At 39.1% G+C, this 57671-nt stretch carries 52 protein-coding genes and 1 pseudogene; 16 read left to right on the top strand and 37 right to left on the bottom strand.

The annotated features are described in order from the left end of the window. Positions 1-32: 32 nt before the first annotated feature. The 12 genes from rplP to ACIQXP_RS15630 all read right to left on the bottom strand — a co-directional run bounded on the left by rplP (position 33) and on the right by ACIQXP_RS15630 (position 7832). Positions 33-455: a 50S ribosomal protein L16 gene (gene rplP, locus ACIQXP_RS15575; protein ID WP_010599903.1), complete on the bottom strand. Its 423-nt coding sequence runs from the start codon at positions 453-455 to the stop codon at positions 33-35. Positions 456-495: 40 nt separating this feature from the next. Next, a complete protein-coding gene (gene rpsC, locus ACIQXP_RS15580; protein ID WP_387505900.1) occupies positions 496-1341 on the bottom strand; it encodes a 30S ribosomal protein S3 in 846 nt (281 codons plus the stop codon). Between the two features lie 7 nt (positions 1342-1348). Continuing rightward, complete coding sequence (rplV, locus tag ACIQXP_RS15585; protein WP_025145219.1) at positions 1349-1711, bottom strand: 50S ribosomal protein L22; 363 nt, start codon at positions 1709-1711, stop codon at positions 1349-1351. Positions 1712-1718: 7 nt separating this feature from the next. Beyond that, on the bottom strand, positions 1719-1985 hold the full coding sequence (gene rpsS / locus ACIQXP_RS15590; protein WP_010599906.1) for a 30S ribosomal protein S19: 267 nt from the start codon (positions 1983-1985) through the stop codon (positions 1719-1721). After that, the gene (rplB, locus tag ACIQXP_RS15595; protein ID WP_090984048.1) at positions 1985-2809 is read right to left on the bottom strand and encodes a 50S ribosomal protein L2; all 825 of its coding nucleotides are present in this window, start codon (positions 2807-2809) and stop codon (positions 1985-1987) included. Before rplB ends, rpsS begins: the two co-directional genes overlap by 1 nt. Positions 2810-2829: 20 nt before the next feature. Next, on the bottom strand, positions 2830-3120 hold the full coding sequence (rplW, locus tag ACIQXP_RS15600; RefSeq protein ID WP_090501098.1) for a 50S ribosomal protein L23: 291 nt from the start codon (positions 3118-3120) through the stop codon (positions 2830-2832). Position 3121: 1 nt separating this feature from the next. Next, positions 3122-3751, bottom strand: coding sequence for a 50S ribosomal protein L4 (rplD, locus tag ACIQXP_RS15605; protein ID WP_090501096.1), 630 nt, complete (start codon positions 3749-3751; stop codon positions 3122-3124). Between the two features lie 4 nt (positions 3752-3755). Next, a complete protein-coding gene (rplC, locus tag ACIQXP_RS15610) occupies positions 3756-4373 on the bottom strand; it encodes a 50S ribosomal protein L3 (protein ID WP_090984227.1) in 618 nt (205 codons plus the stop codon). A gap of 441 nt (positions 4374-4814) precedes the next feature. Then, the gene (locus ACIQXP_RS15615; protein WP_293744748.1) at positions 4815-5210 is read right to left on the bottom strand and encodes a DUF1634 domain-containing protein; all 396 of its coding nucleotides are present in this window, start codon (positions 5208-5210) and stop codon (positions 4815-4817) included. Continuing rightward, positions 5210-6043 carry a sulfite exporter TauE/SafE family protein gene (locus ACIQXP_RS15620; RefSeq protein ID WP_387505899.1) on the bottom strand — a complete coding sequence of 278 codons (834 nt, stop codon included), beginning with the start codon at positions 6041-6043 and terminating at the stop codon, positions 5210-5212. Before ACIQXP_RS15620 ends, ACIQXP_RS15615 begins: the two co-directional genes overlap by 1 nt. A 130-nt stretch (positions 6044-6173) precedes the next feature. Beyond that, positions 6174-6452 (bottom strand): hypothetical protein, encoded by a 279-nt coding sequence (locus tag ACIQXP_RS15625; RefSeq protein ID WP_387505898.1) that lies wholly within the window; start codon positions 6450-6452, stop codon positions 6174-6176. Between the two features lie 123 nt (positions 6453-6575). Further along, positions 6576-7832 (bottom strand): prephenate dehydrogenase/arogenate dehydrogenase family protein, encoded by a 1257-nt coding sequence (locus ACIQXP_RS15630; RefSeq protein ID WP_387505897.1) that lies wholly within the window; start codon positions 7830-7832, stop codon positions 6576-6578. Positions 7833-8001: 169 nt separating this feature from the next. Here ACIQXP_RS15630 and ACIQXP_RS15635 point away from each other — a divergent pair, with 169 nt between their 5' ends. Then, positions 8002-8613: a hypothetical protein gene (locus ACIQXP_RS15635; protein WP_387505896.1), complete on the top strand. Its 612-nt coding sequence runs from the start codon at positions 8002-8004 to the stop codon at positions 8611-8613. 150 nt (positions 8614-8763) lie between these two features. Here ACIQXP_RS15635 and ACIQXP_RS15640 read toward each other — a convergent pair whose 3' ends face one another. Then, positions 8764-10107: a deoxyguanosinetriphosphate triphosphohydrolase gene (locus ACIQXP_RS15640; protein ID WP_293744753.1), complete on the bottom strand. Its 1344-nt coding sequence runs from the start codon at positions 10105-10107 to the stop codon at positions 8764-8766. Positions 10108-10268: 161 nt separating this feature from the next. Between ACIQXP_RS15640 and ACIQXP_RS15645 the strand changes: the two genes are divergently transcribed. After that, on the top strand, positions 10269-10631 hold the full coding sequence (locus ACIQXP_RS15645) for a hypothetical protein (RefSeq protein WP_387505895.1): 363 nt from the start codon (positions 10269-10271) through the stop codon (positions 10629-10631). 373 nt (positions 10632-11004) lie between these two features. On the opposite strand, the gene ACIQXP_RS15650 is transcribed toward ACIQXP_RS15645, so the two are convergent. From ACIQXP_RS15650 to rpsL, 6 genes are all read right to left on the bottom strand, one after another. Next, on the bottom strand, positions 11005-11280 hold the full coding sequence (locus ACIQXP_RS15650) for a hypothetical protein (protein ID WP_387505894.1): 276 nt from the start codon (positions 11278-11280) through the stop codon (positions 11005-11007). 120 nt (positions 11281-11400) lie between these two features. Then, a complete protein-coding gene (locus ACIQXP_RS15655) occupies positions 11401-11646 on the bottom strand; it encodes a hypothetical protein (protein WP_293744756.1) in 246 nt (81 codons plus the stop codon). 100 nt (positions 11647-11746) lie between these two features. Further along, positions 11747-12052, bottom strand: coding sequence for a 30S ribosomal protein S10 (gene rpsJ, locus ACIQXP_RS15660; protein ID WP_008244591.1), 306 nt, complete (start codon positions 12050-12052; stop codon positions 11747-11749). A 133-nt stretch (positions 12053-12185) separates the two neighbouring features. Next, positions 12186-14300, bottom strand: a complete 2115-nt coding sequence (fusA, locus tag ACIQXP_RS15665; protein WP_293744757.1) for an elongation factor G — start codon at positions 14298-14300, stop codon at positions 12186-12188. Positions 14301-14428: 128 nt separating this feature from the next. After that, positions 14429-14896, bottom strand: a complete 468-nt coding sequence (rpsG, locus tag ACIQXP_RS15670) for a 30S ribosomal protein S7 (RefSeq protein ID WP_025145241.1) — start codon at positions 14894-14896, stop codon at positions 14429-14431. Between the two features lie 17 nt (positions 14897-14913). Then, the gene (rpsL, locus tag ACIQXP_RS15675; RefSeq protein ID WP_010599925.1) at positions 14914-15327 is read right to left on the bottom strand and encodes a 30S ribosomal protein S12; all 414 of its coding nucleotides are present in this window, start codon (positions 15325-15327) and stop codon (positions 14914-14916) included. 298 nt (positions 15328-15625) lie between these two features. On the opposite strand from rpsL, the gene ACIQXP_RS15680 reads away from it, so the two are divergent. Next, positions 15626-16174: a rhodanese-like domain-containing protein gene (locus ACIQXP_RS15680; protein WP_387505893.1), complete on the top strand. Its 549-nt coding sequence runs from the start codon at positions 15626-15628 to the stop codon at positions 16172-16174. Between the two features lie 119 nt (positions 16175-16293). Here the strand turns inward: ACIQXP_RS15680 and ACIQXP_RS15685 are convergent, their stop codons facing one another. From ACIQXP_RS15685 to ACIQXP_RS15705, 5 genes are all read right to left on the bottom strand, one after another. Then, positions 16294-16464 carry a hypothetical protein gene (locus ACIQXP_RS15685; protein ID WP_293744759.1) on the bottom strand — a complete coding sequence of 57 codons (171 nt, stop codon included), beginning with the start codon at positions 16462-16464 and terminating at the stop codon, positions 16294-16296. An 81-nt stretch (positions 16465-16545) separates the two neighbouring features. Further along, entirely contained in the window at positions 16546-16944 is a 399-nt protein-coding gene (locus tag ACIQXP_RS15690) for a hypothetical protein (RefSeq protein ID WP_293744760.1), read from the bottom strand. 173 nt (positions 16945-17117) lie between these two features. Continuing rightward, complete coding sequence (locus ACIQXP_RS15695) at positions 17118-17339, bottom strand: VF530 family protein (protein ID WP_090984073.1); 222 nt, start codon at positions 17337-17339, stop codon at positions 17118-17120. 20 nt (positions 17340-17359) lie between these two features. Next, positions 17360-17971 carry a class I SAM-dependent methyltransferase gene (locus tag ACIQXP_RS15700; protein ID WP_293744761.1) on the bottom strand — a complete coding sequence of 204 codons (612 nt, stop codon included), beginning with the start codon at positions 17969-17971 and terminating at the stop codon, positions 17360-17362. Between the two features lie 848 nt (positions 17972-18819). Further along, positions 18820-19227, bottom strand: a complete 408-nt coding sequence (locus ACIQXP_RS15705; RefSeq protein WP_387505892.1) for a RidA family protein — start codon at positions 19225-19227, stop codon at positions 18820-18822. 130 nt (positions 19228-19357) lie between these two features. On the opposite strand from ACIQXP_RS15705, the pseudogene ACIQXP_RS15710 reads away from it, so the two are divergent. Continuing rightward, positions 19358-20883: pseudogene (locus ACIQXP_RS15710) on the top strand (IS1182 family transposase). Positions 20884-21079: 196 nt separating this feature from the next. Here the strand turns inward: ACIQXP_RS15710 and ACIQXP_RS15715 are convergent. The 3 genes from ACIQXP_RS15715 to ACIQXP_RS15725 all read right to left on the bottom strand — a co-directional run bounded on the left by ACIQXP_RS15715 (position 21080) and on the right by ACIQXP_RS15725 (position 24316). Then, positions 21080-23065, bottom strand: coding sequence for a M1 family metallopeptidase (locus tag ACIQXP_RS15715; RefSeq protein WP_387505891.1), 1986 nt, complete (start codon positions 23063-23065; stop codon positions 21080-21082). Between the two features lie 94 nt (positions 23066-23159). Further along, positions 23160-23900 (bottom strand): carboxypeptidase-like regulatory domain-containing protein, encoded by a 741-nt coding sequence (locus ACIQXP_RS15720; RefSeq protein ID WP_387505890.1) that lies wholly within the window; start codon positions 23898-23900, stop codon positions 23160-23162. Positions 23901-23968: 68 nt separating this feature from the next. Continuing rightward, the gene (locus ACIQXP_RS15725; protein WP_387505889.1) at positions 23969-24316 is read right to left on the bottom strand and encodes a Spx/MgsR family RNA polymerase-binding regulatory protein; all 348 of its coding nucleotides are present in this window, start codon (positions 24314-24316) and stop codon (positions 23969-23971) included. 279 nt (positions 24317-24595) lie between these two features. On the opposite strand from ACIQXP_RS15725, the gene ACIQXP_RS15730 reads away from it, so the two are divergent. After that, positions 24596-26134, top strand: coding sequence for a sensor histidine kinase (locus tag ACIQXP_RS15730; protein WP_387505888.1), 1539 nt, complete (start codon positions 24596-24598; stop codon positions 26132-26134). A 196-nt stretch (positions 26135-26330) separates the two neighbouring features. Next, complete coding sequence (locus tag ACIQXP_RS15735; RefSeq protein WP_387505887.1) at positions 26331-27005, top strand: LytR/AlgR family response regulator transcription factor; 675 nt, start codon at positions 26331-26333, stop codon at positions 27003-27005. 351 nt (positions 27006-27356) lie between these two features. On the opposite strand, the gene ACIQXP_RS15740 is transcribed toward ACIQXP_RS15735, so the two are convergent. Next, the gene (locus ACIQXP_RS15740) at positions 27357-33722 is read right to left on the bottom strand and encodes an alpha-2-macroglobulin family protein (RefSeq protein WP_387505886.1); all 6366 of its coding nucleotides are present in this window, start codon (positions 33720-33722) and stop codon (positions 27357-27359) included. A 165-nt stretch (positions 33723-33887) separates the two neighbouring features. Between ACIQXP_RS15740 and ribH the strand changes: the two genes are divergently transcribed. From ribH to ytxJ, 3 genes are all read left to right on the top strand, one after another. After that, the gene (ribH, locus tag ACIQXP_RS15745; RefSeq protein WP_387505885.1) at positions 33888-34379 is read left to right on the top strand and encodes a 6,7-dimethyl-8-ribityllumazine synthase; all 492 of its coding nucleotides are present in this window, start codon (positions 33888-33890) and stop codon (positions 34377-34379) included. 113 nt (positions 34380-34492) lie between these two features. Further along, on the top strand, positions 34493-34615 hold the full coding sequence (locus ACIQXP_RS15750) for a hypothetical protein (protein ID WP_262503181.1): 123 nt from the start codon (positions 34493-34495) through the stop codon (positions 34613-34615). An 88-nt stretch (positions 34616-34703) separates the two neighbouring features. Then, a complete protein-coding gene (gene ytxJ / locus ACIQXP_RS15755; RefSeq protein ID WP_293744770.1) occupies positions 34704-35036 on the top strand; it encodes a bacillithiol system redox-active protein YtxJ in 333 nt (110 codons plus the stop codon). A gap of 417 nt (positions 35037-35453) precedes the next feature. On the opposite strand, the gene ACIQXP_RS15760 is transcribed toward ytxJ, so the two are convergent. From ACIQXP_RS15760 to msrA, 3 genes are all read right to left on the bottom strand, one after another. Continuing rightward, positions 35454-36971: a malate:quinone oxidoreductase gene (locus tag ACIQXP_RS15760; RefSeq protein ID WP_387505884.1), complete on the bottom strand. Its 1518-nt coding sequence runs from the start codon at positions 36969-36971 to the stop codon at positions 35454-35456. A 222-nt stretch (positions 36972-37193) separates the two neighbouring features. After that, positions 37194-37550: a VOC family protein gene (locus ACIQXP_RS15765; protein ID WP_293744772.1), complete on the bottom strand. Its 357-nt coding sequence runs from the start codon at positions 37548-37550 to the stop codon at positions 37194-37196. 113 nt (positions 37551-37663) lie between these two features. Continuing rightward, entirely contained in the window at positions 37664-38263 is a 600-nt protein-coding gene (msrA, locus tag ACIQXP_RS15770; RefSeq protein WP_387505883.1) for a peptide-methionine (S)-S-oxide reductase MsrA, read from the bottom strand. Positions 38264-38486: 223 nt separating this feature from the next. Here msrA and ACIQXP_RS15775 point away from each other — a divergent pair, with 223 nt between their 5' ends. Beyond that, entirely contained in the window at positions 38487-39449 is a 963-nt protein-coding gene (locus ACIQXP_RS15775) for an isopenicillin N synthase family dioxygenase (protein WP_293744774.1), read from the top strand. Between the two features lie 174 nt (positions 39450-39623). On the opposite strand, the gene ACIQXP_RS15780 is transcribed toward ACIQXP_RS15775, so the two are convergent. The 3 genes from ACIQXP_RS15780 to ACIQXP_RS15790 all read right to left on the bottom strand — a co-directional run bounded on the left by ACIQXP_RS15780 (position 39624) and on the right by ACIQXP_RS15790 (position 44106). Continuing rightward, positions 39624-41417, bottom strand: a complete 1794-nt coding sequence (locus ACIQXP_RS15780; protein ID WP_387505882.1) for a serine hydrolase domain-containing protein — start codon at positions 41415-41417, stop codon at positions 39624-39626. Positions 41418-41427: 10 nt separating this feature from the next. Continuing rightward, on the bottom strand, positions 41428-43062 hold the full coding sequence (locus ACIQXP_RS15785) for an amidohydrolase (protein WP_387505881.1): 1635 nt from the start codon (positions 43060-43062) through the stop codon (positions 41428-41430). Between the two features lie 462 nt (positions 43063-43524). Beyond that, positions 43525-44106, bottom strand: coding sequence for a magnetosome magnetite crystal formation protein family (locus tag ACIQXP_RS15790; protein ID WP_387505880.1), 582 nt, complete (start codon positions 44104-44106; stop codon positions 43525-43527). 392 nt (positions 44107-44498) lie between these two features. On the opposite strand from ACIQXP_RS15790, the gene mutL reads away from it, so the two are divergent. The 6 genes from mutL to ACIQXP_RS15820 all read left to right on the top strand — a co-directional run bounded on the left by mutL (position 44499) and on the right by ACIQXP_RS15820 (position 53385). Then, the gene (gene mutL, locus ACIQXP_RS15795; protein WP_387505879.1) at positions 44499-46334 is read left to right on the top strand and encodes a DNA mismatch repair endonuclease MutL; all 1836 of its coding nucleotides are present in this window, start codon (positions 44499-44501) and stop codon (positions 46332-46334) included. 65 nt (positions 46335-46399) lie between these two features. Then, a complete protein-coding gene (locus tag ACIQXP_RS15800) occupies positions 46400-47131 on the top strand; it encodes a rhomboid family intramembrane serine protease (protein WP_387505878.1) in 732 nt (243 codons plus the stop codon). Beyond that, the gene (locus tag ACIQXP_RS15805) at positions 47124-47978 is read left to right on the top strand and encodes a rhomboid family intramembrane serine protease (RefSeq protein WP_387505877.1); all 855 of its coding nucleotides are present in this window, start codon (positions 47124-47126) and stop codon (positions 47976-47978) included. Before ACIQXP_RS15800 ends, ACIQXP_RS15805 begins: the two co-directional genes overlap by 8 nt. Then, complete coding sequence (locus ACIQXP_RS15810) at positions 47978-49090, top strand: endonuclease/exonuclease/phosphatase family protein (RefSeq protein ID WP_387505876.1); 1113 nt, start codon at positions 47978-47980, stop codon at positions 49088-49090. Before ACIQXP_RS15805 ends, ACIQXP_RS15810 begins: the two co-directional genes overlap by 1 nt. Positions 49091-49680: 590 nt before the next feature. After that, positions 49681-50313, top strand: coding sequence for an NAD(P)H-dependent oxidoreductase (locus ACIQXP_RS15815; RefSeq protein WP_387505875.1), 633 nt, complete (start codon positions 49681-49683; stop codon positions 50311-50313). Between the two features lie 345 nt (positions 50314-50658). Beyond that, a complete protein-coding gene (locus ACIQXP_RS15820; RefSeq protein WP_387505874.1) occupies positions 50659-53385 on the top strand; it encodes a carboxypeptidase regulatory-like domain-containing protein in 2727 nt (908 codons plus the stop codon). A gap of 106 nt (positions 53386-53491) precedes the next feature. On the opposite strand, the gene ACIQXP_RS15825 is transcribed toward ACIQXP_RS15820, so the two are convergent. The 3 genes from ACIQXP_RS15825 to ACIQXP_RS15835 are packed head-to-tail and all read right to left on the bottom strand — an operon-like array spanning position 53492 to position 57629. Next, entirely contained in the window at positions 53492-54451 is a 960-nt protein-coding gene (locus ACIQXP_RS15825) for a 2-hydroxyacid dehydrogenase (protein ID WP_387505873.1), read from the bottom strand. Between the two features lie 42 nt (positions 54452-54493). Continuing rightward, positions 54494-55300, bottom strand: coding sequence for a DUF4249 domain-containing protein (locus ACIQXP_RS15830; RefSeq protein ID WP_293744785.1), 807 nt, complete (start codon positions 55298-55300; stop codon positions 54494-54496). Positions 55301-55304: 4 nt separating this feature from the next. Further along, complete coding sequence (locus tag ACIQXP_RS15835; RefSeq protein ID WP_387505872.1) at positions 55305-57629, bottom strand: TonB-dependent receptor; 2325 nt, start codon at positions 57627-57629, stop codon at positions 55305-55307. Positions 57630-57671 lie beyond the last annotated feature (42 nt).

A 57671-nucleotide genomic window follows, 5' to 3' on the forward strand; every position in this document is an offset into this window, starting at 1 on the left:
CAAGTATTTACAACATTCATCTCAACACTTTACTATGCTTCTACGTAATCTCTACGTACTACGAATTTGGTTTGGATCGGTAATTTCTGAGCGGCTAAACGCAATGCTTCTTTAGCAACTTCCAAAGGCACACCTTCAGCTTCGAAAATTACACGTCCAGGTCTTACAACTGCTACCCAATACTCAGGAGCACCTTTACCTTTACCCATACGTACCTCAGCAGGTTTTTTAGTTACCGGTTTGTCCGGGAAAATTCTGATCCATACTTGGCCTTCACGTTTCATGAAACGGGTTACGGCAATACGGGCAGCCTCTATCTGGCGACTTGTGATCCAAGTAGCTTCTAAAGATTTGATACCGAAAGATCCGAATGCTAACTCAGCTCCACGGGAAGCTAAACCCTTCATTCTGCCTTTTTGCATCTTCCTGAACTTCGTTCTTTTTGGCTGTAACATTTTATTTTGTTCTAATCGTTAAACGATGTTAATAAATCAATTATTTACGAGGACCTCTGTTAGCGCCTGCGCCACCACCTCTGTTTGCACCACCCTGGCCTGGACCACGACCGCCGCCTTGGTTTCCACCACGTCTGTCGTTACCACCGCCACGGTTATCTCTTCCACCACCACGGCTATCTCTTCCACCGAAAGCTGGTTTATCTGAAGCGCCTTTTGGACCGTTGTTTGTTGCACCAATGTTTGGAGACAAATCACGTTTTCCATAAACCTCACCTTTACAGATCCAAACTTTAACACCTATTTTACCATAAGTAGTTAAGGCTTCAGCTAAAGCGTAGTCGATATCAGCACGGAATGTATGCAAAGGCACTCTTCCTTCTTTGTACTGCTCGGTACGTGCCATCTCAGCACCACCTAAACGACCAGAAGTCATGATTTTAATACCTTCAGCACCCATACGCATGGTTGATGCGATAGAAGATTTCATTGCTCTACGGAATGAGATCCTTGCTTCTAATTGTTTTGCAACACCTTCTGCAACTAATTGTGCATCAAGTTCAGGGCGTTTAATTTCAAAGATGTTAATTTGAATTTCCTTTTTAGTCAATTTCTTTAACTCTTCTTTGATTTTATCAACCTCAGCACCTGCTTTACCGATTACGATACCTGGACGAGCTGTGTGGATAGTTACCGTGATACGTTTTAACGTACGCTCGATTACTACTTTTGCAACACCGCCTTTAGCGATACGGGCAGAAAGATATTTTCTTATTTTCTCATCTTCAACTAATTTATCGGAGTAGTTGTTGCCACCGAACCAGTTAGAATCCCATCCTTTGATAATTCCTAACCTGGCACCTATTGGATTTGCTTTTTGTCCCATTTCCTAATTAGTTTTGAGTTGTTTCTGTGTTTTTACTATCTACAATCAGCGTTACGTGGTTAGAACGTTTACGAATTCTATATCCACGGCCTTGAGGAGCTGGACGTAAGCGTTTTAACTGACGGCCACCATCAACCATAATTGTTTTAACAAAAAGTTGGTTTTCCTCAGGGCGGGCACCCTCATTTTTAGCTTCCCAGTTTTTGATAGCAGATAATAATAATTTCTCAACTCTTATTGCTGCTTCTTTATTGGTAAACTTTAAAATGCTTAATGCTTTTTCTACACGTTCACCTCTGATAAGATCTACAACCAAACGCATCTTACGCGGTGAGGTTGGACAATTGTTTAATTTTGCTATTGCTTCCATTGTCTAATTATTTTTTCTTTTCAGCGTGTCCTCTGAATGTTCTGGTTGGAGCAAATTCTCCCAACTTGTGACCAACCATGTTTTCTGTAACGTACACAGGGATGAATTTATTTCCATTGTGTACAGCAAATGTATGATTCACGAAGTCTGGTGATATCATTGATCTGCGAGACCAAGTTTTGATTACAGACTTTTTGCCTGAATCATTCATAGAGTTTACTTTTTTCTCTACGTTATGGTCAATATAAGGTCCTTTTTTTATCGAACGAGCCATTATTTCTTCCTTCTCTCTATGATGTAACGATTAGAATATTTTTTAAGTTCTCTGGTTTTGTAGCCTTTAGCTAAAACACCTTTTCTTGAACGTGGGTGACCACCTGATGATCTACCTTCACCACCACCCATTGGGTGATCTACCGGGTTCATCGCTACCGGTCTGGTTCTCGGACGACGGCCCAACCAACGTTTACGACCTGCTTTACCCAATACTTCGTTTGCGTGATCTGAGTTAGATACTGCACCAATAGTAGCCAGACAAGTAGTCAGAATTAAACGGGTTTCGCCTGAAGGCATTTTTAAAGTAGCATATTTACCATCGCGGGCAGCTAATTGTGCATAAGCACCTGCACTACGAGCCAACTGTGCTCCTTTTCCAGGGTGGATCTCCACATTGTGGATGATAGAACCTAATGGAATGTTCGATAATTTTAAAGTGTTACCTACTTCTGGTGCTGCTTTATCGCCCGATAATAATACCGAACCAACTTGCAATCCTTCAGGAGCAATGATATAACGCTTCTCGCCATCTGCATAGTGTAATAATGCGATGCGGGCAGTACGGTTTGGATCGTATTCAACAGTAGCTACTGTTGCAGGAATATCGAATTTATCGCGTTTGAAGTCGATTAAACGATACGATTTTTTATGACCACCACCCATGTAGCGCATAGTCATTTTACCTGTATTGTTACGTCCACCAGACTTTTTTGATGATACAACCAATGATTTTTCGGGCTTGGTTGCTGTAATCTCCGTAAAACTAGCACCAACTCTGAAGCGGGTACCTGGAGTAACTGGTTTAAATTTTCTTAAGCCCATAGTTATAATGAATGATTAAATTAAAGGGTTGCGTAATAATCTATTGTTTCGCCGTCTTTTAACGTTACGATTGCTTTTTTGTATTTCGGGCTACGGCCTGATACAAAACCTGCTTTAGTGTAACGAGATTTAGCTTTTCCATCAACAACCATTGTGTTAACTGCAACGATGGTTACACCGTACAATTTCTCAATAGCAGCTTTGATTTGGATTTTGTTAGCCTTGTGGTTAACGCTGAACGTGAAACGGTTAGATTTCTCAGATAAAGCTGAAGCTTTTTCGGTTAATATTGGTTTTTTTAAAATTTCCATATTACTTGGCAAACGCCTCCTCCAAAGTTTTAACAGAATCAGCAGTTAACACAAGTACACCAGCGTTCAACACATCATAAGTGTTTAAATCTGCTGCAGAGATTACTTTTGTTTTCTGCACGTTTCTGCTTGATAAATAGATATTATTATTTTGTGCAGGTAAAACCAACAAAGTTTTTTGATCATCTACTTTTAAAGCAGCTAATAAACTTGTGTAGTTTTTAGTTTTAATCGTATCGAAGTTGAAATCTTCTAAAACCACCACATTGTTGTCTTTTGCTTTATAAGCTAAAGCCGATTTACGTGCTAATGATTTCAATTTCTTGTTCAATTTAAAACTGTAATCACGCGGCTGAGGACCGAAAACACGACCACCACCGTTAAATAACGGAGATTTAATGCTACCGGCACGGGCACCACCTGTACCTTTTTGTTTGTATAGTTTACGGGTTGAACCAGCAATCTCATTACGTTGTTTAGATTTGTGAGTACCCTGACGTTGGTTAGCCAAATACTGCTTAACATCTAAATAAATCGCGTGGTCGTTAGGCTCGATACCAAATACCGATTCAGGAAGTTGCACCTTGGCACCTGTTTCTTTACCTGAAATGTTTAATACTTTAACTTCCATCTGATTATTTGTCTAAGATTACGTAAGAACCTTTAGCTCCTGGAATGGAACCACTAACTACTAATAAGTTTTGCTCAGCATAAACTTTCAAAACCTGTAAGTTTTGAATTTTTACCCTGTCTCCACCTGTTCTTCCTGCCATGCGCATTCCTTTGAATACACGTGAAGGAAATGACGATGCTCCCAATGAACCCGGGGCACGTAAACGGTTATGCTGACCGTGAGTCTGCATACCAACACCGGCAAATCCATGGCGTTTTACAACACCCTGAAAACCTTTACCTTTTGAGGTACCTACAACATCAACAAAATCGCCTTCTGCAAATGCATCTACAGTTACAACATCACCTAAATTAAGTTCAGTTGTAAATGAGTTGAATTCTACCAGCTTGCGTTTTGGAGTTGTGTTTGCTTTCGCGAAATGGCCTTTTAACGGTTGAGATGTGTTTTTCTCTTTTTTCTCATCGTATCCTAGCTGAACAGCTGAATACCCGTCTTTTTCTTCGGTCTTTACTTGTGTAACTACACAAGGCCCAGCTTCGATTACAGTACAAGGAATGTTTCTTCCTTCTGCATCGAAAATACTGGTCATTCCTACTTTTTTTCCAATAATTCCTGACATTTTATCTTTTCTTTTTAACACCCATCGAAGCAGTAGGGCTTCGTTCAAGGTGGTTGTACATCCCCCGAAAGGGACGGCAAAGATAGGCAAGAATTATTAATTTTCAAATAGTTAGCTAAATATTTTTTCAAATAAATTGCTGATATGATGGGATTTAACTGAAAAATACATGTTAATAGGCAATTAGAGTGTTTAAAGCATTAATTATAGCTTTGACTTAAAGCACTTTAGCGCGTAATTTTAGGTTTAAAAATCCTTTTATTTCATCAATATTTTCCTTTTAACAGGTCTCTCCGAGTTTGGCTTTTATCGGGCTCCCTGATTGCAATTCCGTAGCAAGGGTTTTGATAAAATTTTCCGTTTTTTGGAACCACTATTGGTGGTGATCTTATAATTCTTTAGATAACAATTTTAGATGTTTAATTTTAATTTCTGATAAAATTAATGCGCAATTCCGCCATTTAGGCTAATGGTTATAATAGCCAAAATAATAAATCCTATCAGCACATATAAGTAATCGCGCTCAATCAAAAAGCTAAAAATGGCAAAAACGATGCGCGCAATCGGTGTAAAAATAAGCATCAGTATGCCAAACTGTACAATAGCATCGCCCTGAAAACTGGCTACTCCCCTAAATATGCCTGTAATGGAAGAAAACTTGCTGAGTTCTGGCGTAAAAACTTTATAATTGGTAATGGCTCCTTTGTTGTGGGTTAGAAAAATAGCACCGCCGATTAATACAATCGACATCGAAATGATTACGCCTGCACGTAAAAGTGTTCCAAGAATTAACTGAATATCCTTATCGTTCAGATTTTCTTTTTTTCCTGTATCCATTATAATCCACTTATTCCTTTATAAATCATCTGCAATGCCAAAAAAGCAACTACAATGGCAAACACAATTTTAAGTTTATCGGTTTTGGCCTTTACCAATACTTTCGAGCCCACGGTTGCCCCTGTTAAAACACCAATACAAACGGGCATGGCAATACCAGGATCAATCTGGCCACGGTGCAGATAAACTACAGCACTGGCTGCTGCTGTAACGCCCATCATAAAATTACTGGTTGTTGTTGATACCTTAAAGGGCAAACGCATAATATTATCCATTGCAATTACCTTTAGGGCTCCGCTCCCAATACCCAGCAAACCAGATAAGGTTCCGGCAAAAAGCATCATTAAAAAACCTCCCGGTACATTTTTCACCGCGTATGGCTGACTTATACCTTTATCAGGGTATGAGCCGTTGAGTTTAAAAAACCTGGCCCATTTATCTGTATTTTCCGAAATAGTATGATCTACTTTTTTCTTTAAAGTCATAATTGCCGAAAAGATTAAAATACAACCAAATAGGATAGCAATATAATTTGCATTGAGGTAAACGGCTACAATTGCACCGCAAATGGCACCTATGGTGGTGGCAATTTCTAAAAACATCCCGATCCGGATATTTGTGATGCCCTCTTTTACATAAGCAGCAGCCGAGCCTGAAGAAGTAGCGATAACCGAAACAATGGATGCACCAATAGCATAATGGATATCAACACCTAAAGCCAGTGTAAGCAACGGAATAATAATTACGCCTCCACCTAAGCCAGTTAACGAGCCCAATAATCCGGCTAAAAAAGCGCCTAATAAAACGATAATGGTAAACAGCAATACCGACATGAAGGCAAATATAATGTACTGTTTTTGGGGAAACGAAGGATATTGGGAATAAAATAAAGTCTATATGTTATATGGAATAGGTAAAATGGATGAGGGAAAATGGATGAAGGAATAATAAAATGGATATACATCACAGCTCATCATATGCACTTTCGAGTTCTGTTAAAATAAATTGAGGTTTAGTAACAGCATATTTGATTTTTATGGAATCGCCTACCTGTAAACCCTTCGGATTTATATCCCAGCCTCCATCAAATGAATAATCAACATGATTTACCTGATATTTTACTTTAATGGAATGCCCTTTATAATGTTTAATCCTTACAATCAATCCCTTTCCATAATCATATCCACCCTTAACAAAATCAATACGCTCTTCATGATCTTTCTTTGAAGATCTGTTTATCATAAATAAACCTAAAAGTATAAGGATTGCTATAACAACGAGCGTTATGGTTGCTTTAAGCTTATCACTCATCTGTTTTCCTCATAAACTTTAAACCATCATCCATTTTACATTACACATCTTACATCATTTCCCAAGCCTTTTAATCATTTCAGCACTTAAATCCCTGCCATCATTCAGCCGGTTGGCAAAAAATGATTTGGCTGCTTCAAAATGTTCTTTATACCCCTTTAAATCTCCATAACCGATAATGGATGCCCATTCATGCACCGCAGTATGGAATTCCAGATCATCCCCCCGGATTGATTTGTCATATAATGCCGTGTTGATCGACTCTTCCAACATGACTTCGTTTTTAAAAAGGTATTCGGCAATACCCAGCCTCAATTTAAAGGGAGGTGTTTGGCAGATCAGGTTATCGTAAGGATTTACCCCCATTTTATACCAGGCATATACCATACTCAATAAACTAAGGTGCGAATTGGGTTTTTGTTTATGGTCCGCATCAGATAGGCTAAACTCTTTCATGATGTTATCATCCAACAATAAAAGCGAGCGGCTCTCATGAAAAACGAAATCGCGGGCCGCGTAAATTTTCTCCCTAAACTCCGTTTCATTTTCACAGATCATCAGCTTAAACAGCTCAGACTCTGCCTGGGCATAATATTTAACCTGTTTTTGCGCATAGGGATTTAAGATAGCCAGACCAGCATAGATGTGTGATTTATAACTAAAAATCCTAAGCGTGGTTAAAATCTTCACATTATCGATTCCACCTGCATAAGCAGGATTATCCCAGGGGAAGAAACCGGCATTCTTCCAGGCAGAACCCATGCTCTCAAAACCCATGTGTGTAACCGCTTGCGTATCAGCCACAATACGGTCATGCTCACGGTAATCGTCCATTTCGATAATGTTCGATTTTAAAGATTGGTAAACTTCCAATGCCTGTACATAAGCCTCGTCGGTAGCCCGGTGACGAACCACTACAAGCGTTTGCCCTTCAGGGCTAAAAGCCGGACCATGCAAAGAATGGCAGGTTACAATCTGGGTATCTATCGGAAGGTGTTTTTCAAAAGCAGCAATTTCAGGATGTTTTACTGAGGTTTGGCCTGAAACAATTGCTCCATATTTGGTTGAGCGGGCAAAAGTAGCCACCACTTCATCAATTTTCTCGGCTTCAACGCAGTAAATAATAAAATCAGATTTACGCGCCACTTCATGGCCATCAGTTAAAACTTCTATTCCTTTAGATGCAAGCTCATTTTTCAACTCCGTAAAACGTAAGGGCATATCTGCCCCACATACCTTATAACCTGCATTTACAAACGACAAAGCGTACAATTTGCCCATATCGCCCATCCCAATAATTCCTATTTGCATGAAACAAATTTAACCTATCGTAAACAATTTTATAATAAAACTTAAATAAAATTGTTATTTAGAATGTTAAACCAAAATAATTTTATCGATTTGCCAAAACCCGAAACAATTTTATTAAACACAAATTAGATAAAATGCAGTTTTAAACGCTAATACCTATATTTAAACTATGCAGAAAATTAAACTAACCTTATTATTTTTAAGCGCGATGCTATTTTTAAACGTTGCATTTGCCCAAACCGTTCCTGATACCACTAAAAACACTGATCCATCTTTAAACGGCCAGTATCAGTTTATGTTGAAAAAATCTAAAAGTTTGTATGGTGCCAGACTGATCAATCCAAGCCGATTATCCGCTTTATGGAAAAGCGTTAACGACACATTGAAAAAGGAACGCAAACAATTGCAGGAAGCCAGGCAGGAAATTAAGGCACAAGCAGACAATATTTCGAGTTTAAAAGGTGAGGTTACCGGAAAAGAAAGCTCGCTTGCTACTGCCAATGCATCTGTTAACGAAATTAAATTTTTAGGAATTTCCTTTAATAAGGGCACTTATAATACCATTGTTTGGACCATCATAATTGTGCTGGGCATTGCTTTGGCTTTTGTTATTTTCCAATCTGGCAAATTAAGGCATGAGGCTAAATACAGGACTGAACTTTATCAGGAAGTGGCCGATGAATTTCAGGCACATAAGGTAAAGGCAAAAGATAAAGAAATGAAACTGGCCCGCGAACTACAGGATGAAAGAAATAAATGGGACGAAGGTAGAGGCAGATAGCAAAGTCTGACCATTAATCCGGAGAAAATGCCTTGTTTATTGGCGACCTTTAGAGATGCGAATGAGGGCCAGATGGTAACATCTGGCACCGCAAAAAAGCAATATATTTCAACCGGCAAATTTTAAGCGGTTTATTGTTACCTAAAAGCTTTAAGTTTCTGAAGGAAAAGATATACCCTTGATATTCCTGTATAAATCTACCGCATACAAGTCTGTCATGCCAGATACAAAGTCCAGCACACTTTGTATTATAGAATAAATATCGGTCAGATCGGTGTGATATTGCTTTGGAATGAGTTTAACCAGTTTTTTATAATAATGTGTATTGTTATGAATAAGCGCAGGAACAAACTCTTCTAATAAACCGGCCATAATTTTATAACCTGCCACCTCTTTCTGTATAACAGATGAGAAATTGTATATACGCTCCACAGAAATCTTTTCAACAGCTTTCCAGGCAGAGATATACGGTTCAGGAAGTAAATCAGTTAAGCTATGGTTAAGCTCACCCTTTAATAGTTTTTCCTGCTCTCTAAAAAATATGGACGCGCATTGGTTTGTTAAAGTGTTAATGGCTTTAGCGCGAAGCAAACCAATTTTCGCATCATCATCCTCATAATCGTTTTTTAAACGTTCTTCAATTGTTGTTGAATTGGCAAAAGGCAGAAGGTAAGCCTTCACCTCTTCGTAAGAAAGTATCTTGAGGCGGTGCGCATCTTCCAGATCGATAATGCTGTAACAGATATCATCTGCAGCTTCTACCAGATAAACCAAAGGATGGCGTTTGTAGATAAGGTACTCATTATCTTCTTGTGCCAGTTGAAGTTCGGCAGCAATCTTTCTAAAACTTTCCTCTTCTGATTGGAAGAAACCGTATTTTTTGCGGTGCAGCAGGCCTTTCTGTTTACCTGCAATGGAAGCACATGGATATTTGGCAATAGAAGCCAAAGTAGAATAAGTGAGCGCATAAGCATCATTTCCCTTTCCCTTTAGTGGATGGGTGAGTATACGAATGGCATTCGCATTTCCTTCGAAATTAATTAAATCGTGCCATTGCGATTCGCTCATTTCTTTCTGGTAAACTTTACCATCGCCATCGGTAAAATAACGCGAAATAGCTGCTTCGCCAGAATGTCCAAATGCCGGGTTGCCCAAATCATGTGCAAGCGCGGCGGCGGCAACAATATTGCCCACCTCATTAATTAAGGGGACTTCTTTAATAAGTTGTGACTGATTTTCTTCTACACTTTTTAAGAATATATTTGCCATGGAACGGGCTACACTCGCTACTTCTAAACTATGCGTTAAACGATTGTGCACAAAAACACTTCCAGGCAATGGAAAAACCTGGGTTTTATTCTGAAGCCTTCTAAATGGAGACGAAAAAATCAACCGGTCGTAGTCACGCTGAAAATCTGAACGTGCCCGATCTGTGCTGGCACCATATTGCTCTTGTCCGTATCTTTTATTCGAAAGTAAATATTTCCACTCCATTTATCCAGTTGGCCTTTAAAATTTGGTGCAAGTTAAACAAAACGTGAAAATGGTAAAGCATAAAGCTTGAGGTAAAATTTATAAAACAAACTCACTTTCCTTGATTTATCCTGATTCAAACTATTTGAATTCCTGCCTGTTTATTGATAAAACGATATAACATGAAAACAAACATATATAACAAAAAAGAACATATTGAGGGCTATGTAGGATCAGGTGATGAGGAATCAGAAAAATCAGATGTGCAAAAAGCTTTTGAAGAGGGTAATGATACTGATGTAGTAACCAGTTATGGAAAAGAACCCGACGAGTTGATTAAAGGAAATCCTTTAGCAAAAGACGGCAGAGATAACTCTGGCACACAGGGCAAAGATTCACTTAGCGACGACGCCTTCAACAGCACGGATAAAAATCCTACGTTAAAAAGTGCAGAAAGTCATACCGGAAGTTCCTCTGAAGATTTTAAATCTAATGCTGATATTAATGAAGAAGATGAAAACCGTGCATTAAATACGGGTATTTAAGGAAATATTATATAGGTTTGCCAATCTCCACAAAAAGCGCCTTTATGATGTAAATAAAAAATTATAGGCCAAGCCTGTAACAGCATACTGTCATATCAGCAAATACGTTATTCAAAGCACAACTGAGCAAAAAATTGACATATATCAATGTATTAAAACCATAATTTTTGTGAATTGATTTTTAGTTTTCGAGATTTGCATTGTTGTAGGATTCGCGACAAAAATTAAACAAAATCATTGACTAAATATTTAAGGGCATTCGCTGCTTAATTAGCGTATTACAGTTGTCGAATCCTAAATAATTTGCATCTACCGGAAAATGCATAAGCATTATAAAGGGATTATTCTGTGGGGATAATCTCTTTATAATAAATCATAAATCCTCACCCCTCAAACCCTTATCATCATTCTTATTCCTGCTTCCTATATCTTCACCCTGGCTTAAATTTGCATTATTCAAATTTTCATTAATATTTTGGGAATTATCATTTTCAGTTGATGGCAAATGGGAGGCCTCCGGTTCATCCTTACGTTTAAAATCAGCTCTCTTATGTCCGTACGTAGCTTCTCCGTTATCCCAATCTATCTGATCATCATTACGATTAATGTCTTCGTTAGAATCGCTATTTTTATTATCATTATTTTCCATGGTGATTTATTTTGGTAGATACTCCGCTATAAGAACAACAGATTAAGGAAAAAAGTTTAACCTGGAAACAATTATGTCCTATCAGGCGTTTCGCCAGATGCTATCTTGTTAACCGACCAATTAATTTACGCCTTTACTTTGGTCTATCTTTGTGCTACTATCCACGTCATCTTTAGTTGAACCATTTTCATCACGGTGCTGTGGTGGATTTTCCATCCTGCTTTCCTCCAGATCAGAGAAATCACTACCTTTTTGATTAGCTACTTCGCCATGTGAGGAAGGTTTATCTTTGCCTTCTTCTTTAGGATCAGCAAAATCCTGCCCTTCAACAGATAATGCCTTTTGTTCTTTATCATTACTTATCATATCAATATAACCCGCCGGCTCAGGTTTTGTTTTTGAAACTGAGCTATACAAAAAAAGGCCCCGATTTTCATCGAGACCTTTTTTTTTCTTTTAAAATCAGTTAAACTTTGATTTCAACTTCAACACCGCTAGGCAATTCAAGTTTCATTAAAGCATCAACTGTTTTAGAGTTAGAGCTATAAATATCCAATAAACGTTTGTAAGCGCATAACTGGAATTGCTCTCTAGCTTTTTTGTTTACGTGTGGAGAACGCAAAACAGTAAAGATTTTTTTCTCTGTAGGAAGTGGAATCGGACCACTTACCACTGCACCCGTAGGTTTAACAGTTTTTACGATTTTCTCAGCAGATTTATCTACCAAGTTGTAATCGTAAGATTTTAATTTAATTCTGATTCTTTGGCTCATCTTATTTTAATTATGGCTTCCTGTTAGAGCTATTAACAACAGAAACCGGATTTATCTTTCAAGGTTGAGGGAGGAAGGCGTAAGGCGTAGGGTTCGAAAACCTTAAACCTTATGCCCTTAACCTTTTACCTTATTAGTCTTCAGATTTAATTCTTCCTTTAGATTTAGCTACCACTTCGTCCTGAACGTTTTTAGGCGCTGGCTCATAGTGGTCAAATTCCATTGTAGAAGTTGCACGGCCTGAAGTGATGGTACGTAACTGTGTTACATAACCAAACATTTCTGAAAGTGGTACCAATGCTTTAATTACCTGAGATCCGTTACGGGTATCCATACCTTGTAACTGACCACGACGACGGTTCATATCACCGATCACATCACCCATGTTTTCTTCAGGGGTTAAGATTTCGATTTTCATGATTGGTTCCATCAAAGCAGGTTTACATTTAGGTAAAGCCTCACGGTATGCCATACGGGCAGCAAGCTCAAATGATAAAGCATCTGAATCGACTGCGTGGAATGAACCATCAATCAAACGTACTTTCATATCAGGAAGCGGGTAACCAGCTAATACACCATTTGACATTGCAGATGCAAATCCTTTCTCAACTGAAGGGATAAATTCACGAGGAATTGAACCACCTACAATTTCGTTTACAAATTGCAAACCACCTTTTTCAAAATCGGCATCAATTGGAGAAATCACCACTTTAATATCGGCGAATTTACCACGACCACCTGATTGTTTTTTGTAAACCTCACGGTGTTCAGTTGTACCGAAAATAGCCTCTTTATAAGCTACTTGTGGCGCACCCTGGTTAACCTCTACTTTAAATTCACGTTTTAAACGGTCAATTAAGATATCTAAGTGCAACTCACCCATACCAGAAATTACAGTCTGACCAGTTTCCTGATCTGTCTGAACTCTGAACGTAGGATCTTCTTCCGCTAATTTAGATAAACCCATACCTAATCTGTCAACGTCAGCCTGAGTTTTAGGCTCAATAGCTAAACCGATAACCGGCTCAGGGAATACCATTGATTCCAGAACGATCGGGTGTTTCTCATCACAAAGGGTATCACCAGTTTTAATATCTTTAAATCCAACAACCGCAGCAATATCACCGGCACCTACGTTAGGGATTGGATTTTGCTTGTTAGCATGCATTTGGAAGATACGCGAAATACGCTCTTTATTATTTGAACGGGTATTATATACATATGAACCCGCTTCTAAGTTACCTGAATAAACACGGATAAAGCATAAACGGCCTACGAAAGGATCGGTTGCAATTTTAAAAGCTAATGCTGCAAACGGCTCTTGTTCAGATGGTTTTAATAAAACTTCCTGATCTGTATTTGGGTTAGTACCTACAACACCTTCAGAATCTAAAGGTGAAGGCAATAATTCCATCACATAATCCAACATGGTCTGTACACCTTTGTTTTTGAAAGATGAACCACAAACCATAGGAACAATTTTAGCATCTAATACAGCTGCACGTAAAGCATCTAAAATTTCGCGTTCAGTGATTGAGTTTGGATCTTCGAAGAATTTCTCCATCAAAGTCTCATCATAATCAGCAACTGATTCTAACAATTTTTCTCTCCACTCTGCAACCTCATCTAACATATCGTCAGGGATTGGCACTTCAGTAAAGGTCATACCTTTATCGTGCTCATTCCAAACGATACCACGGTTGTTGATTAAATCAACCACACCTTTAAAGTTATCTTCAGAACCGATAGGTAATTGCAAAGGAACTGCATTGCTACCTAACATATCTTTCACTTGCTTAACAACTTTTAAGAAGTCAGCACCAGAACGGTCCATTTTGTTAACGAAACCGATACGGGCAACATTGTAATTGTTAGCTAAGCGCCAGTTAGTTTCTGATTGCGGCTCAACACCATCAACTGCTGAAAACAAGAATACCAAACCATCTAATACACGTAATGAACGGTTTACCTCTACGGTAAAATCCACGTGTCCGGGTGTATCGATAATGTTGATGTGGTATTTGCTACCACGGTAGTTCCAGTTTACTGTTGTAGCAGCAGAGGTAATGGTAATACCACGCTCTTGCTCTTGTGCCATCCAGTCCATTGTTGCAGCACCTTCATGCACTTCACCAATTTTATGACTAACACCAGCATAATAAAGGATACGCTCGGTAGTGGTAGTTTTACCAGCATCAATGTGAGCTGCAATTCCAATATTTCTTGTAAATTTTAAATCTCTTGCCATGTTATGTTTTTGATTTATCTGATTTTAAATGATTGCACCGATTATGTGAAACAAATCGGTGCAAATTATCTAATCAGTATAATCTTCTAATTAAATCTGTGTAATCTTACTGACCTGTTAATCCTAACTTAGAATCTGAAGTGAGAGAACGCTTTGTTAGCCTCAGCCATTTTGTGCGTATCTTCTTTCTTTTTAACAGCAGCACCTTCGCCTTTAGCAGCAGCTACGATTTCACCAGCTAATTTCTCTTTCATCGTTTTTTCACCACGACGACGAGCATATAAAATTAACCATTTCATACCTAAAGCTGTTTTACGCTCTGGTCTAACCTCAGTTGGAACCTGAAAGTTAGCACCACCAACACGACGAGATTTAACCTCTACAGCCGGCATAATATTAGTTAATGCACGTTTGAACACCTCTAAGCCGTTTTCACCTGCTTTTTTCTCAGCAATTTCAACAGCATCGTAAAAAATTGAGTAAGCGATAGATTTTTTTCCATCGTACATCATGTTGTTTACAAAACGGGTTACCTGAACATCATTGAATTTTGGATCAGGAAGAATAATTCTCTTTTTTGGTTTTGACTTTCTCATTTCTTATTTCCTCCCGATTATTTTTTCTTTCCTTTTGCAGGTGCAGCAGCTGCCTGACCTGGTTTAGGACGTTTAGTACCATATTTAGAACGACGTTGGTTACGACCAGCAACGCCTGATGTATCTAGCGCACCACGGATGATGTGGTAACGTACACCTGGTAAATCTTTAACACGACCACCACGGATCAATACGATGGAGTGCTCCTGTAAGTTGTGACCTTCTCCAGGGATGTAAGCATTCACCTCTTTACCGTTCGTTAAACGAACACGGGCTACTTTACGCATTGCTGAGTTTGGTTTTTTAGGGGTAGTGGTGTACACACGTGTACATACACCTCTTCGCTGTGGACAGCTGTCCAACGCTGGAGACTTACTCTTGAACTCCAGTGCTACTCTACCTTTTCTAACTAATTGTTGAATGGTTGGCATTGTGCTTTTTTATGTTTTTTATTTAAAAAATTTACCGCTCCCCCGGCATCTTTGCAGATAGCCCATAAAACGGACTGCAAAAGTAGAACAATTCTTTTTAAAAATCAAGGGGTTAGGGCAAAAAGTTTTCAGTTGGCAATTGTTGGTTTTCAGTTGAGGGTTAAGGTTTTGCCGTCAAGTCTGCAGTTAAGACTTTTTAGTCAACAGCTCACGCCTCAAGTCCTCTATGATAAATACTTAATTGTTTTATATGCCGTTATGTAAAACTCATTATCTTTATTAAAAACCAATCTAAAAAATGAAGCTAAGCGTCATCACAATCATGCTTTGCAACCTTGCAATTCTATGTAATGCACAAACCACACCTCCTAAAAGAAAGGCTAACGTAGATTTTGAGGCTTATGAAAAACTTATACCAAAGGTTAAAGCACACCGTAAAAATAAGTTGGTTGATCTCCCCACATTTCTGAAAATGGCGGGAGAGAAAGGCACGGTTATTTTAGATACCCGTTCAGATAGCCTTTTTAAAAGAAAGCATATTAAAGGGGCGATACATTTAAATTTTGCTGATTTCACACAGCAAAACCTGTTAAAGATTATTCCCCATTCAGAGGTCAGAATACTAATCTACTGCAATAATAATTTTATTGATGATCAGGTAAATTTTGCCAGCAAACAAGTTGTGCCTGATTTGATAAAGAAAAAAATAGCACCCATTTCATTGGCCTTAAATATCCCTACATATATTAATCTATATGGTTATGGCTATAAAAATGTATACGAGCTTTCTGAATTGGTAAGCACAAATGATAAAAGAGTAACCTTTGAAGGAACGAATAGCCGATAGTGGTCAATACTTGTTAAGAGAGACTGATTTAGAGACTGAAACACATAACCTAAGTCAATTGATTATTGTCCAGAAGATATAAAAAAAGTCTTCCAGTTTTACCTGAAAGACTTTCCTTATTAAACTTTGGCTATTTTGTGTGTGTGTTTATGATGATGATGTTTTTGATGACTTTTTTTAGTCTGTGATTTTTCTGTCGTTGGTTTTACAGGTGCTACAGTTTTTGCATTAACGGTTGCGAAGGCAAACATGGCTAATAAAGCGATGCTTAAAACTTTAATTGCTTTCATTTTCAAGTGGATTTAATAATGAATAAACCTTGTTATTTTTGTTGATTTAAATCTCGAAAATCAAAATGAAGATTTTATGAACTAGGGTAAGTCGAATTCAAGCGTATAATTGAGCCTTTTTCCTCTCAAAGCATATTCAGAAACAACTTTCCCATCCACCAGGATTTTATATTCGCCTTTAGCTTCTTTTTTGGCAATAGCCAGTGTTTTAAGCTGAACATGAGTACCCGACTTTAATGTCACAGTCTTATCCCATTCCCCATTTAGTTCTTTTAGTTCGGTCTGTTTGCCACGCTCATCAGTATAAGCTACATCAGCTGTTAAATGCTCATCAAAACCGGCCCGGTAAACTACAGTGTAAGTTTCTTTCTGAGGGATATCCAGTTTACCCTTCGACATGGAATAATTTGTTGTGATAACGCCGAGCGCACAGCTGCTTAACGCAACTATTAGTAAAAAACAGCAGACAATATTTTTCATTAGATAAGGTTTAGATCAAGATGACGACGGCTTTAATGAAAAGGTTGCAAAGGCGTGAGAAACGCTTGAATGAGAGATTGACAGAAGAAACTGAATGATAGCATATTGGACAGACTAGCCTACTCAATCATTCTGTCATTCAAAACTAAATCATTCTAAACTCACTGATTCCATCATTTATTAAAAGTATCAAGATATAAATCTTCTACCTTTTTTCTTGCCCAGGGCATTCTTCTTAAAAACTTCAGGCTCGATTTGATCGACTGGTTATTATTAAAACAATCTATCCTGATCAATGAACCCAGTTTTTCCCAGCCATAATGTGCGTGAAGATCTGTTACTATCTTTTCTAAGGTGATACCGTGTAAGGGATTGTTTTTTTGCTGTTCGGCCATGAAGCAAAGTTAAGTCAAAATTATCGGGGTTTGTACTGCGCCATCCAAACATTTGCGCCGCCGCAATCAGGATCATTTATTTTATGCCTGAGTACCTTGAATTCATTTTCCAGAAGTAGTGTTTGATATTCCGCAGTAGCTAAAGAAGCATGAAAAAGATTTTCGCCCCCGTTCATGCTCCATACCTCTCCCCGCTCTGTTCCGGATGTGAATAACAAAATACCGTTGGGTTTTAAGTGACGCTTAAAAATGGCAAACATGTTAGGCTGGTCACCAGCCGGAAGATGAAAAAAGCTATGCCAGGCAATAATTGCATCAAATTCCTCCTCCAGATCCAGCTCCCGCATATCCTTTAACAAAAAACCTGTAGTTGGAAAGTTGGCCTTAGCCAATTCGATCATTTGCGTACTGGCATCAACGCCTAAAACATTTATGCCATGCTTAATAAAATATTCTAATATCGGTTTCCCGTCACCGCAACCCAGGTCTAAAACCTTTGCACCTGCCGGAAGGTGTTCGAGGATATCATTTAAGTAAGCCTTTTCTACCAAATCGGCAGCACGATTTTCGGCAAACCAACTCCCTATTTTATTGTAAACCTTATAAACGTTTTTGCACTCTCCTTTTTCCACCGTTAAATTTCTATTGTTATTAATGTTATTTTAGAGATTTAAAATATCTGGTAAATCTAATAACGATTCAGCAAGGCCAAATTAATCATATTTTGCTTTTTTGGAAACCAGAAACCGTTAAAAGAAGGGGACTGCTCATTTCCTTACCCTAAGCGTTAATGTTTTTAATTTGGAAATGAACGCGCGGTAGTTCCTGGCCCTCGCAGCCCTGCCATCCGCTTTACTCCGTTGCACTACGTGTTCGCTACTGTCAGGTTTATCATGAATGGCCCGCTCCCGGCATATAGCCAAAAGAACCTAACCACTGTATATAAACGTGATCGGAGCGGGATGAGACCGATTTAAGCACTGTTTTTTGTTTTTTATTGGTGTGCTTGCTTGTTTTACAGGTTTCATCGGGTGCAGAAGCGGGAGCGGGACTAAAGACCGCCAAAAGCATCTGACCATTCATTTCCTTACCCTAAGTATAAATGTTCCTAATTTGGAAATGAACGCGCGGTAGTTCCTGGCCCTCGCAGCCCTGCCATCCGCTTTACTCCGTTGCACTACGTGTTCGCTACTGTCAGGTTTATCATGAATGGCCCGCTCCCGGCATATAGCCAAAAGAACCTAACCACTGTATATAAACGCGATCGGAGCGGTATGCGACCGATTTAAGCACTGTTTTTTGTTTTTTATTGGTGTGCTTGCTTATTTTACAGGTTTCATCGGGTGCAGAAGCGGGAGCGGGACTGAAGACCGCCAGAAGCATCTGACCATTCATTTCCTAAGCCTAAGCGTCATTTTTGAAAACGAACAGCTGCTGGTGCTTGGCTATTATAGCCCACATCCGCTTACCAGCTTAGAAGTTAACCAATAGCCGTAGCATCAATTTCGATCAGCATGCCATCCAGGGCCAATCTTGGTACAGGAATAAGCGTATTTACCGGGAATTTTTGATCAGGCCAGATCTTATTCGATTCTTCAATCAAGATCTGGTGTTTATCCTCATCGTAATCAACCACTAAAGTGGTTAATTTGGCAATATTTTCCATTTTTAACCCTTTGCTGGTTAAAGCAATCGCAATGTTTTCAAATACGATGGCTACCTGGGTTCTAAAATCGCTACTTAAAACACCATCGGTTTTGCTCCCTCCCTGACCGGCAACAAACACCAGCTGACTCCAGGCCGGAACCGCAGCAACATGCGAATAGCCGTGCATGCGGGGATCGTAAATTCCTTCAGGATTGCTTATTTCTATTAAAGAAGTGCTCATATTGTATAATTTTATCGCTAAACTAATTGATATCCGAAATTAAATCGTCGGTGCTTTGCAATAAAAAGAGGCTGTCTCAAAAGTGATGCAGCCTCTTTTTATTTATGGTGATTTTTGGTATCTTAAAGGCATGGGAGGCAAAGTAGTCTTTAAGGAATATGATCCTGACCAGTTGACGTTCTTACCGTACAAACTGGAGGAATTGGTACCGGCAGGTCATCCGGTACGTATCGTTAAGCAGGTGGTTGACCAGGTAGATGTCAAACCGATCAACCGCAAGTATAAAGGTGGCGGAGCATCAAGCTTCCATCCGCGGCTGATGCTGAAGTTGCTCGTTTACGGTTATCTGACCAATACTTATTCCTCCCGTAAGCTGGAAGATCAAGCGTCACAGAACGTGCACTTCATGTGGCTATTAGGCATGAAAAAGCCCGATCATAACACGATCAACCGCTTCGCAGCGAGAAATTGTCAGGTGTCCTTCAGCAGATTTTCTCACAGATCGTACTGTTGTTACAGCAGGAAGGTATTGTATCATTGAAGGAGGCCGTGTTCACTGACGGGACCAAGATCGAGTCAGCGGCAAACAGGTACACCTTTGTATGGGGCAAAAGCATCAAAGCGAATAAAGAGAAGATGAAGGCCCAGCTTGATGAACTATGGGGTTATGCGCAAAGCATTGCCGCCGAGGAACTGAAAGATACAGCCCCTGTAACTTTTGAAGAAGTAAATCCGGAGAAAGTAAAGGAAACCATAGCCAGGATCAATGCAGCCTTAGATGATAAACAAGAGGTAGAAAAGAAAGTAAAGCAAAAGCTGAACTACGCAAACAAGCACTGGCCGGAGAACCTAAAGAAGTATGAGGAGCAGGAAAAGTTGTTGGCAGGCCGCAACAGCATGTCCAGGACTGACCCAGATGCCACATTCATGCGGATGAAGGAAGACCATATGCTGAACGGACAGCTCAAAGCAGCCTACAACCTGCAGATCAGTACCCAGCAGCAGTTCATACTCAACTATTCACTTCACCAGACCTCAACAGATTACCAAACCCTGCAATCACACCTTGATGGTTATGAGTCCCTTTATAACGAAAAGCCAAAAGCCGTAGTAGCTGATGCAGGTTATGGTTCGGATGAGAACTATGGCATACTGGAAGAAAAAGGTATCGAAGCCTATATCAAATACAATACATTCGACAAGGAACAAAAAGCTGGCCTCAAGGCGTTCAGTAACGATAGCCTGCATTATAACCAGGCGGAGAACTACCTGGTGTGTCCAGTGGGGCAGCGAATGAAACATATCGGTGAGGGTCAGCGGTTCACCTCATCGGGTTTTGTACAGCTGATCAGCCGTTACCAGGCGCTGAACTGTAAGGGTTGCCCGATGCGGGGTGTATGTCATAAAGCAGCAGGCAACAGGATCGTTGAAATCAATCATGGTCTGAGAAAACACAAGCAGGCAGCAAAGGAAAGATTAAATACCGAACAAGGAATCAAATATCAGAAACGACGGCCCGCTGATGTAGAGCCGGTGTTTGCCCAACTGAAGCACAATCATGGCTTCAGGCGCTTTCTGCTGAAAGGACTCTCCAAAACCGAGGTCGAAATAGGCTTATTGTCCATCGCCCATAACCTCAGAAAGTGGAAAGCCTGAGGAAAAGGGGCTTTTTACCTCGCAACACGCCATGGGAACATCAAAAAGAATCAAAGCAGGCTGACACAGTACACCTCTACTGATAGGTTAACCAAAATGATTGAAATAAAAAAACCGCCTCATAATTTACTTATGAGACGGCCTCTTGTAAAACAGTTAAAGTAACAACCGCAGCGCTTAACCTGATAACATCAGCTTAGTTGCCCGCAGCAGTCCACGTGTCATTATCCGGATTTGAATCTGGCAACACTTTATCCGGATCCAAAGTAACCGATTCAATTTCTTCGGTTGATGGGAAACGAACCAACCAACTGGTATTTTTCATCCAAACGTCAACCGGAACTTTTACGGTCTCCGTTTTTCCGCTTTTGGTTTTGATCTGAAGGATGATCGGCATTGGCATTTTCTCCAGGTTTACAATTCTGATGTTGTATCCTTCCAGTTTATCGCCCTGTTTAACAGCTTCAACACCAGCAATACCCTGATCCATTTTCCAGCTATTTAACCACCAGCTTCTCCAGAACCAGGCTAAATCTTCTCCTGCCCCATTCTCCATCGAACGGAAGAAATCAAATGGTGTTGGATGTTTGAATGCCCAGTTTTTGATGTATTGGCGGAAAGCATAATCAAAACGGTCTTCACCTAAAATCTGATTTCTTAAAATATCGAGGCCCCACCCCGGCTTGCTGTATAGGTTAACGCCTATGTTTCTTTCAGCCATACCATCAGGCATCTGCATAATATTTTCGTAAATCGGATTACCGATCACACTTTTACCGATCTTGTGAAAATCAGCAGGAGGACCTGCATATTCGCCATTATTAAAGTTTTTCTTAGAAATGCCATTAATAAAAGTGTTAAACCCTTCGTCCATCCAACCATATTTACGCTCATTAGAACCTACAATCATCGGGAACCAGGTATGACCAAATTCATGATCGATTACCCCCCAGGCACTAGCTTTTTTTGCTTTCCAACCACAGAAAACAATACCTGGATATTCCATACCGCCAATATTTGTAGCTACGTTAACCGCCATTGGATATGGATATTCGAACCATTTTGATGAATAATGCTCAATGGTCGATTTTACATATTCTACACCACGGCCATAAGAATCAACACCGTTGCTTTCTACCGGTTGTGCAGAAACGGCCAACCCCGTTTTACCGCTTGGCAGTTTATACCTTGCAGCATCCAATACGAATGCTTTTGATGAAGCCCAGGCCGCATCGCGCGCATTAACAATTTTAAACTTCCAGGTTAATTTATCTTTGGCCGGGCGCGATTTTGGATCAGTTACTTCCGCCTCGCTACGAATGTGCACAGTAGCATCGCTCAATTTAGCTGCGTTCCATCTTTTTAATTGCTCCGGTGTAAAAACTTCTGCAGGGTTTAACAACTCGCCTGAGCCCATTACGATATGGCTAGCCGGCGCAGTAATGGCAAAGTTAATATCACCATATTCGCAATAAAACTCCCCACCGCCCCAATAAGGTAAAGTATTCCAGCCTATTACATCATCATACACACACATGCGTGGAAACCACTGGGCAATGGCAAAAATCTCACCGTTTTTGGTCGTTAAATGTCCGGTTCTATCCGATCCTTCTTTAGGCACGATATAAGAATAATCCATTTTGATGGTTATTAAATCTCCGTTTGGAGCCAGAGGCTGATCTAAACGGATCTGCATCCGGGTATCTTCAACTGTAGAAGTGAATTTTACGGCACCTGCTTTTTGAGCTACACTGATGTTTTGGATTTTATATCCCCCATCAAACTTTTCACCCTGTGCACCATAACGGCTACGCGACGGAGTAACCGCATAACCGCGAGATGTCTCTTTAAATGTATTTTGATCTAATTGTAACCATAGATAGGGCAATTTATCTGGACTGTTATTTTTATAGGTAATGGTAACTGTTCCGTTAACCATGTTTTTGTTTTCATCCAGATTGGCAGTAATGTTATAATCCACACGATTTTGCCAGTACTTAGGCCCCGGGGCACCGCTGGCAGAACGGAACTCATTCCCGTTTTGTGTATAAAAAAGTGGTCCAAAGGCTTCAGCAGGATTATAGTTCGTTGCTGGCGCAGGGGTTGTGGCCTGTTGAGCAGATGCTGAAAAAGCAAAAACACAACAAACCAAACCAAAATTAATCAGTTTAGTCAATTTCATGATCATAATAAGGTTGTAATATGCGGTAAATATAAAAAATAACCACATATCCATTTATATGTGGTTATAATGTTACTAATAGTATGTTTTTATATTAATTCGCTTTTAACTTTGGCAGATCCTGCAACTTTCTTTCCTGAGGTGTTAATTTGTTCCACGCTGCAAAGGCACGTGAGATGTAAAAAGCATAACGGAATGGTCGTTCGCCCTTAACAGCCTCAATTGAAGGCCGGTAAATGATCATAAAGTTTTTAAGCTCTTCGCCTTCCAGCTTTGTCAATTCAGTAATGGCCCTCGGGGTAAAATTTTCATCAATTTCATCCTGATACATTTCCTTTTCTTCTAAATCCGCCTCCTTACGCTGTTGTCTTTTATATTTACCATAACCCAGATTCAAGCTCAAACCACCAACTTTATCGGTCATGCGCTTACGGTTAAGGTTTCCACCCGTACTCAAAAGCGTATATTTTTCGGCCAACGGATCTTTAGCATCTGTAATCTGACTATTCATCCTAACCGCTTTAATATCTACATCTTTTAAATTATTTGTTTTAACGGGTAGGTATATGGTTCTGTTTAAAAGATTGGTTAAGTACAACGTATCGGTATGATACCCCACAGCAGAAAACTCTAAAAGGTCGCCAATATTGGCACTAATGGTATACTTTCCATCTTTATTGGTACTGGTTGATTTTTTACTGTTCAGGTTTCTGATGCTAACACCAGGAAGGGATAGGTTTTTTTTCGAAAAATCGAAAACTGTACCCGTAGTTATGTTTTGGGCAAAAACACCTATGGGCAAAGCCAGCAATAGCAAAATGATCAGTTTGTACATACTCAAAAGTAACTTAGTTGAACCATTAAAAGCTGCATTTAACAATCTTTAACATTAGAACAACTGAACTAGCCTAGTGTTTTTAAATAATTATTCTCATCAAATCCAATTAATACAGTCTTGTTATTTTGTTCAATAACCGGACGTTTTATTGCACTTGTGTTTTCTTTTAGATAAGCAACTGCTAAATCCTGGTTATCAATTTTGCCCTGCTCTTCTTTAGTTAGTTTTTTCCAGGTTAAACCCTTACGGTTCAATACCGTTTCCCAGCCGAAAATGTTACACCACTCGTTCAGTTTTTCAGCGGTAATGCCTTTTTTCTTAAAATCATGAAATTCATAATCAACCTGATGTGTTTTTAACCAATCGAGTGCCTTTTTAACTGTATTGCAATTTGGAATTCCGTAAACGGTCATATTGGATAATGTAAGATGGAAAATGTTATATGGATGATGGAGATACGAATCCAGCTATCCGTTTCAAAGATAACAAAATTGTTTATCCATGGTGTTGGATTTTGCTATCCGGTGCAAAGTGGAGATTCGAGAGTTGTGAACTATCTAACTCGCCCACTAGAAAGTTGACAACTCTATTCCGAAATCCTATTCATTCGTCACATTTTTAGTGCCTTCCATCACATTTTACTTATCGGTATAAATTCTCTTTGTAAAATTGTACTATAAATTTAAAATTCAATGGAAATTATTTCGGGTCGTCCAGCTGCTATCAAATCCAAAAACATCAACCAACTGGAGTTTTGGATTTCTACAACGTTATATATCCTCTCCCTGATCAGTATTTGTACAAAGATCAATTACGGACCTGGCCGCTCATACTATTACTCAGATAATGGTGTAAGTTATAATGTTCTTCAAAATTATTTCATTCCTGAGCTATTTAAAGTCAGCATGCTCTACTTCAGTTTTCTGCTGTTCAATTTTGTGTCAATGCCTCAACTGGCAAGGAAGCAAAATATCATCATGAACCTGATTATAACGGTTGCGGTTACTGCTTTTTCTATTGTTGCCTGGATGGTTGCCAATACATATACCCAGGCATACAGATTGATAGAATATGACGATATAGACCAGGCTTACGGTATATTTTTTGGCGAAGCATTCAGTTATATCTTTTTCCTTTACCTGCTCATCAATGCTTACTCATATTTTAATGAACGTGGATTAACACTACTCAAAAGAATTCCATTTTTAAACCATTATAATAACAATATCATTCCAGAAATTTTCACTGTTACTAAAATCTGGTTGATTTTACTCATGGTGTTTGCTGCTGTACTTTCGTTCAGGATCGATTACGAATTATTGATTATCTGGCTACTGGTACCGCCTGTAAATATCTTCTTTGCCTTTCTTGCTATCTATTACATCATCCCGAATCTTCGAAAAAATTTTAAGGGTTTTGGCCGGTATTTTTGGGGGAATGCAGGTTTAACTATACTCATCTCGATCCTCCTGCTTATTATCCTTATTCCTTTTATGCGCAATGGCGAAATTATACCGATTACCTTAATTTTAAATGCGATATGTTTAATATGTATAACCACGCCATCTGCCTGGTACATTTACAAACATAAATTTGAAAAACTCAGCGAAATACAGATGCTAAAAACCGAGTTGGGCAAATCGGATGCAAACCTGAATTTTTTAAAATCGCAGATCAATCCACACTTTTTATTCAATGCGTTAAATACCCTATATGGAACGGCCTTACAGGAAAATGCAGAAAGAACCGGCGAAGGGATCCAGAAGTTGGGCGATATGATGCGCTTTATGCTGCATGAGAATACCCAGGATAAAATTTCGCTTACCCGCGAGGTAGAATACCTGAACAATTATATCGATTTACAAAAACTCCGCATCTCACGTGGCGCAGATATCAAAATTGATGCGCGGATTGAAGAACAGTTGAACAACCTTCAGATTACACCGATGTTATTGATCCCATTTATCGAAAACGCATTTAAACATGGAATTAGTTTACAACAACCTTCGTACATAAAAATTACCCTGCAAACTAAGGAAAGCACCTTATATTTTGATGTAAGCAACAGCATATATGTTAAAGCTGATAATGATCCTGAAAAGCTAAAAAGCGGCATTGGACTTGAAAATGTTAAACAACGTTTGTCGTTACTTTATTATGGAAAACATGAGCTGATTATCCGCGAGATTGCCAACGAGTTTTTTGTGCATTTGACTTTGCAGCTGGATTAGTCTATCTCAACTAAAAGCAGAAATATCAGTAAAAGATAATGTTTTTATAAAAATTCTTATTATTGATCCCGAGATGACGTCATTTCGAGCGCAGTGCAACGAAGCCGAGAAATCTATATCAGCAGATCTCTCCTTTTCGTTTCACTTCAGTCGAGATGACGAGTACGTGTAAAGAACAAAATAGACAAACCTAAAAATGACTGCCATTGCTATAGATGATGAACCGATTGCATTAGACATTATAAAATCGCATGCCTCGAAAGTTCCGTTTATTACTTTGCAGGAAACCTTTACAGATGCCTTTGCGGCCATCACCTATCTTCAACACAACAAAGTTGACCTGATTTTTCTCGACATTAAAATGCCGGACATCAGCGGAATCGATTTTTTAAAAAGCCTGAGCAAACCGCCCATGGTTGTTTTTACTACGGCCTATACCGAACATGCAGTACAAAGTTTTGAACTTGATGCGATTGATTACCTGCTCAAACCCTTTTCGCTTTCGCGATTTTTAAAAGCCTGTAATAAAGCACTCGAACTGCTCAACCTGCGAAGCGGAAAACAAGCAATAAAAGCCAGTCACATCTTTTTAAAAGATGGTTATGAGCAGGTAAAAGTGGCTCTTGATGAAATTCTTTACATCGAAGCTTCGGGTAATTACACCCAGATACAGCTTAAAAGCAAGCTACTCAGCTCACGCATTACCATTAACGACCTTGCTGATTTATTACCAAAAACAGACTTTATCCGCTGCCACCGGGCTTTTATTGTAGCCAAAAATAAAATATCTAAATTCGACCGCAGCCAAATTTGGATTGGAGAAAAAATTGTTCCTATTGGGGCCACTTATGGCGGAATACAACTCACCTAATACAATTTAAACTTCGCAGGTTCTCAAAACTGATAGGTATTGACCGGCGATATTAAATGTAGAATTCCCGTAAAATAAACCTGATAGCAGCGGAAAACCAGCAGGTGAGGCACGAGCCAAGGCTTTGGAGCGGATAGCAGGACTTTCATCACCTAAGTGCGCCGAACCCTGCTTTCCCAATAAATTTAACCATCCAGGTTAGCTTAATGCATCCAAGCCATAACTTCAGTTCGACAAGTAATATTCCATTAAAGGTATAATGCAGTCATTTTGGTTCATCGCCGTAACACCGAACCCAGGCTTAGCGAAAACTCACCTAAGACGATTGATTTCAACATGAAAATCAACGACTTAAGGCTTTACACTTACCCTGATCCCGGCCGAATGGGTAGTAAAGTCTGGCGCATACATGCTTTGTAAACTGGTAACCCCATTCGAAAAATTGCCGGCGTGGGTAACCCTTAACGGATATTCGAACACGTAGGTCCCTTTTGGCATGTAACTGATAAAGAAATTGGTTGATGCATCTTTTGTACTTTCATAATAACCCAGACCGTCCTGATATTTATAGCTGGAAATTACATTAACAGGTTCAAAGCCCGAAGAACGCATATCTTTCAGATGGATGTATTCCATATCGCGATCACAATAAATTTCTATGCGCACCTTTAATAAATCGCCAGGTATTAAAACATTTGTGGTAGCTAACGGCGTCAGGATATCGCCTTTGGCACTGGCTTTTTGAATGAACAATTGTTTTTTGATTTTAATACCTGTGCTGGCAGATGTGATTTTATCCAGTTGCTCAAAATATTGCCAGTATAATGCACCCCAGGCGATGGTCTGGTTATTGTTTTTAACTGTAACACGGCCCATTTCCGGTTGAACATCCGCACCTGCAATGGTTATTTTCTGATAACCGGTTCCGGCCTCCTTTGTGGCATTAGCCTGTTGCAGCGCTGCTAATTTCCGGCCACCAATGGTAATTTCTGGTTCATTATTTTCAGTCAATAAATCGGTACCTCTCATTAACAGCGCATAACAGGCTGCAGCAGTAGCTTTAGTCGTTTTCCAATCGTTGGTTTGTTTGTTTTTGAGCAGCCAAATCTTCATTTCCTCTACAGCCTTTGTATCGTTGGCAACTTCATCGAAAGCTTCAATCAATAAAGCCTGCGTTTCAACCGGACTTTGGTACCACCACCAACCTGCTTTATTAGTAGCCCAGTACATCCCCATTTCATCATTTTGTTGTGCGGTTTGCCTTAACAGCGTAATGATTTTTTTTGCTTCTATACTATGGCCGTTTCTGTTGAGCACCAATGCTGCTTGCGCCAATTGATAGGTATCGAAAGTTTTCCAGTTGGATGCCAGTTTTTTGAGGTAAAAACCTTTGGCCTTTAAAAAATCGGTACCGGTATTTTTCTGACCGGTATAACTTCTGGCAAACAGGTAGTGCAGCGGCAGGTAGGCAAATTGTTTTCCCTTCAGTTCCTCTTTATAATCCTTAACAAGTGCCGCATCCAAATAAATAATGGCTTTGTTAAGCATGGCATTAAATTTTGGATAAGCCTTTTCATCAACCATTTTCAGTTTTTTTAATTGCCCCATGCCCAAAACAATATGCTGTGTAATATATCTATCTTCTCGCATGCCACTAAACCATGGGAAAGCCCCATTGCTGAACTGCATTTTTTCGAGCTTATCGAAATTGTTTTTCAGTTCGTGAGTCATTCTATTTAAATCGAAAAGCACTGCCAAACGCTTCTTACGTTCCGTTTCGTTATCCGCATTGCGTACCCAGGGTGTTTCTTCTAATAAAACTGATTTCAATTCCTGGTTTTTCTCCAGGTTGGATAACAACGCTTCGCCATTATTGGTGTTTTTCCATTGCTCAAAAACCGTTTTAATTTTTGGCGTCGAATTGATGATGCCCGTTGCGAAACTATTGGCATAAAAGCGGCTAAAATTTTGCTCGGCACATTCGTAAGGATATTCCATCAGGTAAGGTAGGGACTGCACCGCATACCAAACCGGGTTTGAAGTAAACTCAAAAGTTAGGCCTTGGTTACGCATGGTTTTAGAACTGCCCGATTTTTCGAGTTTTTCAAAATCAAATGTTTTGGTGGTATTGCCGCGAACATTTATGGGCATACTTTCAGTAACCAGCATGGCATTCCCCAAAACCGGAATGGTATTTTCTTCACCATCGCTGAACTTGCCACTTTGGGCCAAAACTTTACAGGTAATGGCATTAATGCCCGATGGGATAATTAAGGTCCACTTTAAAACGATATTACCCTCATTATCTACTTCAAAAGTTTTATCAGATTGTTCATTTGCTTCAAAAATTTGGATCTGTTTTCCTGTCAAAGCATCTGTAAGCGCTAAACTGGCATTGCCAGCAAGTTTTTTACCGGCTAAGTTATTCAGTTTGGCACTTAATAAAATGGTATCACCTTCCCTAAAAAAGCGTGGTGCGTTTATAGTTATGGCCAATTGTTTTTGCGTAACCAGCTCATTGGCAATGGTGGCTGTTTTTAAATCTTTGGTGTGTGCGAAACCCATCATTTTATAGCGGGTTAAACTTTGCGGTATGGTAAATTCAATCTTGATTTCACCTTTGGCATCCGTTAACAACTGAGGATAAAAAAATGCAAGTTCGTTGAAGTTGGTTCGGGCTGTTACATTTGAGTTTTGATATTTTAGCGCCTCTACCTCTTGACGTAATGTTGGATTCTTAAGTTTATCATTAAATGCTTCTCCTGAAACCGCACTCTTTAATCTTTCAACAGTAGGTGGTTCAAGACTTAGTCCAGCTACCTTCCCCTGTAAGGTTGACACTCCCCGAATCTGAACGGCTGCTGCCGTCATGTTCTGCTTTTTTTGCGCCGCATAACCCACAACCACTACCTCATTCAAAGCCTGTCCATCCTCCTTCAAATTTACATCAATCCGTTTTTTATTGCCTATTTTTATAGCGTAACGCTTAAAGCCGATAAAAGAGAAGTTCAGTGCCTCCCCAGCTTTGGCATCGATCGTATAAATACCAAAAACATTGGTTGTGGTTACTTTTTTACCTATACTAACCTGCACGCCAGGCAGTATTTCACCCTGACTATCGAACACCACCCCATAAATTAATTTACCGTTTTCCAATTCCGCCAGCTTTTTTACCGCTTCCGGAGACAAGCCTTTTCGTTTAGCCCTTTGTAAATTACTGATGTAGTTCCGGTAGCCATAATTGTATCCGCCATAATAGTTATACCCAAACAGGTTAAGATTTTCATAGCCCCGGGTAATTAAGCTATAATTTTTTTCCTGCCTTAAAAACCATAGGTAGCCTGGGTTAGACACATTGTTTACATTGAAATTCCAGTTATAAAAACCATAATTAAAGCCGGTTTGCAGATTCGTGTTCCAGTCCATTTGCTTAAGGTCGTCTAAACTTGCATCGTAAAGTGTGGCTACCATTTCGGCCATTTGTTTTTCTCCCTTGTTATTACTGATCTGCAGTTTCCAGCTTTCCTTTTCGCCTGGCTGTAATTTATTTCGAAAGGTCAAAAAACGAACGTTCAGTTCTTTTTTTGGATCAACAATTTGAACCAGCTGCATGGAGTTATAGAGGGTCCCCTGATGTACCATCGTAAACTGTACGGCAAAACCATCTTCAGCATTAACTTTTGGTTGTATTTTAACAATGGTCTGTTTTGGCGACAAATTAATCCACACTTTTTCGGCTATGCTATCGCGATAATAAACTTCGTAATAAGCCTTGCTGTTTTCTGTTAAACCTGCCAAACGGAATATGGCACTTTCATTGGGTTTGATCACCGTAACCTCCGGTGTAACCCATTCAATGTTTGATTGTATTACAGCTGGCATATCATGATAAACGACGAGATATCTATCTAGTTTAACCGTATCATTTTGTCCGTTTACTGCCGTTAAACTTATTTTATAATAACCTGGCTTCAGGTCTTTCTGGCTAAAACTCAAATTTCCGGTTCCATTTTTGGCACTCAGGTATTGTGTAAATTCTACTGATTTTACCGGCCATTTGGTTACTTCAAGTTCATTATTATAATCATCATCAGGGAAGTTTTTAATAAAATTTTCCTTGCCCATGACATAGTTTTCGGCATAAAAAGGGCTTTTGTTCATCAACCTGGATGGTGCCTTGAGTAAGCACCATTCTGCTTTCACATCAGCTTTAATGGCTTGATGATTTAAATTGGTAATAGAAAAAGAGAGGCTATCTGCTTTGTTGCTCAAATACAACACTTGTGCTGTACTGATGTTAAGCATAATGTCTTTCTTTCCTACAGTTAGGTTGATCGTCTTTGAACGGGTTTCCCCATTTAAATCGGTTATATCAGCTACGATTTCGTAGACATAATTTTTACTGGTATCCGTAGCATTTGCAAAAAAGGTAATCTCAAATTTACCGTCCGTTTTCGTATTTGTTTTACCAATGGCTACCTGTTTTCTTGCAACATTTATCCCCGAACCATAAACTGTACTCGGCTGTCCATAACTGAGCCTGTAATCATACATCAGGTTTCTAAAAACTTTATAAGCCACCTTCGCGTTGCTTACCGAATAGCCCGAAAATGAACTGGCTTTACCCTCAACTCTGATGCTATCGTTCAATTTATAATGTTTGTTGGGTTTATCAAAAACTACTTCAAAAGTAGGACGCTTATATTCTTCAACCTGTACAGTAGTGCGGCCATAATCGGTTTCAATTTCCATGCTTCCGTTTAATATGCCCGTTGGGATGGTAAAAGAGCCCTGGAATGTGCCATAATCATTACTCACCAGTTTCGTCGTGGTAATCTCTTTTCCATTGGCATCATTAAAAGAAACATCAACATCTTTATTTATTTGGATTTTATTTTGTCCATTCAGGATTTTTAAACACAATCCTTTATAATAAACGGTTTGCCCGGGGCGGTAAATTGGTCTATCGGTGAAGAGAATCACCCGTTCATCATCTTCATCATCCCGGTAGCCGTTATGGTTGTTGATGTATAATTTCAATTCATCTTTTCCGAGCGTAACTACCGCGTAAGCCATATTTCTGTCGGTTTCATATGTACTGGCATAACCTTTATCATTGGTTGTAATTAAAGCGCCATCAATAAACTTCCGGGTATTATAATCATATCTCCGTTGCTGAATCTTTACGTTTTTTAAAGGTGTACCATTGTTCAGCTGACTGACAAAAAATTCGTGTTTTTCGATATCACGCCTATTAATCACTGCCATAGCCGTAACCTTGAAATTGATGTTGCTATAAATGGTATCGTTCTGGTTGCGGTTAATGGTTTGTGCAATTAAAGTATAACTGCCAAAAGGCAATCCCTCCATTTTATCTACTAAACTGTGGGTTTGATAGTCGTTGGTCCTGGGAACAGCTATTATCCATTGCCTCAAAGCTTTATTATTTTTCAAAAAAGCTAAGAAACCGGCCTTATTGTTAAACTGTTCATATTCATTTTTAAATTCGGGCGAATGGTATAGCCTCAGCTGTACACTATCAGTGTTTTTATATGATAAATATAATTGGCTTGGCCGATAGGGCTGTATAAATTCTTTTACCTGAACCGATAAACTACTGCTTTTAATATCTTCAATTAAATTTCTGGCGTTCTCCGCTCCAATGCTCTTTGGAAAGGTATTTACCGATTTTTCGGCCAAAGCAACTGCTGTAACCAGGTTTTGCTTATTGGTATCAACGGGTAACTGTGCATTTTTATGTAAAATGGCCTGCTCAAACAAAATATCAGCAAAGACCTCGCTTGTAATACTTTGCTCAGCCAAATGGCTTAAGGCATTATTATATAATTCCTGACCGTCGCCAACAAAATGCTGGTATACAAATTTTAACCGTTTTAAATCCACATCTGCCAGTGCTGAAAAATTATTACTTTTCTGATGAAATAAGATCAGGTTTTTAAACAGCTGCAAAGCCTGCGTTTTAAAAGAGGTACTATCGATAGGTATTTCAGCAGCCAAGAATACCTGTCTGCTTCCCAGCCAATCAACATTACTCATGTCAATTGGTTCATCATCATGTTGAGTGAGGCCTATTTGAGTATTGCTGAAAACATCAATGGCACGGTGGGCCAGCAGATCATATACTGTAGGCCTGAAGCTTCTGTATGTTTTATCGCCAGCCAAAACGGCATCTAAAGTATCTACTTTTATCTGTTGTAAAATCTGGCTTTCTTTTAAAGATAAAAGGTAATATTTTACGGTTTCATCATTCAGTTTTTTGATGTCCCAGGTTTTAATATCCTCTCCAATATCGCCCTGTACCCGCGTACGCTCATTAATCTGCCAACGGTTTTGTTTAAGATAGTTCCAATAGGTTTCTGCTAAAAGTGACTGTAAAATGCTTTTAGCAGGCTGTTTGGCATTGCCAATATCTTTACGCAAATCCATCAAAATTTTATCAAAGGCGTTTTCTTCCAGGTAACTTTGAAACATCATCCGATAAATAACTGATTTAATAAGCAAAGGCATATTGTCAGTTTGGCTTGCCTGCTTATATATCTTGTCAATCAATGCAAGCGCATCTTTAGGTTTAGCCTGGGTTGCAATGGAATCTACCCTGTAAAAATCGATCAGCGTAAATTTATGCTGTGCAGAAACATTAAAGGAAAACAAAAGAATAAAAAGAAATAATGTGGAGATACGTAATAATATTTTCATAAGTATGGATTGCGTTTTCAATATTGATGGAATGAAGGCCTAAATTCCATACGCAATTTAGATTTTATATGATTTTTATAAGAATCTAAGTGTTGATGAACCAAATGTTACAAGCCACAAACATTAAGGTTTTTAACATTCAATGCATAACATTATCTTTGCTTGATGTCAACACAATTAAAAAATCTATCTGATTTCTCTCACACTACGGTTCCTAGTGGTGAAAATTATAAATTCGGAATTATCGTAGCCGAGTGGAATGCCGAAATTACGGGTGCATTATACAACGGCGCATTGAAAACCCTCCTGGCAAATGGCGTTGCCGAAGAAAATATAATTTCTTTACCCGTACCGGGTAGTTTTGAATTAACAGGCGGCGCAGAAATTTTATTGAGCAAAAGAAGCGATATAGATGCCGTAATCTGCCTGGGTTGCGTCATTCAGGGAGACACGAAACATTTCGATTTTATTTGCGATGCTGTAGCACAAGGAATAACAAATGTTGGTATTAAATATAGTAAACCGGTTATTTTTGGCGTTTTAACAACTAACAACCTGGAGCAGGCTCAAGACCGTGCAGGCGGCAAACATGGTAACAAAGGTGATGAAGCTGCAATTACCGCTATTAAAATGGCTGATTTTTCTGCACAAATTTAAACTTGTCTTTTAATAATTATTTGTAACTTAGGCGTTTAAAATTTATCAGATCAGATGATGCCATCAGAACCAGTGCTTGATCGCTTCATTACCATTGAAACAAAATTAAACAGATGAAAAAAGTAGCCATCTTATTATTGGCGGTGTTCTGCACCATTACCATTTTAGAATCTTGTTCTTCTAAACTTTGCCCGGCCTATGGATCTTATCCTGAAGGAAGACGCAGAAGAAACTAACCCAACTATTTCTAATCTTCATATTCAGGTCATTTGCAGAACTTTATTAAGCTGCAATTGTTATTCTGTAAATTATATCATAAATATCATGAATTGGGTTAACTTAACTTCAATGGAGCAGCTTGACGAGATCAAGAATGCAAGCGGTTTTAGTCTTATTTTTAAACACAGCACACGTTGTTCAATTAGTTTAATGGCTAAAAAGAATTTCGAATTTGACTGGGATGTTATTCCGTCGGAAACAAAACTTTATTTTTTAGATTTAATCAGCTATCGTGATATTTCTAACCAGATTGCAGAAGTATTTCAGGTAGCACATCAATCACCTCAGATTTTATTGATAAAAAACGGTGATTGTGTATTAGAAGCATCGCATAGCGATATTTCTGCTGATGAAGTTGCAGAAGTGATCGCGGCATAACGATAAAAAAATTCAGACAAAGGGTATTCAAGCAATTGGATACCTTTTTTTTGTGGTTTTTCTTTAAAAAAGCGACATTCAGCGTCTGACAGGTTATCGAAGACTTATTATCCTTTCACCAAACGTTCCTACGGAACGAAAAAGCTACTTCTTTTTAGGTTACCCATAACAAGTCCGTACGCGACGCACGTAACTCTCCCAGGTCTCCGGCGTGTTCTGAAACGATATGGATGTATAACGAAAAGAGAATCTCAGCTACGCCTATTATTGAGTTTGTAAACTCAATTCCATTTGTAAATCCGTAGAGACGCTACGCTTAACTCTACGAACAGATATATGCTCACAAACCTAGGGTACTTTCAAAAAAAAGGTCCCGATTTATACCGAGACCTAAATAATATTTTGATTTATTATAGCTTAAGCTACTACCGTGTTTTCTATTTTCAACACCCTTGATGTTCTTGTTCTGGTTTCTCTGCACAATTCCGGATCCTGGGCAAGTGGTTTTCCATAAGTAGGAATCATCTCTTTGATTTTTGCCTGCCATTCATCAGTAGCCAAATCATCGGCAAAACAACGATTTAACAAGTCGAGCATAATAGAAACCGCTGTTGATGCTCCGGGAGACGCACCCAACAAGGCCGCGATAGAACCATCGGCAGCACTAACCACCTCTGTACCAAACTCTAAAATTCCACCTTTTTTCTCATCCTTTTTTATCACCTGAACACGCTGACCAGCATATTCCAATTCCCAATCTTTTAGCTCAGCCGTTGGTAGATACTCTTTTAATGCTTCCAATCTATCTTCTGGCGACTGCCTAACCTGTTCGATTAAATATTTTGTTAAATCAAGGTTATGTAAACCGGCCGAAATCATTGGTCGGATATTATTAAATTTTATTGATTTTGGTAAGTCTAAAAACGATCCGTTTTTGAGAAATTTAGTCGAGAAACCTGCATATGGCCCAAATAACAATGCCTGCCTGCCATTAATCATTCTCGTATCCAGGTGCGGTACCGACATGGGAGGAGCGCCAACCGCAGCCTTACCGTAAACTTTGGCGTGGTGTTTTTTGATAATTTCTTCGTTGGTGCATTTTAACCATTGTCCGCTAACAGGGAAACCGCCAAATCCTTTTCCTTCCGGGATATCAGATTTTTCCAACAATGGCAATGACCCGCCACCGGCACCGATAAATACAAATTTGGCTACCCGTTTGCGTTTGTCGCCACTTTCCAGATCTTTAACCTTTACAATCCAGTTCCCATCCTTATTCTTCTTTAAGTCTCGGATTTCGTGATTGAAATACAGGTTAACGTTGCTTTCTTCCTTTAAGTGGTTAAACATATCGCGGGTTAATGTACCGAAGTTGACATCAGTACCCAAATCCATTTTAGTAGCCGCAATTTTCTCACCTTTTTTACGACCATCCATAATCAATGGTGCCCAGCTTTTTACAAGCTCAGCATCTTCTGTATATTGCATGTCGCTAAACAGATCGCATTGAGTTAAGGCATCATAGCGCTTTTTAAGATATTCGACATTCTTTTTACCCCAAACAAAACTCATGTGTGGAATATTGCGGATAAAATTGCAGGGATCAGATACCAGTCCCCTGCTCACCAAATATGACCAAAATTGCTTGGAAACCTCAAAATGCTCTGCAATTTGAACCGCTTTTTTTATTTCGATAGAACCATCTTTCTTTTCGGGCGTGTAGTTTAATTCGCAAAAAGCCGAATGTCCTGTACCAGCATTATTCCAGGCATCAGAACTTTCTGCTGCCGCAATATCTAAACGTTCGTAAATTTCTATGCTTAAATTCGGCTCTAATTGTTTTAATAAAACACCTAGGGTTGCACTCATGATGCCAGCCCCTATCAAAATTACATCAGCGTCAGTTTTGCCAACTGTCTTTTTCTTTTTTGTCATCTTAGCTTAAAGGAGTTACAAATTTAGAATGATTTTAAACATACCACGAATTTTGGAGAGATTAAATCTTAAAAAATTGCTCAAAAATTAGAAATATTTCTAGTTTTTTACCAATTAATAATCAAATTTTAATCCAAAAAACAGTTTGATCAATTAAAAACAAAAAATGCAAGTTGAAGTTTACAAAAAGCTGGCTATCAAAAGCGCTAATCACAGCGATAATCAAACGGTAACATGGCTTAGAATATTAACCAACTTACCAAATGGATCTCTGGTGTAAAAACGCCTTACACCCCATGGTTCGTTAACCGGTCCGTATTCTACAGAAAGCCCGGCCGCTTTCACCTTTTCAAATACATCATCAACATTGTCTACCTCAACAGATAAATCTGGTGTTGGTGTACCTGATCCGCCTTCAGAAGCGAAACTGATCTGTACATCCATCTTTTCACCTATCGCACCGTAAGTTGCAATCCAGCCATGGTCCATGATTAGATCAAGTCCCAAAATGTTTTTATAGAAACTGGCCGCAGCTAAAATTTCAGGCGTATCAATATTAAGTACAATTCTTTTTACCATCAGGAAAAAGGTTAAATAGGATTCACCATGAGCCTGTCGAAAAAACTATCTAAATCGTTTCGACAGGCTCAATGAGACATAAATTCAATATTGAGTGGAACTATATTTCCGAATTAGTTTTTAAGCTTCGCTTTAAATACTTTTTCCAGTTTCTGTATTTTTGGAAGGATGACCAACCTGCAATACGGCTCACTCCCGTTTTTGTTAAAATAATTCTGGTGATAATTTTCAGCGACATAAAAAGGCTTTGCGGCCTCTATTGCCGTCACTACTTTCTTGCCATAAGCATTGGTTTTGTTTAATTCGGCCTTGTACTTTTCTGCCAATGCTTTTTGCTCTGCTGAATGATAAAAAATTACCGATCGGTATTGTGTACCGCTATCTGCGCCCTGGCGATTTAGTGTAGTCGGATCGTGGCTTTTCCAAAAAACTTCCAATAGCTCATCGTAAGATATCACCATTGGGTTATAGGTAATCTCCAAAACCTCGGCATGCCCGGTAGCCCCTGTACAAACCTCTTCGTAAGTTGGGTTGCTCAGCGCACCGCCTTCATAACCTGATTTTACAGAGATTACACCTTTTAATCTTTGAAATATCGCTTCGGTACACCAAAAACAGCCCATACCAAACGTTGCCTTTTCCGTCTTTTTTCCTTGTGCATTTGCCTGGTTTAACGACAGTATGGCAAGTAGGATCAAAAATAATTTTCTCATGTGTGTTTTTATTTATATCTAATTATACGCAAAATAAAACGGTGTAGTTTGTATTAAATCAATAATGGATTTTGTATGACAATCGCAACAAATTGTTGATTCTGCTGTTAATGTTAACAACTTAATACATTCAATAACAAATATTTAAGGCACTATTTTATTACTAAAACACACTTATTAACAATTCTTTTTTAAATTCGTATAACATTATAAATATAAGATTATGTCTACACCGTATATTCCCTGTTTAGATTTAGGTTCCTACATCAACGGTTCTGAAGAAGATCGTAAAAAGTTTTCTGATGAATTGGGCAGGGCTTTTAACGATTCTGGTTTCGTTACCATAACCAACCATGGTTTAAGTCAGGAATTGATTGATAAACTTTACGAAAACATCAAAGCGGCATTTTCGTTGCCCGTTGAAATCAAAAGGAAATATGAAAAACCAGAATTGGCAGGCCAGCGCGGCTATACCAGCGCGGGTAAAGAGACGGCTAAGGGTGCAAAGACACCTGATTTAAAAGAATTCTGGCAGATTGGGCAAGAAGTAACTGACGGCGATCCGGTTAAAAATGAATATCCTGATAATGAAATTTTAGAGGAATTACCTGACTTTAATAAGGTAACGGGAGAAATCTATAAAAAACTGGAAGAAAACGGAACGCATTTATTGCGTGCCATTGCCACTTATTTAGAGTTGCCGGTCAATTATTTCGATAAACATGTCCATAATGGAAATTCTATTTTGAGAGGTATCCATTACTTCCCGATCGAAAACCCTGAAACCATTCCGGATGATGCGGTACGCGCAGGCGCACATGAAGATATCAACCTGATCACCTTATTAATTGGTGCCAGTGCCGATGGCCTTGAGGTGTTAACAAGAAGCAACGAATGGTTGCCAATTAAAGCACACCATACCGATATTGTGGTAAATGTGGGCGATATGCTACAACGTTTAACCAATAATAAATTAAAATCGACAACGCACAGGGTAGTAAACCCGCCGCGTGAGCTAATGAAAACTTCACGTTACTCTGTTCCATTCTTTTTACACCCGCGCAGCGATATGGATTTAACCAGTTTACCATCAACCATTGATGCGGAACACCCTAAAGCCTATAGCGATATGACAGCCGGCGAATATCTGGATGAACGTTTGAGGGAAATTGGATTGAAGAAATAGTCTGGAGTCGTAAGTACTCAGTTTTGAGTCTCTGGTGAATTTTATAAATAAAACAAAAGCATCGGCTAAAACCGATGCTTTTTTGGTTATGTTAATTATTTAAGTTAAAGAGTTATCAACTTCACAGCAAACTGGTTGTTAAAGTTGACAACTCTGAGTACTGGCAACCAAGCTTTATTTTTTCGATTCATCAATGGCTTTATTGATTACATCCTGAATTCTACCCCTGATTTTTAAATTGGAAAGTTTATCGGTAACGGTTGGATTTACACGGTTAGATAAAAACACATAAACCAAACCCCGTGATGGATCTACCCAAACGCAGGTTCCGGTGTATCCGGTATGGCCATATGTTTGTGGAGAGGCCAGATCAGAAGGGTAATGTTTGGTGCTATCCGGGTCCCAACGATCGAAACCCAAACCCCTGCGGCTCACATTTGATTGTTTGGAGGTAAAAAGATCTACCGTCGAATTTTTGAAATAAGTTTCTCCTCCATAGGTACCACGGTTTAACAACATCTGGTAAATAATGGCCAGATCGTTGGCACTGGCAAATAAACCGGCATGACCTGAAACTCCACCTGCTAAGGCCGCGCCCTGATCGTGCACATAACCTACAAGTAAGGTTTTTCTAAAATACTTATCATCTTCGGTTGGAATGATCTGCTCTGGTTTAAAACGGTTGCGCGGCAGAAAACCTGCCGTTTGCATCCCTAGTGGCTTATAAAAGTTTTCGTAAGTATATTGATTTAAAGGCTCCTCGCTAATATGCTCTACAATATCTTTCATTACATACATGCTGATATCGCTGTAAACATATTTACCCCGCGTTTTGATGGGCGAATTAAGCATCTTAGGCCACATAAAATCTTTAAAAAAGCCTTTTTTGATATAATAATTATCGGCTACTTTGGTTGGATAGGCTGCGGATGAATCTCTGCTATAATCGCCAGTTTTAACGTAATCATGAAAAGGAATGTAAGGGATAAAACCTGCCTGGTGCAACATCACCTCGCGTACCTGAATATTATTCATAGGCGTAGTACGTGCTTTAGGAATGTACGCCCCGATATTAGTATCCAGTTTCAGTTTCCCTTCTTCAAACAAGCGCATTACCGCTGGTGTAGTTGCCGTTATTTTCGTTACAGATGCAAGATCGAAAATATCGGTTACCTTATCTGGCACATTGCTATCATAGGTATAATTACCATAAGCCTTATTAAAAATTACTTTACCATCCTTCGCCACCAAAACCACTAACCCTGGAGTAGCTTTTTGTGCTATAGCTTCGGAAGCAATAGCATCAATTTCTTTTAAGTTGTTAGCATTTAAACCAGCATCTTCCGGAACAGTATATTTTAATCGCGTAGCTGTTGTCGTAAAACCAGACCCCATCGTATAACGGGCAGAATAAGCAGTGGTTAACTTATTTGAAGCAGCCATACCTCCAAAAATATACTGCGGTACAATAGCCGCAGCATCAGCATTATTTTGACTGGTCCATATAATCGGCGATTTTAACAGATCGAATGATTTTAAACCGGGTCCATTACCAAAAAATGAAACAATTACCTGTTTATTTTTACTAATACTGTTAATGAAGTTAATGTATGGGGCCTTAGTTACCTGCTGATCATCAATCGCAACTAAAATGGTATTGAAATATTTAAGGTCATCTTCCAGATCATTCAAATTCAGGCTATCTTTATAAGAATTAGTAGAAAACGAGGTTACCTTATCATATTTATTAGCCAGACTATCAAAAACTTTGCTATAGGCAAAGCCAAGGCTAACCGAAGCGATATTTTTTTTTGCTAATGATTTTAAAGGAATAATTCCATCCTGATTGTTTAACAAAACCGTTGCGTTAGCAATTGCATTCGCGATAGCCAATTTTTTTTCATTCGCTGTATGATCCTGTGCGCAGGCCATTAAACATAAAATATTGCAACAAAATGCTACAGCCATAATACACAATCTATTTCGCTTCATATACTTTTTCTCCGTTCAGATAGGTTTTTAAAATTTTGGTTTTTAATATATTTTGTGGCGTTGATTTCAAAATATCGTGATCGAGCATAACAAAATCGGCTAATTTGCCTTTCTCAAGGCTACCTTTTTCATGTTCTTCAAAATTGGCCTTTGCTGCCCATATCGTCATTCCGCGTAGGGCCTCTTCAGGTGTCAGGGCATTTTCTAACTGAAAACCTCCTTTAGGAAAACCTTTTGCATCTGCTCTCACCGTTGCTGCATAAAACGTTAATAATGGATTAATGTTTTCTACAGGAAAATCTGTACCTAATGGAATCCAACCGTTTTGTTTTAGCAATTGTTTGTAGGCATATGCTTTTTTTAACCTTTCGCCGCCTAAACGCTGTTTAGCCCAATACATATCGGAAGTGGCATGCGTAGGTTGCACGGAAGGAATTATACTGGCGTTTCCGAACAGGTCAAAATCTTTAGCATTAATTACCTGAGCATGTTCAATCCGCCAGCGCTGATCGTTTTTACACTTTAAAATTTTATTGTAAATATTGAGGATTACACGGTTGGCCGAATCTCCAATGGCATGGGTACACATCTGGAAATGATTGGCAGCTATTTCTGCGGCCACTTCTTCAAAATGTTTCTGATCGCTTAACAAAAAACCGGTTTTATCTGGCATATCGTGATAAGGATGCAGCAGACAGGCACCACGCGAACCTAAAGCGCCATCGGCATACACCTTAAAAGCACGAACATTTAACCGGTCGGTTTTAATTGGTCCACGGTTAAATAAATATTTATAATTATCAGGCTCATCTGAAAGCATTACATAGAGCCTCATTTTCAGTTTATTCGATTGCTGCAGTTTCTCGATAAACTCAACCGTCAGATAACTTAATCCACAATCATCAATGGTGGTTAAACCAGCAGCGAAACAGTTCTGCTGCGCATCCATAAATATCTTTTCGGCCAGTTTAGCATCTGGCGATGGGATTTTACGCTCTACTAGCGCTACAGCATTATCAATCAACACGCCAGTGAGTTTTCCGTTTTGGGTAAGCATATCGCCGCCTACCAATTTTTGCACACCTTTAATCCCAGCTTCATCCAGGGCTTTTTGGTTTGCAATGGCGGCGTGTCCATCAATCCGGTTTAAAAATACTGGTCGATCTGGAAAAAGAGCGGTCAACTTTTCATTTGTAGGGAAAGCTTTATTGTCCCAATCGTTTTGGTCCCAGCCATTGCCGATTAACCAGCCATCGGGATGCGTTCTGGCAAAATCAGTTAAACGGGTAAGCACTTCATCCCAGGATTTGGTTTCCCGCAGATCAGCGGTTTGCAAACTTTGTCCATAGCCATAAAAATGGGCATGTGCATCTATAAAACCGGGATAAATGGCTTTGCCTTTCGCATTGATTTCTTCTTTTGCTGCATATTGATCTTTTATCTCATCACTTCTACCCAGTGCGAGTATCTTTCCATTTTTTACGGCAAACGCTTCAACCGTATCAAACTTACTGTTAACGGTATAAACCCTTGCATTGTAAACAATGACATCAACCGCTTCCTTTTTGGCGCAGGAGGTAAACAACAATGCCAGAAAAAGACTGTATAAGATGGCTTTCATTCCGCTAAAGATAGAAAAATGAAAGCATTTGGATTTGTAAATTCGGTTTTACAGAAACGACGACTCAATCGTGCATCAATCCTGGTCTTATCGTCTCGCTAGGACCTACACCAAACTCATATTTTGCCACGGAAACACCGAAAGCACGGAATATAGCTTGAGTTGATTAAACATCGGTAAACCAGCAGAAATTCTCCACCAGTTCAGAACGGCAGGCCCATGTAAAATAAACCTGATGGGAACGGCATCCCGATTCTTCTATCGGGATACAGTGTACAGCAGGACTACCGGAACCGATTGGCACAGAATTCTGCTTTTCAAAAAAACTAAACACAACCCTGGTCTTAACGTCTCGCTATGACCTTATAACTATACCACAATTTTTTGCCACGGAAACACAGAAAGCACGGAGGTTTATTGTAAATACATAACCTGCATGCCACCGAGAAATGGATTAAACCTTTAAAAAAATGGTATAGCAGGTTTGTAAATTACCGTTTTCAACTTTTTACTACGAAAGGCATTAATCAAAATAAGTATAAAATTTAGCACATAAAAAGTAAAAATGACGATGAAAAAAGTGGACATCTTAAATATTCCTCCAATATGCATCATCTTGACAAACATACCTGACACATACAAAAAACTGACAGCAAGCGTAAAGGTAGCCTGAAAATTTAGTAACTTTTTACCGGTCTCACGTAGCCTTTCATCTTCAGTTTTTTTAAGATACCATAAAACTAATGGGATAATAAAACCCAATAGGGGAAAAATAAGGAAACTTAGTGCTGATAAATTTAAAAGTGGGGCGAAATGAGTTTCTTCTTTCTCACTTATTGCAGTTAAATCTATTGGTTTTAAGCCAAAAGCCCGGGCCAGTCTGATCAAGGTATCACCCCTTGCTTCGGTTTTATTTTGCTCAATGCGCTGAATAGTACGTAAGCTTAAATGTGTTTGCCTGGCAAGTTCTTCCTGACTGAAACCATATTGATTTCTAAGTTCTTTTACCCTGTCTGATAGTTTCATATTTGCTAATGATTGCATTAGACAAATGTAATCGATCAGGTTTAAATTATGGGACGACTTATTTACGTCATTTAAGTGCCAAATGGGACATATTAATCCTTTTCTTCCATGCTATGGCCAGATCTGGACTTTTTTTCTTTACGGTCACCTTGAGCGGCAGTCGACGGTAGCCAAAAAGTATAGGTACAGCAGGACTACCGGAACCGATTGGCACAGCATCCTGCTTTTCAAAAAAACTAAACTAAGGCAGGGATACAAAGTGTTCGTTACAAAGTTTCTTCACTACGTTCAGAATGACGGGCAGCAATTCAATCCTATTTACCCACAGTCATTTATATGTTGAGTTTTAAACAAATCAGGTTCTTTAAGCTTATTTTGCATAATTTAGCAAATTCACTTTGCCTTAATACATGACTGATATTATTCACTTATTGCCTGATGCTGTTGCCAATCAGATTGCTGCCGGAGAAGTGGTTCAACGACCTGCTTCTGCGGTAAAAGAATTGCTCGAAAATTCGATAGATGCTGGTTCAGATAAGATTCAACTGGTAATAAAAGATGCAGGCAAGGCATTGATTCAGATTATTGACAATGGCTGTGGAATGAGCGTTACCGATGCCAGGATGTGTTTCGAACGCCATGCTACATCGAAAGTTAAAAAAGCAGAAGATTTATTCGCCATCCGCACCATGGGTTTTCGTGGTGAGGCCATGGCTTCTATTGCAGCCATTGCACAGGTAGAAATGAAAACCCGCAGGCACGAAGATGAAATAGGCACCTGCATTTCTATCGAAGGCGCTCAGGTAACCAATCAGGAACCGGTAGCTACGTCTCCCGGAACGCAGATTTCCATAAAAAACCTGTTTTTTAATACGCCAGCCAGAAGGAACTTCCTGAAAAGCAACCCGGTAGAAATGCGTCACATCATAGATGAATTTCAACGCGTAGCATTGGCACATCCAGGTGTTTTTTTTAGCCTGCACCATGATGGGGTTGAAATTTTCAACCTTCCAAAAGGCAATTTAAAACAGCGTATCGTCCATCTTTTTGGCAATAACTACAACGAACGTTTGGTCCCTGTTGAGGAAGAAACCACGATTATTAACTTAAAAGGATACATCGGCAAGCCTGCTTTTGCAAAAAAAACCAGGGGTGAACAGTTCTTTTTTGTAAATAACCGCTTTATTAAAGATCCCTACTTAAACCATGCAGTAAGCTCTGCTTTTGAAGAGTTACTGCCTGATGATAGTTACCCGTTATATGTATTGTTTATCGAGATCGACCCTTCAAAAATCGATGTAAACGTACACCCTACAAAAACAGAGATTAAATATCTGGATGAAAAGTCGATTTACGCCATCATGAGATCGGCTGTAAAACGTTCTATTGGCCGGTATAATATTGCCCCGACGCTGGATTTTGATCAGGAAACTGGTTTCAGCAATATGATTACGCATAAGGCAGTTGAAGATATTGTACCACCGAGCATTAATTTCAATCCTGATTTCAATCCTTTTGCGAATGACAGCAGTTCTACCTCCGGTTATGCCTCTTCGCCAAGAAATTACGATGCAAAACCGAGCGCCAAAAACTGGGGTTCGCTTTACGATATAACCGAACAGCCTGTTGTAGAGCAGACCTCTATTTATGAGGATGAAACTGTTTTGGAAACGAAGCAGAAACAATATATGCAATTGCATAACCGCTATATTGTTTCGCAGATCAAGTCGGGGTTGATGGTGATCGACCAACAAATGGCACACGAGCGGATCCTTTACGAGCGTTTTCTCGTACATCTGGATGACCGCAAAGGCGCATCGCAACAGAGTTTATTTCCGCAAACCATTACGCTAAATGCGAATGATTTCGAACTGGCCAAAAGTTTACTTGATGATATAAAAAGCTTGGGCTTTGATGTACGGGAATTCGGGAAAAATACGTTGGTAGTAGAAGGTGTTCCGGTTGATCTGGGCAGCAGCAATATTAACGAAACGCAATTATTTGAGCAATTGATTGAGGGCTTTAAAAACTCACAACAAGAATTAAAGTTGAGCAAACGCGATAGCCTGGCAAGAAGCCTGGCAAAAAACAGTGCGATAAAAGCCGGAACAAGTCTCGGTCAGGAAGAAATGAATACACTAATTGATGAGCTTTTTGCCTGTAAAACGCCTAACTTCAGTGTAAGTGGCAAACCGATTATCCAAACCATTACACTGGCAGAACTGGATAAGAAGTTTGAGAAATAGGTTTAGGGTTTAGGTAAAACAATTCAAGATTAAACTTTGCCGCTTAAAAACAAGAAAAAAATTAAATGAACAACATATATATTCCACCGGTAGTAAAAAACCTACTGATTATTAACGTTTTATTTTTCGTTGCCAGTTACCTGCTCACCACGCTCCACTTAGATGACCGGTTAGCGGTATATTATTTTGATTCTCCGAAGTTTGAGGTCTGGCAACCCATTAGCTACATGTTTATGCATGGTGGCATAGCGCATATTTTCTTTAATATGTTTGCGTTGTACTCCTTTGGAAGCATTCTTGAATCGAGATGGGGCGGCAAAAAGTTTATTATCTTTTATTTTATTACCGGTTTGGGTGCACTGGCACTACAGTGGGCAGTACAGGCTTACGAGGTACACCAAATTATAGGTAGCGCCACCAATAATGGAAAAATAAACCTTGCCGCATTATTTCAGGGCGAATTTAATACTTCACAGCTTTCAATGGCACAAGCCGTTACACTTAGAAGCATCTATTTTGGCGGCATGGTTGGCGCTTCGGGTGCTATTTTTGGTCTGTTGGTTGCTTTTGGCATGCTTTATCCAAATGCCGAACTACTGATTATGTTTATTCCGGTTCCTGTAAAAGCTAAATATATTATACCCATTTATATTTTAGTAGAGTTATCTTTGGGTGTTGCCCAGTTTGAAGGCGATTCCATCGCCCATTATGCACATCTGGGAGGTGCCTTAATTGGCTTTATACTGGTTAAAATATGGAAAGATAAAAACGATACATTTTATACACTCTATGAATAATACTTTCAAAGATTTAAAATACAAGGTTTTTCAATCGGGCAACCCATTGTTCTTTTACATCGGGATTAATGTTATCCTTTTTTTAATTACTTCCATTATTGGCGTAGTTGTTTTTTTAGGTCGTATTCCTGTCGATGCCAATTTGTGGATCAGGGAATATGTAGGCTTGCCGGCTAGTCTTCCGAAATTACCGGAACGTTTTTATACCCTGTTTACGTATATGTTTTTTCACGACGGGATTCTCCACGTCTTGTTTAACATGCTCGGCTTATTTTGGTTCGGCAACATATTTATGAATTTCCTGAAAAGCAGGCAGTTTCATTTTGTATACCTTGCAGGCGGCTTGTTTGGCGGTTTATTTGCTCTTGCTGTATTAAATATATTCCCTGTTTATGCTGATGGATTAGCTGGCGTAACGATTATCGGAGCATCGGCCGCCGTAATGGCCATTATTTTCGCGGCAGCCACGCTGGTACCCAATTACAGCATTATGCTGCTTTTCTTTGGCGAGGTTAAAATTAAATGGATCGCCATTGTATATTTTATCCTGGATTTTATTGCTATCGGCTCTGTAAACGCCGGTGGAAGTTTAGCGCATATTGGTGGTGCACTTTTAGGTTTCACCTTCATTAAAAGTTTGCAGAACGGACGGGATTGGAGCAAAATATTTGAGCGTAAGCCAAAATTAAAGGTAGTACGGAATGAAAAACCAGTTAAAAAACCTGAATTTAAAGGCGGAGTAACACAACAGGAAATAGATGCCATTTTGGATAAAATATCAACTTCAGGCTACGATAAATTAACAACTGTAGAAAAGGAAAAACTATTTAAGGCAAGTAAAGATTAATGGCTACGAAAGCGAAGAAATACAGTTTCATAGATAAGCTCCTCTTGCCTATTGCGATTCTATTGGCAATTGCTTTGCTTTTAGGGGTGCTGGCCGGAAATATGGATCCGAGAAAACACGCCATTATTGCTTTTTTCGGGCTTGCTTACCCATTTGTCTTATTTGCTAATATCGTATTCCTGGTTTGGTGGTTTTTAAGCAAGAAATGGATTTTTGCAATCGCTACCATTCTGGTAATCGCAGTGGGTGCTAAAACCTTAAAAGCAACCTTTGCCATTGGTGGTGATGAAGGCAGTGCTGAAAAGCTTGATCATAGCATCAGAATGATGACATACAACGTACACAGTTTTAAATTGTATGGAGAAGACAATACCGAATCGGTAAAGGAAAAGATGCTTCAGGTAGTAAAAGACCAAAATCCGGATGTTATCTGCTTTCAGGAATTTTACACCCGTTACAAAGGAGCGTTCGATACAATTGATAGCCTAAAGGTACTGCTGAATACGAAATATTATTATTTTGTACCCATTGATAAAAATGATTACGAAGCTGTTGGCTTGGCGATATTTTCTAAATATCCAATCGAAAATTCTGGAAAAATCCCCTTTGTTAAAGGTTTTTCCAATAACATGAGTATTTATACCGATTTAAATATTAAGGGAAAAATCCTGAGGATTTATAACGTGCATTTCCAATCAATCTCTTTCGAAAAGCAGGATTATGAATATCTGGATAAGGTTAAGGAAATGAATACCGAGTTACAACCATCAAAACGAATCTTAAGAATGCTCAAAAGTGCGTTTTTGAAGCGTAGCGGTCAGGTAGATATCATGAAAAAGGAAATGGCCTCATGTAAAACACCTTACCTTATAGCAGGCGATTTTAACGATACGCCAGCATCTTACGTGGTTACACAAATTACCGACGGTTTAAATAATAGTTTTATAAAAAAAGGCAATGGCTTCGGTAAGACTTATAACGGTAAATTTCCTAATTTTCAGATCGATTATATTGCCACTTCCAAAGAACTTGAGGTGTTGAATTACAAAATCATTCAGGCTAAGTTATCTGATCATTTCCCGGTTAGGAGTGATTTAAGGTTTGTACCTTAAGCTTTCCCTGGCTTGTGTCTCTACAGAACAGCCTTGATTATTCCCTTTTTCGTTCTGTGAGGACACAGACCGAGGATAGTTTTTTTATAAGAAGCGCAAGGTCTGTACAGAATAATAAGTTTCTTCCCGTTTTCCGCTTTTACGCTTCGCTTCCTCGTACCTCGTTGCTGCAGGGTAACGCTACAACCGGGGCTAGGTGGGCGCAGTTGCATTTCATTTTTGCGGTTGCAGGGTGCAGAACCCTTGTTCCTAAACCTGATTGAGCGGAATAGCCCGCAGCGTAGCGAGGATAAGCGAAAGCGGGACTGAAAACCGCCAAGCCCCAAAAGCCATTCGTTTCCTAATTCTGTTTCGATCGGCTAGACACCAACTGATAGGATAATTAGGATATCAATAAATTGTGTGATTGAAAGATCCTGAAACAAGTTCCAGGAGATGATATGTGCAGAAATACATTTGCAACTACAACAATGGAATCCTTCCTAAACGATCGAAATACGTTTTATTATGTTTTCTTACCATACATCAACAATAGGTTTATTCCTTATTTCCATATTTGCTTCATAAAATTTAAAAAAAATATTCAAAATATGAGCTTAATAGATGCCCTAAACTGGCGTTATGCCGTTAAGAAAATGAATGGTCAGCCTGTTGAACAAGAAAAGGTTGATAAAATTATTGCTGCAGCACATTTAGCACCAACATCATCAGGTTTGCAACCTTTTAAAATCATTGTGGTAACCAACCAGGAGTTGAAAGAGAAAATTGCACCGATTGCCTTTAACCAGTCGCAGGTAATTGATTCTTCTCACTTATTGATTTTTGCCGCAAACGAAAATTATACGGAAGAAGGTATAGACGAAGTTTTCGACAGAATGAATACAGAGCGGGGCTTACCATTAGATACTACAGATGCTTATAAGAACCAACTTAAAGGGATGCTTTTGTCCAGAACAGCAGAAGAAAACTTTAACCATGCGGCCCGCCAGGCTTATATTGCTTTCGGTATTGCCATCGCAGAAGCTGCTGTGTTAAAAGTAGATGCTACACCAATGGAAGGTTTTAACGGACCGGCTTTAGACGAACTTCTAGGCTTAGATAAAAAAGGCTTAAAAAGTGTTACGCTATTGCCTTTGGGATACAGGGACGAAGCCGGTGATTGGTTAGTGAACCTTAAAAAAGTACGTACACCAAAAGAAGAATTCTTAATTGAATTGAAATAACAGGCAAACACAATTATATTTAAACGGGCCGCTTTTAGCGGCTTGTTTTGTTTGTGCGAATAGCGTAAAGTGGTTGGCGTTTAGCTACAATTAACCGATTTCCAGTTATTATACTGTCTGTAGAGTTAAGCATAGCGTCTCTAAGGACGAATAAGTTTGAGTTTGTAACGCAATGATGATAGAGCGAACGGAGAAGCTCTGCCATGCTGTAAATCCGTTTGCGATTTGGAACACTAGGGATAGAAAGTTAAAGCCCAATAATTTTGTAAAAAAGTGTTAAACCTCCGTACAATTTAGGACAGCTATTTATAATTGGATATATTTACGAGCTTTAATATCCAATCCATGAAGATTTTTAGATTATCGTTTATAATACTGTCGCTTTTATCCACACTAAGTTTTTCTTCTTCGGCTCAAACCGATACCATTAGTATCAACAGCATCATTGCCAAAACCAGTAAGGTATTAAGTGATTACCCTGCTGAAAAGATTTACCTTCATTTTGACAAACCTTATTATGCAGTTGCCGATACAGTTTGGTTTAAAGCTTATGTTACCGAAAACCAGAATTTTTTATCAGGCATCAGTAAAATCATCTATGTAGATGTGATCAACCAGAAAGATTCGCTGATCCAGACTATAAAGTTACCCATAACCGGTGGTTTTGCTTATGGCAGTTTCCCTTTAGATCAGATTAACTATAAACAAGGTAATTACCATATCAGGGCTTATACTTTATGGATGCTTAACAGCGATGATCCGGCTTATTTCAATAAAACCTTCTATATAGGCGAAGCCATTGATAAGGAGGTAAAAACCCACATTACTTACAAAAACACCTCTACAGATAAGTTGGAAAAAATTGATGCGCGTGTACAATTCAAAGATGCCAACAATAAACCCTACGCCAATAAAAATGTGAGCTGGCAGGTGGTTACCAGCTATACGGTTATTGCCAAAGGCAGGGGTACAACAGATGCCAATGGCTATTTAACCATTGCGATGAGTAATGCACAAAAGGCCGAATATCAGTTACAAAAAGGCGAATTGATTACGAGCATTAATACCACTGATAAGGATGTGGCAAGCAGCAGCTTCCCACTTAAAAATGCAATCGTAAGCAAAGATTTTCAATTTTTTCCTGAAGGTGGCAGTTTAATTGCTGGTCTAAACAATAAAGTAGCCTTTAAAGCCATTAAAAGTGATGGTTTAGGAATTAATTCAAAGGGTACGGTAACCGATAATGATGGAAAAACTGTTGCCACCTTTACTGCCCAACATTTAGGAATGGGCAGTTTTAATTTATTGGCAGAAGCCGGGAAAACCTACAAGGCTGCTGTTACGTATGCTGATGGCACTACTCAAACTTATAATTTACCTGCGGTTGCTGCAAATGGTGTTGCTGTGAAAATAGACAATAGCAATCCGGATAATATTGCCATAAAAATCCTGGCTAATGATGCCTTTTTTGAACAGAACAAAGGAAAAAAGCTTTATCTGGTTGCGCAGAGTAAGGGCGTTATCTGCTATGGCGCGCAAACAGCATTATCAAATATAGAATATAATACTACAGTGCTTAAATCTAAATTCCCAAATGGAATTGCACAATTTACGCTGTTTAACGAATTTGGAAAACCGCTTAGTGAACGACTGGTTTTCGTTCAACACAAAAATACCATGGCGTTAACGCTTTCCAGTGCAGCAACTACGTATGGGATTAAGAAAAAGGTGAAGATAAATGTGGCCGCCAAAAAAGATGGTGCTCCTGTAGAAGGTAGTTTTTCTGTAGCGGTTGTAGATGAAACCAAAGTTCCATCAAGCGAAGACGCCACCAGCACGATATTAACAGGCCTGTTATTAAGCAGCGATGTTAAAGGTTATATTGAAAAAGCCAATTATTACTTTAATGCACCCGATGCCAGGAAAAATGCAGATTTAGATGTATTGCTCCTTACCCAGGGCTATCGCAGTTTTAAATATACCGACATCATTTCCAATAAACTGCCAAAAATTGATTTCTTGCCAGAACAGGGTATTGAAATTTCAGGTATTTTACGTCAGAACAATGGTATTCCGGTTAGAAAAGGAGCCCTGCTTTTAAGCATCCCAGATAAACGTTTTAACCAGGAAGGTACTACAGATCCGGTAGGAAACTTTAAATTCTCGAACCTGGTATTTAACGATTCATCGAAAGTAACCATTACTGCCAAGTATAATCCAAACTATAAAAACATGACCTTGAGCTTAAATGGTGCGCCGGTACCTACACTTACCAGAAATTTTAGTGCAGCGGAAGAGGTTTTAAATATTGATAGTACGTTGACCAATTATCTGGATAACAGTAAAAAACAATACGCTTACTTACATACCTTGAAAGATGTAAATATTAAAGCAGCTGCTGTTCCGAAAGTAAGCCATAAGGATTATCCTGCATTGAGCGGACTAAGCCAAATGGCCGACCATGAAGTGAGTGGCGACCGATTTAAGGGCTGCGGTTTATTGATTAACTGTTTACAGGGTATGCTGGCGGGGGTCACTTTTGCCGATAATAACTTTTATGTAACCCGCGATTACAACCAGGGCAAAAAAATACCTATGGGTATTTTCATTAATGGTATGAATGTGGATGTAAACCAGATTAATACGATAGATGTTAACCAACTCGAATCGGTCGAAGTATTTTTAAGAGACGATTTAGGACTGGTAAACCGTGCCAACAATATAAACGGTGTAATTGTATTTAACCAGAAAAAAGCACCGAAAGGAACCCGGATTTCGAAAGCTCAATTGATGGATATGCTTCCTAAATATTACGAGCTTACTTTCTCGCCTCAGGGTTATAATAAAGAAAAACAGTTTTACTCTCCTAAATATGATGTTCCGGCAAGCATGAACCGAAACGATTTAAGAACCACCATTTACTGGAACCCTAAAGTTGTTACTGATGCGACAGGCAATGCTTCTTTTGAATATTACAATGCTGATGGAAGAGGGCAGTACAAAGTAATTATTGAAGGTATAGATGCTAATGGAAATTTAGGAAGATCGGTTTTTAAGTACACCGTAAAATAGATAGTTGATGGAAAATGTAAGATGGATGATGGTACTGGATTCCTTCCCTCATCCATCTCACATTTCCGATCTTACATCATCCATTTTACATCTTACATTTTCCATGCTAAATTACCTCAAACGGCAACTTTTCTCCTTTTAAACCAGCCAAAACATTTTTAACAATAATCTGCGCCATGGCAGCCCTTGTTTCTTCGGTGGCTGATCCGATATGTGGCAAAACTGCAACGTTTTCCATCGCTAACAAAGGGTTGTTTTTATCCATCGGTTCGGGGTTTGTTACATCCAAACCTGCTCCCCATATCATTTTCTCTTCCAAGGCTTTGATCAAATCCTTTTCATTATGAATACCGCCCCTGGCTGTATTGATGAAAATGGAATTGGATTTCATCTGCTTAAAAACATCTATTGTAAACTTCTCCCTGGTTTCGGGCGTTAGTGCCGTATGGATAGAGATTACATCACTTTGTGCTAAAAGTGTTTCGAAGGATACATATTTTGCACCAATTTCCTTCTCGGCTTCTTCGTTACGCGAGCGGTTGTGGTAAACTACCTCCATTTGATAGGCCGCAGCGCATTTTTTAGCCATTTCTAAACCAATTTTACCCAATCCAAAAATACCGAGGGTTTTGCCGTTTACTTCAATGCCTAGTTCTGGCGAAGGCTCATAGTTTTTCCACTCGCCCTGAATGATTTTCTTATGCGAAAAAAATGCTTTTCGCGATACGGCCAGCATCAGTAAAAAAGCTGTATCAGCAGTTGCACTGCTTAAAACACCAGGCGTATTACCAATGGGTATATTCAATTTTTTAGCAGTATCCAAATCAACCTGATCGAAACCTACTGAATGCAGCGCAATCACCTTTAAGTGCTTGCACGCATTTAAAAATCCGGCATTCAATTTATTAGGGCCTACGCTGACCAAAGCATCCTGATCCTTACAGGCTTCAATCAGCTCTTCTGCCGTAATCTGCCTGTTTTCTTTCCATTGGGTAATCGTTATATTATTTTCTTCCAGTTGCTTTAAGCCAACCGGAGCAATGTTGCCGCTTATAAATACTTTCATATTCAATTAACAGTAAAATCTGAGCAGGAGTTTTAATAATGCTTATTTTACCGTAGTGGTAAGTACCTGATAAGTATTTGCACTAAAATAACCCAGGGCATTGTTGGTAATGTTTGATGTGGGATTGGCCGGTGTGGTACCCTGGTTAGGTCCACGGTCTGACTGTTGACTCAATGCATACCAATAATTAAAAATATTACTGTCAATACATTCCATTTCCACCTTAATCTTATCATTGTTGTTCAGCTCATCACTGTCATGGTCATTGTTGGGTTTAAAGAAGAGCTGGATCCGTAAATCATTACCGTTGGTTAACCTGTCGTTATAAGCATAGTATCGTCTTGATAGCACATCATTTACATATAGGTTAAAATGGTAAAAATTAACCTCATTAACCGGATCTTTTAAGAAAGCGGCCGCTGTTTTGCGTTCACGGCCGAAAAAAACATTATTAATAATCCCGATTGAATCCATTTTAACCACATTAGGCATTTTAGAACTGGCCGTATACTTTTGTCCTTCAACAATTGCATTTAAGTTATAGGTAACACCAGGCTCCCCTTTCATGCGGTTAATATAAGTACCAGGCTTAGTTCCTTCCTTAAATATAAACGTATTGCCTTTGCTATCGGTTACGGTAACCGTAGCACCTGAAATTTTGGGAAAAACATTTTCCTCGGTATAACCTATCGTTTTGCTGATTTTAATTTCCTGATCAATCAACTGGTTATTTATAATTCCTTCAATAACAACCTGTGGATCGGCATTTTCCGTATCAATGGAAATAATCTTTTTACATGAAGCGAGACACAGCGTAAATAAGGCAAAATATATCGTTAGTTTTTTCATGGTGTTAAAATTTAAAATCCCAGGTAACAGAAGGAATCAGGCCAAAAAGTGAAGTTTGCTGTGCAGCAGTTTTGTTCGGATTTTCAGGATCGGTGATAAATTCTATAGAGTAAGGATTTTTACGTCCAAGCACATTGTAAATACCAAAATTCCAGCTCGATTGGTATTTACCTTTTTTCTTGCCTGCTAACGTTGCACTTACATCTAAACGCATGTTGTAAGGCATGCGGCCTGCATTACGCTGGGTATAATAATAAGCAGGTTGTCCGCCGATGGTATATTTTCCTGCAGGAAAAGTAACTGCATTACCTGTACTATAAATAAAGCTCGATGAAAAAGTCCACCTTGAGGTCATGTTGTAAATGCCAACCAACGAAATATCATGCGTGCGGTCTTGCCTTGCCGGAAAATATTTTCCGTTATTCAGTTCGGTAAATTTACGTTCCGTTCGCGATAGGGTATAACCCACCCAGCCGTTCAGCTTACCAAATTTCTTTTTGAAAAACAATTCCATTCCGTAAGCACGGCCTATACCGTAAATCAGTTCAGATTCTACATTCGAATTGGCAAGTAATTGGGCAGCATTCTTGTAATCGATCTGGTTTTGCAGCCATTTATAATAAATTTCGGCAGACAATTCATAGGTGTTTTCCTTTAGGTTTTTAAAATAACCTAAGGCTACCTGATCGGCAATTTCGGGCTTAATGTTATTGCTGCTCAGCACATACTGGTCGGTTGGCGAACTGGATGTAGCATTAGTTAAAATGTGAACATTCTGCGTATTACGATTGTAGGATGCTTTAATTGAGTTTTGTTCATTAAGCAGGTAACTTACCGAAAAGCGGGGCTCGAGGTTGAAATAGTTTTTATAGAATTTGCCTTTGGCTACATTTTCTGTAGAGGTGATTTCGCCTGCCGGATCATAGGTATTAAAATTTCCTGGCCCCATTAAAGAAAAAGCGGCCAGCCTAACACCATATAAAAAATTGAGGTGCTCGTTTACATTCCATTCATCAGAAATATAGGCAGCAGATTCTATCCCATACCTACGCTCTTGCGTAAGCGAATTTACCTGCGAAGAAGCATCGCTATCAATATCAATCGGCGATATGCGGTGCTGGGTAGCATTTAGCCCGAACCTGAGAATATGTTTGTTGCTGAAATACTGAAAATCTTCTTTAAAATTAAAATCGCGTACCAGCGAAGTAGCCTTAAAATTAGTGGCATCGTTGAGCAAACGAACGGTATAATTATAATTGTTGTAAATGAACGATGTGTTGGAGAATAAACGATCACTAAAAATGTGGTTTAAGCGGATGGTGGTGGTTACATTGCCCCAGTTGTTCTCAAACAAATCCTTTACTCCAATATTATCCTTACCAAAATAACCCGAAATATAAATAGTGTTTTTATCATTAATTTTGTAATTCGCCTTAGCATTGATATCGTAAAAATTTAAGGTACTGCCGTTAACAGACGAATCTGGCGAAGCCCTTAAAAACAGATCGATATAGGTTCTACGGAAACTTACCATAAATGAACCTCTATCTTTAACAATGGGTCCTTCAGCTTTTAAACGCGAGGCAATTAAACCTATACCGCCCTGAAACTTAAATTCTTTATTGTTTCCATCATCCATTTTAACATCTAAAACAGATGATAATCGGCCACCATACTGCGCCGGCATGCCACCTTTGTACAAACTTACATCTTTAATTGCATCGGCATTGAAAGTTGAGAAAAAGCCGAGCAGGTGTGAAGAATTATACACCACAGCCTCATCTAAAATGATTAAATTCTGGTCGGCTGCTCCACCTCGGACATAAAAACCTGTATTTCCTTCTCCACCTGATTTTACGCCTGGCAACAACTGGATGGTTTTTAAAATATCCTTTTCGCCCAGCAATACCGGGATAGAATTAAGCGTTTTCATATCAATCCTTTCCAGTCCCATTTGCGCACTTTTAACATTTTCGTTTTTACGATTGTTGGCGCTCACCTTTACTTCGTCCAAATCGTTTGCACTTCTTAATTCTTCATTTAGCTTGGTATCTTTTGTTAAATTGACGGTTTTAACAACAGGCGTATAACCAGTATAACTTACTGCCACCGTGTAAGTTCCTTCAGCTTGCGTTAAAGCGAAATAACCATAATTATTGGTTAAAGTTGCGGCATTAGAAGTACCGGAAATCCTTACCGTTGCGCCAATCAGGGTTTCGCCGGTACCGGCATCGCGAATCGTACCACTAAGTGTAAATTTCTTTTGAGCAAAAATAGAGGCGGAGAAAAAAAACAGGAAAAATAAAGCTAAGTAGTATTTTATGGACATATCGGCTACTATCTAATTTTTAAGGTAGAAACCAAATGTACG

The organism is Pedobacter suwonensis (assembly GCF_044762335.1).
Classification (GTDB): domain Bacteria; phylum Bacteroidota; class Bacteroidia; order Sphingobacteriales; family Sphingobacteriaceae; genus Pedobacter.

Excerpts from the sequence above, each read along its gene's own strand:
- rplP (WP_010599903.1), bottom strand. The coding sequence starts at position 455 with ATGTTACAGCCAAAAAGAACGAAGTTCAGGAAGATGCAAAAAGGCAGA.
- rpsC (WP_387505900.1), bottom strand. The coding sequence starts at position 1,341 with ATGGGACAAAAAGCAAATCCAATAGGTGCCAGGTTAGGAATTATCAAA.
- rplV (WP_025145219.1), bottom strand. The coding sequence starts at position 1,711 with ATGGAAGCAATAGCAAAATTAAACAATTGTCCAACCTCACCGCGTAAG.
- rpsS (WP_010599906.1), bottom strand. The coding sequence starts at position 1,985 with ATGGCTCGTTCGATAAAAAAAGGACCTTATATTGACCATAACGTAGAG.
- rplB (WP_090984048.1), bottom strand. The coding sequence starts at position 2,809 with ATGGGCTTAAGAAAATTTAAACCAGTTACTCCAGGTACCCGCTTCAGA.
- rplW (WP_090501098.1), bottom strand. The coding sequence starts at position 3,120 with ATGGAAATTTTAAAAAAACCAATATTAACCGAAAAAGCTTCAGCTTTA.
- rplD (WP_090501096.1), bottom strand. The coding sequence starts at position 3,751 with ATGGAAGTTAAAGTATTAAACATTTCAGGTAAAGAAACAGGTGCCAAG.
- rplC (WP_090984227.1), bottom strand. The coding sequence starts at position 4,373 with ATGTCAGGAATTATTGGAAAAAAAGTAGGAATGACCAGTATTTTCGAT.
- ACIQXP_RS15615 (WP_293744748.1), bottom strand. The coding sequence starts at position 5,210 with ATGGATACAGGAAAAAAAGAAAATCTGAACGATAAGGATATTCAGTTA.
- ACIQXP_RS15620 (WP_387505899.1), bottom strand. The coding sequence starts at position 6,043 with ATGTCGGTATTGCTGTTTACCATTATCGTTTTATTAGGCGCTTTTTTA.
- ACIQXP_RS15625 (WP_387505898.1), bottom strand. The coding sequence starts at position 6,452 with ATGATAAACAGATCTTCAAAGAAAGATCATGAAGAGCGTATTGATTTT.
- ACIQXP_RS15630 (WP_387505897.1), bottom strand. The coding sequence starts at position 7,832 with ATGCAAATAGGAATTATTGGGATGGGCGATATGGGCAAATTGTACGCT.
- ACIQXP_RS15635 (WP_387505896.1), top strand. The coding sequence starts at position 8,002 with ATGCAGAAAATTAAACTAACCTTATTATTTTTAAGCGCGATGCTATTT.
- ACIQXP_RS15640 (WP_293744753.1), bottom strand. The coding sequence starts at position 10,107 with ATGGAGTGGAAATATTTACTTTCGAATAAAAGATACGGACAAGAGCAA.
- ACIQXP_RS15645 (WP_387505895.1), top strand. The coding sequence starts at position 10,269 with ATGAAAACAAACATATATAACAAAAAAGAACATATTGAGGGCTATGTA.
- ACIQXP_RS15650 (WP_387505894.1), bottom strand. The coding sequence starts at position 11,280 with ATGGAAAATAATGATAATAAAAATAGCGATTCTAACGAAGACATTAAT.
- ACIQXP_RS15655 (WP_293744756.1), bottom strand. The coding sequence starts at position 11,646 with ATGATAAGTAATGATAAAGAACAAAAGGCATTATCTGTTGAAGGGCAG.
- rpsJ (WP_008244591.1), bottom strand. The coding sequence starts at position 12,052 with ATGAGCCAAAGAATCAGAATTAAATTAAAATCTTACGATTACAACTTG.
- fusA (WP_293744757.1), bottom strand. The coding sequence starts at position 14,300 with ATGGCAAGAGATTTAAAATTTACAAGAAATATTGGAATTGCAGCTCAC.
- rpsG (WP_025145241.1), bottom strand. The coding sequence starts at position 14,896 with ATGAGAAAGTCAAAACCAAAAAAGAGAATTATTCTTCCTGATCCAAAA.
- rpsL (WP_010599925.1), bottom strand. The coding sequence starts at position 15,327 with ATGCCAACCATTCAACAATTAGTTAGAAAAGGTAGAGTAGCACTGGAG.
- ACIQXP_RS15680 (WP_387505893.1), top strand. The coding sequence starts at position 15,626 with ATGAAGCTAAGCGTCATCACAATCATGCTTTGCAACCTTGCAATTCTA.
- ACIQXP_RS15685 (WP_293744759.1), bottom strand. The coding sequence starts at position 16,464 with ATGAAAGCAATTAAAGTTTTAAGCATCGCTTTATTAGCCATGTTTGCC.
- ACIQXP_RS15690 (WP_293744760.1), bottom strand. The coding sequence starts at position 16,944 with ATGAAAAATATTGTCTGCTGTTTTTTACTAATAGTTGCGTTAAGCAGC.
- ACIQXP_RS15695 (WP_090984073.1), bottom strand. The coding sequence starts at position 17,339 with ATGGCCGAACAGCAAAAAAACAATCCCTTACACGGTATCACCTTAGAA.
- ACIQXP_RS15705 (WP_387505892.1), bottom strand. The coding sequence starts at position 19,227 with ATGAGCACTTCTTTAATAGAAATAAGCAATCCTGAAGGAATTTACGAT.
- ACIQXP_RS15715 (WP_387505891.1), bottom strand. The coding sequence starts at position 23,065 with ATGAAATTGACTAAACTGATTAATTTTGGTTTGGTTTGTTGTGTTTTT.
- ACIQXP_RS15720 (WP_387505890.1), bottom strand. The coding sequence starts at position 23,900 with ATGTACAAACTGATCATTTTGCTATTGCTGGCTTTGCCCATAGGTGTT.
- ACIQXP_RS15725 (WP_387505889.1), bottom strand. The coding sequence starts at position 24,316 with ATGACCGTTTACGGAATTCCAAATTGCAATACAGTTAAAAAGGCACTC.
- ACIQXP_RS15730 (WP_387505888.1), top strand. The coding sequence starts at position 24,596 with ATGGAAATTATTTCGGGTCGTCCAGCTGCTATCAAATCCAAAAACATC.
- ACIQXP_RS15735 (WP_387505887.1), top strand. The coding sequence starts at position 26,331 with ATGACTGCCATTGCTATAGATGATGAACCGATTGCATTAGACATTATA.
- ACIQXP_RS15740 (WP_387505886.1), bottom strand. The coding sequence starts at position 33,722 with ATGAAAATATTATTACGTATCTCCACATTATTTCTTTTTATTCTTTTG.
- ribH (WP_387505885.1), top strand. The coding sequence starts at position 33,888 with ATGTCAACACAATTAAAAAATCTATCTGATTTCTCTCACACTACGGTT.
- ACIQXP_RS15750 (WP_262503181.1), top strand. The coding sequence starts at position 34,493 with ATGAAAAAAGTAGCCATCTTATTATTGGCGGTGTTCTGCACCATTACC.
- ytxJ (WP_293744770.1), top strand. The coding sequence starts at position 34,704 with ATGAATTGGGTTAACTTAACTTCAATGGAGCAGCTTGACGAGATCAAG.
- ACIQXP_RS15760 (WP_387505884.1), bottom strand. The coding sequence starts at position 36,971 with ATGACAAAAAAGAAAAAGACAGTTGGCAAAACTGACGCTGATGTAATT.
- ACIQXP_RS15765 (WP_293744772.1), bottom strand. The coding sequence starts at position 37,550 with ATGGTAAAAAGAATTGTACTTAATATTGATACGCCTGAAATTTTAGCT.
- msrA (WP_387505883.1), bottom strand. The coding sequence starts at position 38,263 with ATGAGAAAATTATTTTTGATCCTACTTGCCATACTGTCGTTAAACCAG.
- ACIQXP_RS15775 (WP_293744774.1), top strand. The coding sequence starts at position 38,487 with ATGTCTACACCGTATATTCCCTGTTTAGATTTAGGTTCCTACATCAAC.
- ACIQXP_RS15780 (WP_387505882.1), bottom strand. The coding sequence starts at position 41,417 with ATGGCTGTAGCATTTTGTTGCAATATTTTATGTTTAATGGCCTGCGCA.
- ACIQXP_RS15785 (WP_387505881.1), bottom strand. The coding sequence starts at position 43,062 with ATGAAAGCCATCTTATACAGTCTTTTTCTGGCATTGTTGTTTACCTCC.
- ACIQXP_RS15790 (WP_387505880.1), bottom strand. The coding sequence starts at position 44,106 with ATGCAATCATTAGCAAATATGAAACTATCAGACAGGGTAAAAGAACTT.
- mutL (WP_387505879.1), top strand. The coding sequence starts at position 44,499 with ATGACTGATATTATTCACTTATTGCCTGATGCTGTTGCCAATCAGATT.
- ACIQXP_RS15800 (WP_387505878.1), top strand. The coding sequence starts at position 46,400 with ATGAACAACATATATATTCCACCGGTAGTAAAAAACCTACTGATTATT.
- ACIQXP_RS15805 (WP_387505877.1), top strand. The coding sequence starts at position 47,124 with ATGAATAATACTTTCAAAGATTTAAAATACAAGGTTTTTCAATCGGGC.
- ACIQXP_RS15810 (WP_387505876.1), top strand. The coding sequence starts at position 47,978 with ATGGCTACGAAAGCGAAGAAATACAGTTTCATAGATAAGCTCCTCTTG.
- ACIQXP_RS15815 (WP_387505875.1), top strand. The coding sequence starts at position 49,681 with ATGAGCTTAATAGATGCCCTAAACTGGCGTTATGCCGTTAAGAAAATG.
- ACIQXP_RS15820 (WP_387505874.1), top strand. The coding sequence starts at position 50,659 with ATGAAGATTTTTAGATTATCGTTTATAATACTGTCGCTTTTATCCACA.
- ACIQXP_RS15825 (WP_387505873.1), bottom strand. The coding sequence starts at position 54,451 with ATGAAAGTATTTATAAGCGGCAACATTGCTCCGGTTGGCTTAAAGCAA.
- ACIQXP_RS15830 (WP_293744785.1), bottom strand. The coding sequence starts at position 55,300 with ATGAAAAAACTAACGATATATTTTGCCTTATTTACGCTGTGTCTCGCT.
- ACIQXP_RS15835 (WP_387505872.1), bottom strand. The coding sequence starts at position 57,629 with ATGTCCATAAAATACTACTTAGCTTTATTTTTCCTGTTTTTTTTCTCC.